Raw genomic sequence first — 52,632 nt, 5'->3', positions numbered from 1 at the left:
GTTTCAAACTCTACCAGGGTTTTTCCGTCTCTCTGACCACCCTGCTGCGAGCATGCAGAAGGAGATCCAGAGATAGGATCTGATGAGTTTGGTTGCTGTCGGAGGAGGATGCGGTTGCACGCCTCACTACCCCCCGGCAGGAGTACGACTGTACACGCAGCCTTGGAGGCCATGCAAATCCGGTGAGCTGGTGGTCTAGACCACTAACTGGTAGCTTCCATCCGGAACCGCCAGTTCACATGACATACGCTGCTGCTCAGTGCGCCGTCCGGGGACTGCCAGTGACGGCCCGTGAACAGCTCCACTCCCTGGGAGGCTTCCCATGACCACCGTGACGTCCCCTCTTGCCGGGCGTGCCATCGGACTGGCCGCAGTGCCGGATCCGGTCTTCTCCGGGGCCATGGTCGGCCCGGGCACCGCGATCGACCCCGTGCGTGAGATCTCCGAGGCCGTGGCGCCCGTGGACGGCATCATCGTCTCCCTGCATCCGCACGCGTTCGTCGTGGTCGACGAGAGCGGGCACGGTGTGCTCACCCATCTCGGCATCGACACCGTCCAGCTCAACGGCGAGGGCTTCGAGGTTCTCGTCAACAAGGGCGACACCGTGACCCGCGGCCAGGCCGTCGTGCGCTGGAACCCCGCTGCGGTCGAGGCCGCCGGCAAGTCGCCGGTGTGTCCGGTCGTCGCCCTGGAAGCCACCGCCGAGTCGCTCTCCGACCTCCGTGAGGACGGGGACGTGAAGGTCGGCGACAGCCTCTTCTCCTGGAACTGACAGCACTGCCGTCGTAAGGCGGCGAACAGGACAACCACCGCGGCGGCGGGACCCGCCGCACTATCCGGAGACGGGTGAGATGGAGACAACGCTGCGAGGCGTCGGCGTGAGCCATGGCGTGGCGATCGGCGAGGTACGGCACATGGGCACGGCGGTTCTGGAGCCGCCGGCCAAGCAGATTCCCGCCGAGGACGCGGAGCGGGAGCAGGGACGGGCCCGCCAGGCCGTGGACGCCGTGGCCGCCGATCTGATGGCGCGCGGCAATCTGGCGGGGGGCGAGGCACAGGCCGTGCTGGAGGCACAGGCCATGATGGCGCAGGACCCCGAGCTGATGGCCGACGTGGACCGGCGGATCGCCGTCGGCAGCACCGCCGAGCGTGCCGTGTACGACGCCTTCGCGGCGTACCGGGAGCTGCTGGCCGGTGCCGGTGAGTACCTGGCCGGGCGCGTGGCCGACCTCGATGACGTGCGGAATCGTATCGTCGCCCGGCTGCTGGGCGTGCCGATGCCGGGTGTCCCGGACAGTGACGAGCCCTATGTGCTCGTGGCTCGTGATCTCGCTCCGGCCGACACCGCGCTGCTGGACCCCTCCCTGGTGCTGGGTTTCGTGACCGAGGAGGGCGGTCCGACCAGTCACAGCGCCATCCTGGCGAGGGCTCTGGGGGTGCCGGCCGTGGTGGCGCTGCCCGGTGCCGGTGAGCTGGCCGAGGGCACGCTGATCGCCGTCGACGGCAGCACCGGCGATGTCTTCGTGAACCCGAGCGAGGAGAAGAAGGCGGAGCTGGAGGCCGCAGCCGCCGCGCGCAAGGCCGCACTGGCCGCTTCGACGGGTCCCGGGGTGACCGCGGACGGGCACAAGGTGCCCCTTCTGGCCAACGTGGGCGGGCCGGCGGATGTGCCGGCGGCCGTCGAGGCGGGGGCCGAGGGTGTCGGTCTGTTCCGTACCGAGTTCCTGTTCCTGGACGACAGCAAGAACGCTCCTTCCGAGGAGAAGCAGGTGGAGGCCTACCGGCAGGTGCTGGAGGCGTTCCCCGAGAGCCGTGTGGTCGTGCGGGTGCTGGATGCTGGGGCCGACAAGCCACTGGACTTCCTGACGCCGGCGGACGAGCCGAACCCGGCTCTCGGCGTGCGGGGGCTGCGGACGCTGCTCGACCACCCCGAGGTTCTGCGCACTCAGCTGACGGCGCTGGCGAAGGCCGCCGAGGGGCTGCCCGTCTACCTTGAGGTCATGGCGCCCATGGTGGCGGACCGCAGGGACGCGAAGGCCTTTGCCGATGCCTGCCGTGAGGCGGGGCTGCGGGCGAAGTTCGGCGCCATGGTCGAGATCCCCTCGGCCGCGCTGCGGGCGCGCTCGATTCTTCAGGAGGTCGAGTTCCTGTCGCTGGGGACCAACGACCTGGCGCAGTACACGTTCGCGGCGGACCGGCAGGTGGGTGCGGTGTCGCGCCTGCAGGACCCGTGGCAGCCGGCGCTGCTCGACCTGGTCGCGCTGTCCGCCGAGGCGGCCACGGCCGAGGGCAAGAGCTGTGGGGTGTGCGGCGAGGCCGCGTCGGATCCGCTGCTGGCCTGTGTGCTGACCGGTCTGGGTGTCACCTCCCTGTCCATGGGTGCGGCGTCGATCCCGTACGTGCGTGCCACGCTGGCGAAGTACACGCTGGCGCAGTGTGAGCGGGCCGCGGCGGCGGCGCGTGCGGCGGACAGTGCCGAGGAGGCGCGCAGCGCGGCTCAGGCTGTGCTGTCCGGCGAGTAGCCGTACCGGTCACCGCTGGTGGTCGGTTCAGGGGCGTCCTGCCTTCGGGTGGGGCGCCCCTGATGCGTTCGGGCCGCGGAGTGTGCGGGGCTCAGTGGCGGTGGCCCGGGGTGGTGCTCTCCTCTCCGAGGGCGGGCGGCTCGCGGTAGTCGACGCCGGGTTCCGGGGAGATCAGCTCGCCGGATTCGACGTCGGTGCAGTAGGCGTCGAACACCTCGGATGCCGTCAGTGGTTCGAGGGCGCCGCCGCGCAGTCGCCAGCCGTAGACGCGGTCGGCCGTTCCGTCGGTGCTGACGCGGATGACGAGTCCGCCGGGGCTGCGGGTCGCGAGGCCGAGGGCGAGGACGCTGGTGAATTCCAGGGCTTCGGCCTCGTCCAGGCGGGTCGCGCCATGTGGGTCCTGGTCGCCGTGGAGGACGGCGACGAGGGTGTCCGGGGGTCCGGCGACGGTGCAGACGAGGTGCCGGTCGCCGGGTGGTGCGGTGTCGAGGATGCGGACCACGAGGTCGGAGGCGCGGGTGAAGGCTGCCCTGCCGATGTCCTCGCCGCAGGTCGGGCAGGGGCCGAGGCGGGTCAGGAGGGTGGTGGCGTACTCCCAGGTGGCCTGGCGTACGGCTTCGTCCACGAGGGCGGGCAGCAGGACGGCGAGCGGGCGGCCGTCGTAGGGGATGGTCGGGCCGGTGGCCGCGAGTTCCGCGGTGAATCGGGTCCGACTGGTCGGGGCATCCGGGTCGAGGCCGGTGTCCGCGCAGTACGCGGCGTAGTCCTCGGGGTCGAACAGGGCGAGGGTGGTGTGGTCGCCCTGTGCGGCGCGGGCCTGGAGGACGGCCTCCAGTTGCCGGAGGTAGGTGGTGTGGTCGTCGAAGGTGAAGCTGCGGTAGCGCCGCATGGCGCGGAAGTCGTGGTCGTCGGTGAGTACGCCGATGGTGCCGGCGATCTCGCGGCGCAGGACGCGCCGCATGGTCTGGTGGTCGGTGTGCGCCATGAATTCCCCCAGTGCGCGGTCGATCAATGCTCACTTACCGTAACCGGCGGCACTGACAATGGCGGTGCCGCCGGTGGTCACGGTCGGGTGGCGAGGTCGTCCGCGCAGGTCACATCGCTTGGGCCGCACAGCGGCCCGGATGCGGAGGGTGATCGTCCGGGGGTCAGGCGCGCTTGCGGGCGAGCTCCTCGTAGAAGCCGAGCAGGGCGAGGTCGTCGATGGAGCCGGGGTTCACCGCCTTGTCCAGTGGGGTGCCCTGCAGCAGGCGCTTGACCGGGACCTCGATGCGTTTGCCCGTGAGGGTGTGCGGGACGCCGGGGACCTCGATGATCTCGTCGGGGATGTGTCGTGGGGAGAGCTGCTCGCGGATGGCCTGCTTGATGCGGTTCAGGAGGGCCTCGTCCAGGACGGCGCCCGGTGCCAGGTGCACGAACAGCGGCATCCAGTAGCCGCCGTCGGGCTGCTCGATGCCGATGACCAGGGATTCCTTGATCTCGGGCAGGCGCTCGACGACCTCGTAGATGTCGGCCGAGCCCATGCGCACGCCCTGCCGGTTGAGGGTGGAGTCGGAGCGGCCGTGGATGATCACGGTCCCGCGGGAGGTGACGGTGATCCAGTCGCCGTGCCGCCAGACGCCGGGGTAGGTGTCGAAGTAGCTGTCGTGGTAGCGGCTGCCGTCGGGGTCGTTCCAGAAGTGGATCGGCATGGACGGCATGGGGTTGGTGACGACGAGTTCGCCGACTTCGTCGATGAGGGGGGTGCCGCTGGGGTCCCAGGACTGCAGGTCGGTGCCGAGGCCGGGTGCCTGGAGTTCCCCGGTGTACACCGGGAGGGTGGGTACGGCGCCGGCGAAGCAGGAGCAGACGTCGGTGCCGCCGCTGACGGAGGCGATCCACAGGTCGTCGCGGACCTCGTCGTGCAGCCAGCGGAAGCCGTCGGGCGGCAGGGGGGAGCCGGTGGTGGCGACGCACTTCACTGTGGACAGGTCGTAGTCGCGTGCGGGGTGGACGCCGGCTTTGCGGCAGGCCATGACGTAGGCGGCCGAGGTGCCGTAGAGAGTGGCTCCGGTGCGTTCGGCGACGCGCCACTGCGCGCCCGTGTCCGGGTAGCCGGGGTTGCCGTCGTACAGGACGACCGTGGTGCCCGTGAGCAGGCCGGAGACGAGGAAGTTCCACATCATCCAGCCGGTCGAGGTGTACCAGAAGAAACGGTCCTCGGGGCCGAGGTCGCAGTGCAGGCCGAGTTGCTTGAGGTGTTCGACCAGGATGCCGCCCTGCGACTGGACGATGGCCTTCGGCAGGCCGGTGGTGCCGGAGGAGTAGAGCACCCACAGCGGGTGGTCGAACGGGACCTGCTCGAAGACCGGCTCGGTGTCCCCGGCGGTCAGCGCGGACCACTCCAGGGCTCCCTCGGGGGGCTCGGTGCCGAGCAGGGGGATGTGGACGACGGCGCGCAGGGTGGGCAGCTCGCGGCGCAGCTCGGCGACGACCTCGCGGCGGTCGTGCTCCTTGCCGCCGTAGCGGTAGCCGTCGACGGTGAACAGGACGACGGGTTGGACCTGCTGGAAGCGGTCGAGGACGCTGCGGGCGCCGAAGTCGGGGGCGCAGGAGGTCCAGACGGCGCCGACGGCGGCGGTGGCGAGGAGGGCGACGACGGCCTGGGGGATGTTGGGGAGGTAGCCGCTGACCCGGTCGCCGGGGCGGACGCCGAGGGCGCGGAGTTCGGCGGCGAGGGAGCCGACCTGGCGGCGCAGCGCGGACCAGCTCACCGGGCGCGGCTCGTGCGTCTCGTCCACGTACAGGAGGGCGGGTTCGTCCGCGCGGTCGGCCGCGGCGCGCAGGGCGTGTTCGGCGTAGTTGAGGGTGGCTCCGGGGAACCATTGGGCGCCGGGCATGGTCCGGTCGCCGAGCACGCGCGCGTAGGGCGTGGAGAACCGTACGTCGAACCACTCGGTGACGGCTTTCCAGAAGGTGTCCAGCTGGTCGACGGACCACCGGTGCAGGGCCGGGTACCCGCCCTCGGCGGGGGCGCCGTGGTGTTCGGCGGCCCATGCCTGGAACCGGGTGATGCGGGCCTGGGCGATCCGCTGGGGATCGGGCTGCCAGAGCGGCTGGGGGTTCGCGGTCGACATTGGTGCGGCTCCCGGGCTGTGCGCGTCGTGTGCGTCGGTCCGCGCACGGGCTGGGGTGTGCGCGTGACGCGGCTGACAGGGACGATGCCATGTGATCGACTTCTACACCAGGGTGCGCTCCACACAGTCCATGTCATGAAGATGTGGTCCGGGCACGGGTGAACGACAGTTGAACGACACACGCGCGTGGGGCGCTCAGTGGCAGGGTGAGCAGCATGGACGGTCGTGACCTGGTGCGTTCGGTGAGTGTGGTCGGTTCGGGCAGGGCGGCCCAGGGGTTGCGTACCGTACGGGCGGCGTGGCGCAGGAGGCGTATCGACGCCGCCGCGCTCCCGCGGCGGGGGCCCGAGCGGGCCCGGGTGCCGGGTCAGGTGCGGGGCGCGGAGCCGGGTCCCGGGGGTGGTCTGATCCGGTTCGGCCGCTCGGAGCTGCGGATCGTCGTGGCGGTGAACGGAGCGGTCTTCTGGGGGTGGACGGGGCTGGTCCGCAGCCGTCGTACGCGCTGGCGGGGAGCGGTCCCGAGCCGGATCCGCGGGCGGTGCTGGAGCCGGACAAGGACGGCGGCTGGCGCGTGGTGGCCGAGCGGGCGACGGTCGTCGTGTCGCGGCACGGCGCGGTGGAGGTGTGCACTCCGGGCGGGGTGGTGCTGCGGAGGGATCTGCCGCCGCGCTGGTGGGAGCCGGTCGGCGGGGGGACGGCGCGGTGGATGCTGCGGTCGGAGGTGGCCGCCGACGCCCGGTTCTTCGGCCTGGGCGGCCGCGCGGGCGGGCCCCGGCTGCGCGATGGCAGGTACCGGCTGTGGAACACCGATCCCGGCCGGGCGTTCGGACCCGGCGACGATCCGCTGTACCTGACGATGCCGGTGCAGCTGGTGGTGGCGGATGCCGGCACCCATCTGGTGTTCCACGACACCACTTGGGACGGCGCGGTGGTCCTGCGGGAGGGCGAGGAGGGTGCCGGGTCCGGGCACGACCGGGCGGGGCACTGCGAGGTGCGGATGGACGGCGGTCCACTGCGCTGCTGGGTGATGGTGGGGACTCCCGCGCGCGTGCTGCACACGTGGGCCTCGCTGACCGGTGCGCCCGCCCTGCCGCCGGCGTGGGCGCTGGGCCACCAGCACGCGCGGTGGGGATTCGGCAGCGAGCAGGAGGTGCGCCGGATCGTCGCGGGCTATCACGAGCGCGGGCTGCCGCTGGACGCCGTGCACCTGGACATCGACCACTATGACGACCATCAGGTGTTCACGGTCGACCAGGAGCGTTTTCCCAAGCTTCCGGTGCTGGCGGAGGAGCTGCGCCGGGACGGGATCCGGCTGGTGTCGATCGTCGATCCGGCGGTCCGGGCGGAGCCGGGCAGTGCCGTGTACGAGAGCGGCGCGGCCGTGGACGCCTTCGTGCGGGACGCGCAGGGCCGGAAGGTGCGGGGTGTCGCGTGGGCCGGCGAGTCGGTCTTCCCGGACTTCACGGACGCACGCGCGCGTGCGTGGTGGGGCGGGCTGTACGAGGAGCGGCTGGAGCAGGGCTTCGCGGGGTTCTGGCACGACATGAACGAGCCGACGTCGTTCAGCGCCTTCGGTGAGCCGACGCTGCCGCGTTCGGCCCGGCATGCCCTGGAAGGGCGCGGCGGTGACCACCGGGAAGGGCACAACGTGTACGCGCTGTGCATGGCGCAGGCCGCCTATGAGGGGCTGCGCGAGCTGGCGCCGGAGGAGCGGCCCTTCCTGTTCTCCCGCTCGGGCTGGGCGGGGCTGCAGCGGTACGGGGGCACATGGTCGGGGGACGTGGCGACCGGCTGGCCGGGGCTGCGGGCGTCGTTGTCGCTGGTGATGGGTCTGGGGCTGTGCGGGGTGCCGTACTCGGGCCCGGATGTGGGCGGTTTCGACGGCAGTCCGTCGCCGGAGCTGTATCTGCGCTGGTTCCAGCTGGGCGCGTATCTGCCGCTGTTCCGCACCCACGCGAGCCTGCGGGCGGGGCGCCGGGAGCCCTGGGAGTTCGGTGCCGAGGTGCTGGAGCACGCGCGCGTGGCGTTGCTCGAACGGCGGCGGTTGCTCCCGTACTTCCTGACGCTGGCGCATCTGGCCCGGCGGACCGGCGCTCCGTATGTGCGGCCGCTGTGGTGGGGGGCACCGGAGGACCGGGCGCTGCGTGACTGTGAGGACACGTTTCTGCTGGGCGACGGCCTCCTGGTGGCCCCCGTCCTGGATCCCGGTGTCCGCCGGCGCGCGGTGCGGCTGCCACGGGGCCGCTGGTACGACACGCTGACGGAGGAGGTCCATGAGGGGCCGGGGCGGGTCCTGGTGGACGCGCCGCTGTCTCGCACACCGGTGCTCGCGCGCGCGGGGGCGGTGCTGCCCGTGCGTGGCGCCGACGGCGGGCTGGAGCTGGAGGTGTGGGCGCCCGCGCGCGGACGCACCGGGGCCGGCCTGGTCGTGGCGGACCCGGGCGAGGGGTGGGAGGAACCGGAGATCGAGCGCTACGTCGTCCGTCGGCACGGCGGGCGGGTGGTGGTCACCCGGGACCGGGAGGACGGCGTGGCGACGCCGCCCTACCCGGTGCGTGTGCGCGGGCTCGGCTGAGCCGCGGGCTCAGACGTAGCGGCCCTCGAACCAAGCCTTGACGGCCACGGTGTGCAGCGGGAAGGCGAGTTCCTCGGGCCTGCGCAGCAGCTGCCAGCCCTCGGTCTCGTCCGTGGGACCGGAGGGCGGCAGTCCGTCGGCCGGGCGTTCCGGCAGCACTCCGAACAGCAGCAGGTGCCCGTCGGGTGAGCTCATGACGTCCACGAGCCGCACATCACGGGCGGCTGCTTCGATTCCGGTCTCCTCCCTGAGTTCCCGTACGACGGCCTGTTTCCAGTCCTCGCGGTCGTCGATGTACCCGCCCGGCAGGGCGATGCCTCCGCGGGCGGGGGCGACGGTTCGGGTGATGACGACCAGGGCCGTGCCCTTGGTGTCGTACACGGGCTGGAGAGCGATCGCGACCGGCAGCGGATTGCGGTAGGCGATGGTGCCGCAGGACGGGCAGGTGCGCGGCCATCCGGAAACGCCCTCTCCATAGGGCGCTCCGCAGCTCGAACAGTGGGAGTCGGGCGCGGAGTTGGCAGTTGGTTGCTGAGTTTCGGACACGCGCGGACTGTATCCGATCAGGGGAGGGGCGTGTTCCGCTAGTGAGGCATCAGGAACGAGCGGATCCGGAAGAGGCGGCCGGAATCACCCCCGTCGGTCCCGGCCGCCCCTCGTGTACCACGACGCCGTGCGCCGCCGTTCGGTTCACCGAATCGGCCTGCCCAATTTCCGGTTGCCCGTGGCACACTTCTGATACCTCGTCAGATAGCCTTGAAGAGCGGCCTCCGTGCCGGGAACCGGTCATCGGTGATAGCCGTGCGGTGACCACAGGGAGGCTGGAGGCTCCTGCGCCGGCAAGGAAGCCGATGAGGCTGTCCACTCTCCGTGATCACCCCGGAATCCTGCGTGAACGTCTCATGAACTGCGCCTGGGCGTGCGCGGGCAGCGCCATCATGCTCCCGTGCACTCCTGGACGGATACTCTCCGCTTCGCCTTCCAGCCGGTGGTCAACCTGAGGACGGGCGCGGTCGCCGCACTGGAGATACTCGCCCGCCCGGAGGCCGGCGACGTCCTGGCCGAGGCCCGCCGGGATCCCGAACTGGACGGCAGGCTGACCGTGTTGGCGCTCCGCGCCGCGGCCCGCAAGGAAACCCTGCTGCCGTTGCACCTGAACGTGTTCGCGGCCACGCTCGCCGACCTCGGCGGTCTGACACCTCTGCACGAGGCCGTCCGCGCGGCGGGGCGCATGGCCTGGGAGGTGACGCTCGACATCGTCCCGCCGTACACGCATGTGCCACAACGGGCTCTGCTGGAGGCCGTGGCCTCACTGCGCGCGCAGGGGTTCCGGATCAGCGCGGACGGCATCGGGGACGGTGACGTTCCGCTCCGGCTGCTCACCGACCTCTCCCCCGACCTGGTCAAACTCGACGCCTCGCTGCTGGCGCGGCCGGCCGCGGTGCGGGCGATGCGGACGCTGTGCGAGGGGCTGGGCGCCCTGGTCGCGGTGGAGGGAGTGGAGACGGAACTCCAGTGCGCGGCGGCGCTGTCGGCCGGTGCGCAGCTGGCCCAGGGCGAGCTGTTCGCTCCGCCGGCCCGCATCCCCGCAGCGGACGTATACGTTCCGCCCCTGGGGCCCGGCGCCGCGACCGTGCCCCGCTCCGGACCCTCGGTCCGGGAGTTCGTACGGCCGGCCGCCGTCCTGCCGCTGACCGCCTCGGCCGGACAGGTGCGGGCGCTGCTGACCGGTTCCCCCGACGTCTCCGGTGTACTGCTGGTGGACCAGTACGGCAGGCCCGTCCGGTCGGTGCACCGTTCGCGTTTCCTGCTGTCGATGTCGGGGCGCTACGGGCACGCCCTGTACGCCGACCGGCCGGCCTTCAAACTGGGCGACGCGCCCCGCACGGTCGGCGTCGACGCGACGGCCTGGCAGGTGCTGGACGTGGTGGCGGTCGGCGGCCGGGACCGGACCTCCGACGACGTGGCGGTGGTCGACGGACACGGCCGGTGCGTCGGCGTCGTACGGCTGGCGGATCTGGTGCGGGCCCTGGCCGAGAGCCGGGTGGAGGAGGCCGCCGGGCTCAATCCGCTGACCCGGCTGCCCGGTTCGGACGTGATCGTGAGCGAGGTGGACCGGCGGATCTCCGACGGGCGGGCGTTCGCCCTCAGCTGGCTCGACATCGACCACTTCAAGCAGGTCAACGACGGTGCGGGGTTCGCCGCGGGCGACGAGCTGATCCGCGCGGTGGGCCGCGCGCTCCAACAGGCGGTCGCGGAGCACGCGCGCGTGGGGCACATCGGCGGAGACGACTTCCTGGTGCTGGCGGAGGAGGAGTCGCTCGATCCGCTGGTCACCGCCGTGCTGGACGTTCCCTGGGCGGCGGGCGGGCGGCCGGTCACGCTCTCCGTGGCGACGGTCGTCTGCGGTCCGGGCAGCGTGCGCGACCATCACCAGGCCGCCGCACAGCTGGCCCCGCTGAAGAAGGCCGCCAAGGCACTGAACGGCGGGAGTTGGGTGCTCGGGCGCGCCGGACTCCCCGGTCACGAGGTCCGGCGCGGCGGCCCGGGCCCGGCCCCGGCGCAGACCGGCTACGCGACCGCCGAGCCACGGTGGTGAACGGCCTCCCCGTATACGTCCGTTGCGGCGCACCCGCTCCACCGAGACCGACTGAGCGCCCGTGTCACCGTCGCCGTCGGCAACCTTGACGCCCCCGGGGCACCGGAGAACACTTCCCGGTGTCGGCCGACATCGCCGTACATTCTTGGCGTTATCAGGCACTGCGGCACGGGTCTGTCCTGTTCACGGCCCGGCGCTCCAGGGCGATCCGGCTGCGACGGCACGCTCGTCACCGACGCCGGGCGGGGCGCGGGGCCCTCCCTGCCTTCGGCTGAAGTCGCCAAGGGAACCGTCCTGCACGCCAGGGCCGGGGGCCGATCGCCCCCTGCCGGCGCCAAGGGAGCCGCCATGAGCAACGGAGACATATTCGTCGGCGAGGTCATCGGCACCGCGATCCTGATCCTGTTCGGCGCGGGCGTCTGTGCCGCCGTCACCCTCAGATACTCCAAGGCACGCGCCTCGGGCTGGATCGTGATCGCGTTCGGCTGGGGCTTCGGTGTCCTCGCGGGCGCGTACACCGCCGCTCCTCTCTCCGGTGGTCAGCTCAACCCCGCGGTCACCATCGGCATCGCCGTGGACACCGGGAAGTGGGGCAAGGTCTGGGTGTACCTGCTCGGGCAGTTCGCCGGCGCGATGCTCGGCGCCGTGCTGGCCTACCTCGTCTATCTCGCCCAGTTCCAGGCCAACGTGCGCACCGAAGGGACCACGGACGGCACCGCGGGCGAACCGGTGCCGACCCTCGGCATCTTCTCCACCATTCCGGAGATCAGGAACCCGGTCGCCAACCTCGTCACCGAGATCATCGCGACCGTCGCGCTCGTCCTGCCGGTGCTCGCCTTCGGGCTGACCAAGGGGCTCGGCGAGTCCGGCACGACCGTACTCATCGTCTCCCTGCTCGTCGTGGGCATCGGCCTCTCCCTCGGCGGCCCCACCGGCTACGCCATCAACCCGGCCCGCGACCTCGGTCCGCGCATCGTGCACACCTTCCTGCCGATCCCGCACAAGGGCGGGTCCGACTGGGGATACGCCTGGATCCCGGTCGTCGGGCCGCTGATCGGCGGGGCACTGGCCGGCATCGTCTACAACGCGGCCTTCTGAAACCCCGCTCCCGCCACCGCGATCCACGATCCGCACGCGTCCTTCCGACCAGTGATCCGACCCAGCGACCCAGGGGCAGCCATGACGGACACCGCCGACACGTACGTCGCCGCCATCGACCAGGGCACCACGTCCAGCCGCTGCATCGTCTTCGACCACAGCGGTGCCGTCGTCGCCGTCGACCAGCGCGAGCACCGGCAGATCTTTCCCAGGCCCGGCTGGGTGGAGCACGACGCCACCGAGATCTGGTCCAAGGTGCAGGCCGTGGTGGCCGGGGCGCTCGCCCGGGCGGGACTGCGCGCCGACCAGCTCAGCGCCCTCGGCATCACCAACCAGCGGGAGACCACGGTCCTGTGGGACCGCGCCACGGGCAAGCCCGTGCACAACGCGATCGTCTGGCAGGACACCCGTACCGCGGCCCTGTGCGGGGAACTGGGCGGCGCGGACGGCCAGGACCGTTTCCGCGAGACGACCGGACTGCCGCTGGCCAGCTACTTCTCCGGGCCCAAGGCGGCCTGGCTGCTGGACCATGTGCCCGGTCTGCGGCAGCGGGCGGAGCGCGGTGAGATCGCGTTCGGCACCATCGACTCCTGGCTGATCTGGAACCTCACCGGTGGCACCGACGGCGGCCGGCACGTCACCGATGTCACGAACGCCGGCCGCACCATGCTGATGAACCTGGACACCCTCCAGTGGGACCCCTCCATCCTGTCCGCGATGAACGTGCCCGAGGCCGTACTGCCCGAGATCAGGTCCTCCGCGGAGGTGTACGGGACAGCCGTCGGGCAGCTGTCCGGGGTGCCCGTGGCCTCGGCGCTGGGCGACCAGCAGGCCGCCGTGTTCGGGCAGGCCTGCTACGACGTCGGCACCGCGAAGAACACCTACGGCACCGGCAGTTTCCTGCTGCTGAACACCGGCAACCGGCCGGTGCCGTCCAAGAACGGGCTGCTGACGACGATGGGCTACAAGATCGGCGGGGAGGCGCCGGTGTACTGCCTGGAGGGTTCCATAGCGATAACGGGCGCGCTGGTCCAATGGTTCCGCGACCAGCTGGGGATCATCCGGACCGCCGACGAGATCGAGCCACTGGCCGCGAGCGTCGACGACAACGGCGGCGCCTACATCGTGCCGGCCTTCTCCGGCCTGTTCGCGCCCTACTGGCGCTCCGACGCGCGCGGCGTCGTCACCGGCCTCACCCGGTACGTCACCAAGGCGCACCTCGCGCGCGCGGTGCTGGAGGCGACGAGCTGGCAGACCCGGGAGGTCGTGGACGCGATGTACCAGGACTCCGGGGTGCGGATCAGCACTCTGAAGGTCGACGGCGGCATGACCCGGAACAACCTGCTCATGCAGCACCAGGCGGACGTCCTCGGCGTCCCGGTGATCCGGCCGCGCGTGTCGGAGACGACGTGCCTGGGCGCCGCCTACGCGGCCGGGCTGGCCACGGGCGTGTGGAACGACCTGGACGAGCTGAAGTCGCACTGGCGGAAGGACGCGGAGTGGACGCCCGTCATGGAGGCGTCGGTCCGCGACCGCGAGTACCGGAACTGGCGCAGGGCCGTGGAGAAGAGCTTCGGCTGGCTGGAGGAGGACAGAACCTAGGAGCGGGAACGTCGCTGCACGCGCGCGTGGGCGCGGCGCACAGGACCACGGCCCGTACCCCGGTCGGCGGGGGTACGGGCCGTGTCCCGCGGTCACCGCATGACGGCCTCGCGGCGGTCGGCCGCGTACTCCATCGCGTGCTGGACCAGTCCGACGAGCACCTCCTTGACCGACTCCCGGTCACGGGCGTCGCACAGCAGGAGGGGCACGTCGTCGTCCAGGTCGAGGGCCTGACGGACGGATTCCACGGGGTGACGGGCGGCTCCCTCGAAGCAGTTGACGCCGACGAGGAAGGGGATGGAACGCCGCTCGAAGTAGTCGACGGCGGCGAAGCAGTCCTCCAGGCGGCGCGTGTCGGCGAGCACCACGGCTCCGAGCGCGCCCTCGGACAGCTCGTCCCACATGAACCAGAACCGCTCCTGCCCGGGCGTGCCGAAGAGGTAGAGCACCAGGTCCTCGCGCAGGGTGATCCGGCCGAAGTCCATGGCCACCGTGGTGGTGTGCTTTCCCTCCACACCGCTGGTGTCGTCGACGGGCCGCCCGGCCTCGGTGAGCAGTTCCTCGGTGCGCAGCGGCCTGATCTCGCTGACCGTCCCCACGAGGGTCGTCTTGCCCACGCCGAAGCCGCCGGCCACGAGGATCTTGAGCGTGACGGGCTCGACCGGAGCCTTGCCGCGCTCAGAACGCCCGAAGATCATCGATCTCTTCTCCTGCTTGATGGGGGTCGGGCGACGGTCGGCCGTAGCCACCGCCACCGGGGGTCTCGATGACGAGCAGGTCGCCGGGGCCGACGTCGGCCGAGCCGCTTCCGCCCAGGTCGGTGACCGTGCCGTCGGCGCGCTCCACCCGGTTGGCGCCGAGCGCCCCGGGGGCTCCGCCGGCCATGCCGTACGGGGGCACGCGGCGGTGCTGGGAGAGCGTGGAGACGGTCATCGGTTCGAGGAACCGGATGCGGCGCACGGCTCCGTCGCCGCCGCGCCACCGTCCGGCACCGCCGCTGCACCGCCGGACGGCGAACTCCTCCAGCCGGACCGGTAGCCGCCATTCCAGGACTTCCGGGTCCGTGAGCCGGGAGTTGGTCATGTGGGTCTGGACCACGTCGGCGCCCGGGAAACCATCGCCGGCGCCGGATCCTGAGGCGACGGTTTCGTAGTACTGGTGCCGCTCGTTGCCGAAGGTGACGTTGTTCATGGTGCCCGAGCCCTCGGCCTGGACGCCGAGCGCGGCGTAGAGGGCGCCGGTGATGGCCTGGGAGGTTTCGACGTTGCCCGCGACCACGGCGGCGGGCGGCTCGGGGGCGAGCATCGAGCCGGACGGCACGACGATGTCCAGCGGGCGCAGACAGCCGTCGTTGAGCGGGATCTCATCGGCGACGAGCGTGCGGAAGACGTAGAGGACGGCCGCGTTGACCACCGCGGCGGGCGCGTTGAAGTTGGTGGTGAGCTGCGCGGAGGTGCCGGTGAAGTCGATGGTCGCCCGGCGCTCGGTGCGGTCGACACGGACGCGGACCCGGATGACGGCCCCGGAGTCGGTCTCATAGGCGTACTCGCCGTCGTCCAGGGCGTCGATGACGCGGCGGACGGCCTCCTCGGCGTTGTCCTGGACGTGCCGCATGTAGGCCAGGACGACGTCGAGGCCGAACTCCTCGATCATGCGCCGCACCTCGTCGACGCCCTTGTGGTTGGCGGCGATCTGGGCGCGCAGGTCGGCGAGGTTGGTGCGCGGGTTGCGGGACGGGTACCGCGCCTCGGTGAGGAGGCGGTGGGTCTCCTCTTCCCGGAAGCGGCCGTTCTCGGCGAGGAGCCAGTTGTCGAAGAGGACGCCCTCTTCCTCGATGGTGCGGCTGTGGGCCGGCATGGAGCCGGGGGCGATGCCGCCGATCTCGGCGTGGTGACCGCGTGAGGCGACGTGGAAGAGGATCCGCGGTTCACTCCGCGTGTCCGTGGCCACGTCGGTGTCGAAGACGGGGGTGATCACGGTGACGTCGGGCAGGTGCGTGCCACCGTGGTAGGGGTCGTTGACGGCGTAGGTGTCGCCCGGCCGCATGGCGGAGCCGCGCCGGCGGATGACCTCTTTGACGCTGGTGCCCATGGATCCCAGGTGGACGGGGATGTGGGGGGCGTTGGCCACCAGGTTTCCGTCCGGGTCGAACAGAGCGCAAGAGAAGTCCAGCCGCTCCTTGATGTTGACGGACTGGGCCGTGGACTCCAGCCGCGCGCCCATCTGTTCGGCGATCGACATGAAGAGGTTGTTGAAGACCTCAAGCAGAACCGGATCGGATTCCGTGTCCACATCGGAACTCTGCGTGATCGCCGCGCGTTCCATGAGCAGATGCCCGTCATCGGTCGCGGCGGCCCGCCAGCCGTCGTCGACGACGGTCGTGGCGCCGGCCTCCGTGATGATCGCGGGGCCGGTGACGGCCTCGCCGGGAGGAAGGGCCTCCCGGCGGTGGAGGGGTACGTCGCGCCAGGCACCGCCGGTGTGGAGACGGACGGTGCCGGGCGCCTGGGCACGGCCCTCGTACGGGGCGAGGGCGGAGAGATCGGGGGGTGCGGTGATGCCGGTGGCTTCGACGGAGAGCGCTTCCACGACGACCGGGCGGTCGAGTGTGAAGGAGTACGTGGCGCGATGACGTTCCTCGAAGGCGTTCCGCATGGCGTCGGGCCCGGAGAGCTCGACGGTGAGGGTGGTGTCGGTACCGTCGTAGCGGAGCTGGGCGCGGCGGATGACCTGGATGCGGTCCTCCGGGATGTCCTCGGCGACGAGTTCGGCCCGTGCTGCGGCCTCCAGGTCGTCGGCCGTCCGGCGGATGCCGGGCATGGAGGCGGCTTCCAGGGGTGCTTCCACGGAGTGCTCGCGCATGGCCGTGGTGTCGGCGAGGCCGATGCCGAGCGCGGAGAGCACACCGGCCATGGGGGGTACGAGGACGGTCCGGATGCCGAGCGAGTCGGCGACCCGGCACGCGTGCTGGCCGCCCGCTCCACCGAAGGTGGTCAGGGCGTAACGGGTGACGTCATGGCCCTTCTGGACGGAGATCCGCTTCACCGCGTTGGCGATGTTGGCCACGGCGATCCGCAGGTAGCCCTCGGCCACCTGTTCCGGGGTGCGGTCGTCGCCTGTCTGTTCGTGGATCTCGCGCGCGAGGGCGGTGAACCGGTCACGGACGAGGGCGGCGTCCAGTGGCTGGTCACCACCGGGACCGAACACGGCCGGGAAGTGGGCGGGCTGGATGCGGCCGAGCATGACGTTGGCGTCGGTGACGGTGAGCGGGCCGCCCGCGCGGTAGCAGGCGGGGCCGGGGTCGGCGCCGGCCGAGTCGGGGCCGACCCGGTAGCGGGAGCCGTCGAAGTGGAGGACGGAGCCGCCGCCGGCGGCGACGGTGTGGATGTCCAGCATGGGTGCCCGCAGCCGGACACCCGCGATCTGCGTGGTGAAGACCCGCTCGTACGCGCCGGCGAAGTGCGAGACGTCGGTGGAGGTGCCGCCCATGTCGAAGCCGATGACGCGGTCGAAACCGGCGCGTTGCGACATGCGGGCCATGCCGACGATGCCGCCGGCCGGTCCGGAGAGGATGGCGTCCTTGCCGCGGAACTGCCCGGCCTCCGTCAGCCCGCCGTTGGACTGCATGAACATCAGCCGTACGCCCCGCAGTTCGTCGGCGACGTGCCGCACGTAGCGGCGCAGCACGGGCGAGAGGTAGGCGTCCACGACGGCGGTGTCCCCGCGCGGGACGAGTTTCATCAGCGGGCTGACCTCGCTGGACAGCGAGATCTGCGGGAAGCCGATGCGTGCGGCGAGTTCGCCGACGGCACGTTCGTGGCCGGGGTGGAGATGGCTGTGCAGGCAGACGACGGCGACCGCGCGGATCCCGTCGTCGTACGCCTCCCGGAGCGGACCCTCCAGGGCGTCCAGGTCGGGCGCGCGCAGGACGGTGCCGTCGGCGGCGACGCGTTCGTCCACCTCCACGACCCGTTCGTGGAGCAACTCGGGCAGCTCGATGCGGCGGGCGAAGATGCGGGGGCGGTTCTGGTAGGCGATGCGCAGGGCGTCGCGGAAGCCGCGGGTGACGACGAGGAGGGTGCGCTCGCCCTTGCGTTCCAGCAGGGCGTTGGTGGCGACCGTGGTGCCCATGCGAACGGCCTCGACGGGCTCCCGGGAGCCGCCCAGGATTTCGCGTACGCCGGCGACGGCCGCGTCGGAGTACCGTGCCGGGTTGTCGGACAGCAGTTTGTGCGTGAGCAGCCGGCCGTCCGGGCGGCGCGCGACGATGTCGGTGAAGGTGCCGCCCCGGTCCACCCAGAACTGCCAGCCGGTCACGTCGCTACCTCGCTTCCGCGCCGGTCACAGCGCTCGGAGGCCGTTGATCACGTCGCGCAGAATACTCTCGTCCGGCAGCTCGGCCGGGGGCACCGGGCGGGTCACACGGACGAGTTCGGCGTGCACCAGGTCGCCGATGAGGACGCGGACGACACCGATGGGCAGGTCGAGTTCCGCGGCCAGTTCGGCGACCGACTGGGGCACGTCCCGGCAGAGTCCGACGATCTCCACGTGTTCGGGGGACAGTGTCGGGTCCGATTCCGGGTCGCCCGTGCCGGGCTCCGTGACGACCACCGCGATCAGGTCGAGGCGGTGCTGGCCCTCGCTCGTGGTGCGGCCACGCGTCATGGCGTACGGACGGACGACCGGCCCGGCCTCGTCGTCGAACCAGTGGTTTCTTCCCTGACCGTCTGCGCTCATGTCATCCCACTACCCGCCTGCGGGCAGATCGGTGCGCGGGGCGGTGCCCAGATGGACGCCGACCCGCTTGACCAGGAGCGTCATCTCGTAGGCGACCTGGCCGACGTCGGAGTCGGCGTCCGAGAGGACGGCGAGGCAGCTGCCGTCCCCGGCGGCGGTGACGAAGAGGAAGGCGTCATCCAGCTCGACCACCGTCTGCCGGACACTGCCCGCCTCGAAATGGCGGCCGACGCCCTTGGCGAGGCTGTGGAAGCCGGACGCCACGGCGGCCAGATGCTCGCTGTCCTCCCTGGTCAGGTCCTTGGAGACCCCCGTGGGCAGGCCGTCGCCGGACAGGATGACGGCCTTGCGGATGCTGGCGACGCGATCGACGAGATCGTCCAGGAGCCAGTCCAGCTCCCCCTTGTCCGTCGCTGTGTGGCCGGTCGCCTTCGGTGCGGTCATCGACCGTCCCCCTTAGTCGTTCCTCGTGCTGTGCCGTTCCGGGACTCGTCGCCCGCGGCGTTCTCCTCCCGGCCACGCTGCCAGCCGCGCTGGAGTGAGGCCATCCGGCTGCGGACCTCCTCGGCATCGCGGTCGGCGGGTGACGTCGCGCGCTCGGCGCGCCGGTCGGTGTCGTGTTTGAGCTGGGGGGCCAGGCTCGCCTGGCGCACGCGCCGGGGCAGCGGCCCGGTGCCCGGCTCCGGGGCCGGGTCAGCGACGGGTGCGGCGGTGCCGGAGCGGGGCGGGGCCGTGGCCTCGGAGCGGGATGGAGCCGTGTCCGCCGCACCGCGCGTGCCGGGGCGAGGAGATGCCGTGTCCGCCGGCCCGCCGGTGCCGGGTGTCCCGGTCCGGGTACGCCTGGGCAGCGCAGGAACGTCGGTGGCCGTTTCGGCGCTCCCGGCCGGCCTCGCGGTGCTGTCCTCGGCGTGGTCGGTGCGTGCGGTGGGGCGCCGGGAGGACGCGCCGCGGCGGCGGGTGGGCAGCGGGGCCGGTCCCTCCGTGTCGGAGCGGCGCGTGGCGGCGGAGGGCCCGGGGTCCGGTTCGCCGCGGCGGGGCCGCGGGTCGGTGACGGGCTTGCCGTGCGAGCTGACGAGCTTGGGCGTCTGCCGCCGGGGCAGCGGTACGGCCCCTTGCTCAGGGGTTCCGTCGTGCGGCAGGCGGTCGCCCGGCGGGGTGGCCGCCTGCTCCTCGGCGTCCGGGCGGACCCGGCGGGGGCGGAAGAGACCGCCGCGTTCGCTGTCCTCGTCCGGGAGGGCGCCGGGGAAGTCGTCCAGCGCGTCCAGATCGACGGGCGCCTCCAGCTCGACAGGGCCGTCCAGCAGGGAGGTCGGCAGACCGGGCAGCTGCAACGGGGCCGGGGACCGCCCGGCCCCGCGGCCCAGCGCCTGCTCGGTGCCCTTCGCCGGGCGGTCCCGGTCGAGCCGGAAGCCGACGCCGTTGGTGTCCGGGACGTCGTCGGTGAGCAGCGCGTCGGGGATGAACACGACGGCGGTGGTGCCGCCGTACGGCGACGGCTGGAGGGAGACCCGGACGTTCTGGCGCTGGGCGAGGCGGCTGACCACGAACAGGCCAAGCCGGTCGGTGTCGGAGAGTTCGAACTCGGGTGTCTCGGCGAGACGCAGATTGGCGTCCAGGAGTGCCTCGGCCGTCATGCCGAGGCCCCGGTCGTGGATCTCCAGGGTGAAACCGTTGGCGACCCGCTCGCCGAGGACCTGGACGGCGGTGTGCGGGGGCGAGAAGACGGTGGCGTTCTCCAGCAGCTCGGCCACGAGATGGGTGAGGTCGGCGACGGCGGGCCCGGTGACGGCCACCCGCGGCAGACGCCGGACCTCGATGCGCTCGTAGTCCTCGACCTCGGCGACGGCGGCACGGACGACGTCCATGAGCTGCACGGGCCGGCGCCACTGCCGGGAGGGCGCGGCTCCGGAGAGGATGACGAGGCCCTCGGCGTGCCGGCGCATGCGGGTGGTGAGGTGGTCCAGGCGGAACAGGTCGGCGAGTTCGTCGGTGTCCTCGGTCCGGCGCTCCATGCTGTCGAGCAGGGTGAGCTGCTTGTGCAGCAGCACCTGGCTGCGGCGGGCGAGGTTGACGAAGACCTCGGAGACGCCGGCCCGCAGCTCGGCCTGTTTGACGGCGGCCTCGACCGCCGCGCGCTGCAGGGTGTTGAGGGCCTGCCCGACCTCGCCGATCTCGTTCTTGTCGTACTCCAGGCGCGGGACCTCGGTCTCGACGTCGACCTGTTCGCCCGCGGACAGCCGGCGCATCACGCTGGGCAGCCGGACTCCGGACGCCTCGTGCGCCTCCAGGCGCAGCTGGCGCAGGTCCCGGATGAGGGAACGGCCGACCCGGACGGAGAGCACGACGGAGAGCAGGAGCGCGACCAGGCCGAGGGCGCCGGCGACGGCCGCCTGCACGATGACGCCGACCGCCACGGGGCGCATACGGTCCTGGAAGCGGTCGCCCACCTGGTCGTCCAGGGTGCCGAGTTCGTCCAGGACGGTTGCCGCGGAGGAGTCCCAGCTCTTCGCGGTGACATCGCCGGGGGTGCCGGAGTCCGAGGCGATGACGGTCCGTTCGGCCTCCCGCAGCGGGGCCGTGGTGGCGTTCTTCCAGAAGCGTTCGTAGCGGTCGCGCTCCGCGGCGGGCAGCAGCGGGAGGCTGATGTCGTACAGGAGGGTGCGCTGGGCGACGAGGTCGGAGATGTCACGGGTCTCGTCGCGGGTGAGCCGCCCGACGACGAGGGAGGAGCCGAGCAGGGCGTCCTCGCGGGAGAGCAACTCGCGGGCGCGGGTGACGTTCACCAGGGCGCGGGCCTGCTTGTCGAGCTCGACGTCGTCCAGGCCGTCGAGGGACGCGAGAAGCGCGTAGCAGGGGTCCACGAGACGGTTGTAGAGGTCGAGCGCCTGGGCGCGGGTGAGGGTGCCTCCCTCGACGCTGCGGCGCAGAGGCCCGAGACCGTCCAAGGCGTCCAGGACGGCGGTGAGGTGTTCGCCGTCGTCGGCGTCCACGTCGGCCCGGAGGTCCTGGTCCTTGGCGTTCCTGCGGATGGTGGCGATCACCCGGTCGGTCGCGGCGCGGGTACGGCGCAGCGACGAAAGGGCCTCGGAGGCGCGCGGGTCGGCGAGGTAGACGAGGGTCTGGCGGCGCTCCTGCTGCAGGACGCGAACGGTGTCCTCGGTGGGGTAGCCGATGTCCTCGACGACGTCGGTCACGCGGAACAGCTGGGTGACCTCACGCCCCGTGAGCACCGTGGCGAAGCCCCAGACAGCGGCCAGGGACACCAGCGGCACGAGAAGCAGCGCCACGATCTTCCGGCGGATCGACTTCCCGCGAAAGCGCATGGCCTCCCCCAGCTCGACCCCCGCCGGCCGGGGGTGCTCATGTCCGTCAACAAACGGCGCGAGCCTACTACCGCCTCACAGTTAACTCGAAGACATGTCCGGAGGGCGAACTTCCGCACCGGCTGCCGGACATGGCGAGTTGTCCGGGCATGGGGGGAGATCGCCACCGCGATCAGGACACCCGCGCGGTGCTGCGACAGCCACGCGGCCGGGCGGTTGGCCGGAATTTTTCGCCAGTTGGGAATCTTCGGGGTATCTCGCGCGTCCTTCTCTATGGGAAATGGGGGCGGAATGGGCCACAGGAGCCGCATCCCGCATCCCGGCGGCGTAAAGCAGCGCAAGCCGGGCAGCCACTGGGGAGTCGGGGTCTTCGGATGCCGGGGGCGAGCGGTCTGCCGGCGGTGGGGAGTGACACGGTGATGGGCACGGCGGAGCGGAGCGGGGCACCCGAGGAGAGCGTGGCGGAGCGCTCGCAGGCGCGGTGGGGGAAGGAGGCACCGGATCGGGGCATTCCGAGGCCGGAGCACGCCGGGGAGCCCGGTGGTGACGAACAGCGGCAGACCTACCGCCCGTTGTGGATCGAGGAGCCCGCGCGCCGGCACCCGTTGCCCGATCCGGTGCGTACGGCGGCGGTGCGGGCGGTCCTCTTCATAGCGGTGACGCTGATCCAGGCGATGGTGGCGTTCCTGTGCACGCTGGCCGGGTCCTGGCTGGCGTTCCCCATGGTGATCAGCGGTGTGGCCAGCACGGTGGTGGCCACCTGGGCCGTGGTCGACGTATGGGTCACCCGCCAGGTGTGGAACCAGCGGTACGGCGTGGTCTCCGAGCCGAGCAGCACGGCCCGGTCCCTGCGCCGGGAGCGGCGCGCCCGCCGACGCCAGGAGCGGGCGGGCGTGCGGGAACAGGAGCGGATACGCCGGACCGGCGGCGCGGGGCGGCTGTCGCACTCCTGACTTCTGACGGACGGCGCCGCAACCGCCGGCGATCAGGCTCACCGGGGCCCTGGGTGCCGGAAACCTGGGTGCCGGAACCTGGATGCCGAAAGCCCGGTCGCCGCGCCCCGGTAACCCGGCGGGCAAGGGGACGCACGGAACCTGGCCGGCCCACCGGACCAAGCCGGCGGAGACGCAGGCCATCGGAGGCAAGGGCCACACAAGAACAGTGCCACCAGCAGCCCTGGCCATCGGGAAACCCGGCCACGAGGAGCACAGGTCACCGGGGAATCCAGCCACCCGGAGCACCGTCCATCAGAAATCCGGCCATCCATAGCGCAGCCCACCGGAAGCAAGGATGATCGGAAGGCCCGGCCACCAACAGCCGGCCCGCCGGGATCCGGAGCCGAGCCCGCACACCGCCGGCGATCCGCGGCCGGCACCGGACCCGTCACAGCGCGGCCGGCTCCACCCGCGGCTCTCCCGTCCACCGCCGTTCCTCTCGCTGGAGTTCGCGTCGGGCCCGCATGAAGGCGCGGGGTCGGTCCACTCCGAGTACGGCGACGGTACGGCCGTCCCGTTCATAACGGGCGAGGAAGCCGGACTCACCGGGGGCGCCGTCGTCGGTGATCTCGCCCTCGGTGACGTGGACGGTGTCGCCCTCGCGGTACCGGCCCGCGAACTGGATCCGGGAGTCGTACTGGTCGGACCAGAAATACGGCAGCGTGCGAGCGGTCGCGACGGTGTGGCCGGCGAGAAGGTTGGCCACGGCGGCGCGGGGCTGCTCGGTGGCGGAGGTCCAGTGTTCGGCCCGGGTGCCGCCCACCCGGGCGACGTCACCGATCGCGACCACCTGGGGCAGGGCGGTCACGCAGCCGTCGTCGCACAGCACACCGTCGTGCAGCGCGAGTGCTGAGCCCACGAGCCAGTCGGTGTGGGGGCGGGCGCCGATGCCGACGATCACGACGTCGGCGGGCAGTCTGCGGCCGTCGGTGAGGTCGACGCCGGTGACGGTGGCGGTGCCCCGGAGCGCGGCCACGCCGGTGCCGGTGACCAGTTCCACCCCGCCGCGGCGGTGCAGGGCGGCGCAGACCTCGGCCATCCGGGCGCCGAGTTGGGGCACGAGCGGTAGCGGGGCGGCCTCGACCACCGTGACGTCGTGGCCGAGCCGGGCACACGAGGAAGCGGTCTCGGCGCCGATGAAGCCGCCGCCGATGACGACGACCCGGCGGTGCTCCACGGTGAGTTCGGCGCGCAGGGCGCGGGCGTCGTCCAGGGTGCGCAGGGTGTGGACCCCGGCGAGGCGGTCGCCGGGCAGTCGGCGGGCGGCGGCGCCGGTGGCGATGACGACGCCGTCGGTGGAGACCGTGCGGCCGTCGCCGAGGAGGACGGTACGGCCACGCGGGTCGAGCCCGCGAGCGCGGACGCCGAGTAGCCACTCGGCGTCGAGTGCGGCGGTCTCGTCGGCGTCGGTGAGGGCCAGTGCGCTCTCGTCGGCGCGGCCGATGAGGAAGCCCTTGGAGAGAGGAGGGCGGTCATAGGGGTGGTGGGGTTCCTCGCCGACGATCACGAGTCGGCCGTCGAAGCCCTGGGCGCGCAGCTCACGGGCGGCGTAGAGCCCGGAGAGGGAGGCGCCGACGATGGTCACGGTTCTCATACGGCACGGCTCCTGGCGTAGGGGGCGGGGCGGTGGGGGCAGGGCCGGGCGGGGCGGAGACGAGCGCCGGCGGGCGCGCGGCCGAGAACGGCGGAGGCGGGGTGCCGGTGCCTGTCGGTGGTCACGCGGCCGTGCCCTCCTCCGCGCCGAGGTGGACGTGCACGACGCCGTCCTCCACGGTGACGCGATGGGTGCGCACCGGGCGCCGGGCCGGCAGACAGGTCGGTTCGCCGGTGCGCAGGTCGAAGGACGCCGCGTGCAGCGGGCATTCGACCAGGCAGCCCTCCAGCCAGCCCTCGGAGAGGGAGGCGTCCTGGTGGGTGCAGGTGTCGTCGATGGCGTACAGCTCGCCGTCCTCCGTGCGGAACACGGCGATCGGCGGTGTGCTCGCGACGCGGACGGACTCACCCTCGGGGAGGTCTTCGAGGCGGCAGACGGGAATCACGGGCCCCCCTCTCGGTCCGGGACACACGGTCCGGGACCTGCTCGATGCAGGCGTCAAGGATGCTGCCGGGAGCCCGGACCCACGTCGGTCCGGCCCGGTGAAGCGGCAAGGGAGTGACGGACCGCCAACGGTCCCGGCGGTCCGGCACCCTTCCGGGATCCGGACGCTTCGGTAACATGATGTTTCGCATGGCGCACGATCCGGCGCTATGCGCAACAGAATCCGGGCGGGACGACCGTCGCGTCAAGGGCTTCCCGCAGATGCGGCCCGAACCGGGCCCACAGGTGGTGAGAGTTGAGCCATGACCCGCACGCAGAAGCAGTCTGACCCCAGCGAGGAAACCACGGAGAACCCAGGGACCCCGGAGAGGCAGAGCGGCCGCGGAGCCGCCGGCGCGGTGCAGTCGGTGGACCGCGCCGTGAGCGTGCTGGAGATCCTGGCGCGGCACGGCGAGGCGGGCGTCACCGAGATCGCCGAGGAGCTGGACGTCCACAAGTCCACGGCGTTCCGGCTGCTCGGCGTCCTGGAGAACCGTGGCCTGGTGGCCCAGGCCAAGGACCGCGGCAAGTACTACCTGGGGGCCGGCGTCCTGCGCCTGGCGGGGGCGGCGGCGGTGCGTCTCGACATCTCCCAGGAGGGCGTCCCGGTCTGCCGGGAGGTCGCCGACGAGCTGGGCGAGACGGTCAACATCGCCGTGCTCGACGACGACGCGGCGGTCAACATCATGCAGGCGCGCGGCACCGCGTCCGTCACCGCGCAGAACTGGCTCGGCAGACGCACCCCGCTGCACGCCACCTCCAGCGGGAAGGTGCTCCTCGCGCACATGCCGCCGACCCTGCGCGAGGGCCTGCTGGCACGGCCGTTGCCGCGGTTCACGGACCGTACGATCACCGGCGCGGCGATGCTGCGCGCCGAACTGGAGGCCGTGGTGGAGCAGGGCTACGGCGTCACGATCGAGGAGCTGGAGCTGGGGCTCGCGGCCGTCGCGGCGCCGGTGCGCGCCCACGACGGAAAGGTGATCGCCGCGATCAGCGTGTCGGGTCCGGTCTACCGGCTCAACGCGGACCGGCTGCCGGAGGTGGCCAAGCGGACGGTCGCCGCGGGCGCCGAGCTGTCCCGGCGGATGGGATACGGCTTCTGAGGGGTCCCGACTCGGCCGATCGCCCACGCGCTCAGCACGCTCACGACCCCCACCACGGCGCGGGACCGGAAGCTTCCGGTCCCGCGCCGCCGTGTGTCCGACAGGTTTCACCCCCCAGGTTCCTTTTGCCAAGGGTTAACGCGCACCCCTTGACGGCCCTGTGACGCCGTTCTCAATATGTTCCCCATCGCGCAACCCATCGTGCAATGCGCAACAGCAGAGGAGCTTGTCGTGCCACACGAGGTCCGTGCCGTAGTCGCTGGGAAGAAGGGCGCACCCGTGGAGGTGCGGACGATCGTCGTCCCGGACCCGGGTCCCGGCGAGGTGCTCGTCAAGGTGCAGGCCTGCGGGGTGTGCCACACGGATCTCCACTACCGCGAGGGCGCGATCACCGACGACTTCCCGTTCCTGCTGGGACACGAGGCGGCCGGCACCGTCGAGTCCGTCGGCCCCGGCGTCACCGATCTGAAGCCCGGCGACTACGTCGTACTGGCCTGGCGGGCGCCGTGCGGCAGCTGCCGTTCCTGCCGCCGGGGCCGGCCCTGGTACTGCTTCGACTCCCGCAACGCCGCACAGCCCATGACGCTGCTGGACGGCACCCCGCTCAGCAACGCGCTCGGCATCGGTGCCTTCGCCGAGAAGACGCTGGTCGCGGCGGGCCAGGCGGTGAAGATCGACCCGGCGGCGCGGCCCGAGGCGGCCGGTCTCATCGGCTGCGGGGTGATGGCCGGTTACGGCGCGGCGGTCAACACCGGCAACGTCGGCCGGGGCGACTCGGTCGCCGTCATCGGCTGCGGCGGCGTCGGCAACGCGGCCGTCGCGGGCGCCTGCCTCAACGGCGCCATGAAGGTGATCGCCGTGGACATCGACGACAAGAAGCTGGACCAGGCCGAGAAGTTCGGCGCCACGCACACCGTCAACTCCCGGGGCACCGACCCGGTCGAGGCGGTCCGGGAGCTCACCGACGGGCACGGCGTGGACATCGCGATCGACGCGGTCGGCCGTCCCGAGACCTTCCTCCAGGCCTTCTACATGCGCGACCACGCGGGCCTGTTGGTCCAGGTCGGCGTCCCGGCCCCCGAGATGAAGGTGGAACTCCCGCTGATCGACGTCTTCTCGCGCGGCGGCGCCATCAAGTCCTCCTGGTACGGCGACTGTCTGCCGAGCCGGGACTTCCCGTTCCTGATCGACCAGTACCTCTACGGCCTGCTCGACCTCAACGCGTTCGTGTCCGAGACGATCCCCCTGGACCAGGTGGAGGAGGCGTTCGGCAAGATGCACCGCGGTGAGGTGCTGCGCTCGGTGGTGGTCCTGTGAGCGTGCGCGGGGCCGTACGCGCCGAGCGGGTCGTCACCTCCGGGACGTTCAGCCTGGACGGTGGGACGTTCGACGTCGACAACAACGTCTGGCTGGTCGGCGACGACGAGGTGCTCGTGCTGGACGCCGCGCACGACGCCGAGGCGGTCCACCGCGCCACCGCCGGCCGGCGGGTCACCGCCATCGTCTGCACCCACGCCCACGACGACCACATCGACGCGGCGCCCGAGCTCTCCGTCCTGACCGGCGCGCCGGTACTCCTGCACCCCGACGACACCGAGTTGTGGTCGCTCACCCATCCCGGTCGCAAGCCGGACGGCGAGCCGGCCGACGGCCGGATCCTCACGGTGGCCGGCATCGAGCTGCACGTCGTCCACACCCCCGGTCACACCTGGGGCAGCTGCTGCCTGCACGCCCCCTTCCTGAACGCCGTCTTCACCGGCGACACCCTCTTCCACGGCGGCCCCGGCGCCACGGGCCGCTCCTACTCCGACCGCCCGGCGATCGAGGCGTCCATCCGCGCCCGGCTGCTGACCCTCCCGGGTGACACCGTCGTCCACCCCGGCCACGGCCAGGACACGACTATCGCCGCCGAGCAGCCGAACGTCCCCGCCGCCTGAGCACCCCGCGACCGGCTCGCCCGCCACCTGCGCACCCCGCCGTCGGCCTCCCCCGCGGCCCAGCCTCCCCGCCTCCCCTGACCCAAGGGCCTCCCGCACCTACGCACAAGGGCCCGCACCCGCCATCCCCGCCACCACAAGGAGGGGCATGTCCAGCACCCCCGAGAACCGGTCCCAGGGACCCCGTGTCGTCGTCATCGGCGCCGGCATCGTCGGCTGCTCCCTGGCCGACGAGCTGACCGCCCGCGGCTGGACCGACGTCACCGTCCTCGAACAGGGCCCCCTGCCCGCCCCGGGCGGCTCCACCTCGCACGCCCCCGGACTCGTCTTCCAGACCAGCCCGTCCAAGACCCTCACGCAGTTCGCCCGGTACACCGTCGAGAAGTTCCGCGCCCTCGAAGTCGACGGCGTCTCCTGCTTCCACCAGGTCGGCGGCCTGGAACTGGCCACCACCCCCGAGCGGCTGGCCGACCTGCACCGACGGGCCGGTCACGCCGCCTCCTGGGGCATCCGGGGCGAGGTCGTGAGCACGGCCCGGTGCAAGGAACTCTGGCCGCTGCTGGACGAGTCGGTGGTCCTCGGCGGCTTCCACACCCCGGACGACGGCCTGGCCCGTGCCCTGCTCGCGGCCCGCGCCCAGATGGATCGCGCCACCGCGCGCGGGGCCCGCTTCCTGGACCGGCACACGGTCACCGGGATCGAGCAGCGGGACGGCCGGGTCACCGCGGTCGTCACCGACCGGGGCGCCTTCCCGGCCGACCACGTCGTCTCGGCGGCCGGATTCTGGGGCCCGGTGATCGGCCGCATGGCCGGGATCGACGTACCGCTCCAGCCCCTCGCGCACCAGTACGCGAAGACCGGGCCGCTGCCCGGGCTGCGCGGTGCCACGGCCGAGGCCACGCGGCCCATCCTCCGCTTCCAGGACCGCGACCTGTACTTCCGCGAGCACGCCGACCGCATCGGGATCGGTTCGTACGCGCACCGCCCGATGCCGGTGGATCCGTTCGCGGTCCCGGCGTACGACGAGGCGCGCGGCCGGGACATGGAGATGCCGTCCTCGTACCCCTTCACCGCCGAGGACTGGGCGCCGAGCTGGGAGGACTGCCGGCGGCTGCTGCCCGCGCTGCGGGAGTCCGAGATCGAGAGCGGGTTCAACGGGGTGTTCTCCTTCACGCCGGACGGCATGCCGGTGCTCGGGGAGGCGCGGCGGCTGCGGGGCTTCTGGCTGGCCGAGGCGGTCTGGGTCACCCATTCCGCGGGTGTCGCCAGGGCGGTGGCCGAGTGGATGGTGGACGGGCGGCCGTCCGTCGACGTGCACGAGTGCGACCTCACACGGTTCGAGGAAGCGCAGCGTTCACCGTCGTACGTCCGTGAGCGCGGGTCACAGCAGTTCGTCGAGGTGTACGACGTCCTCCACCCCCTCCAGCCCATGGAGCGGCCGCGGCCGCTGCGCGTCAGCCCCTTCTACGCACGCCAGCAGCAGCTCGGCGCGTTCTTCCTGGAGGGCGCCGGCTGGGAACGCCCGCACTGGTACGAGGCGAACGCCCCGCTCGTGGACGCCCTCGGCGACCTGCCCGAGCGCGACGCCTGGTCGGCCCGCTACTGGTCCCCCATCGCCGCCGCCGAGGCGAAGGCCACCCGCGAGAAGGTCGCCCTGTACGACATGACCCCGCTGCGCCGCCTGGAGGTGAGCGGCCCCGGCGCGCTCACCTTCCTCGACCGCATGACCAGCAACAACCTGCGCAAGAAGCCCGGCGCGGTCACGTACACCCTGCTCCTGGACGAGACCGGGGGCATCCGCTCCGATCTCACGGTCGCCCGTCTCGCCGCCGACCGCTTCCAGGTCGGCGCCAACTCCCCCGCCGACCTCGACCGGCTCCTGCGCCACGCCCCCGACGACGTCCAGATCCGCGACATCACCTCCGGCACCTGCTGCATCGGCGTCTGGGGCCCGCTCGCCCGCGCCCTCGTCCAGCCCCTGACCGGCGACGACTTCTCCCATGAAGGCTTCGGCTACTTCCGGGCGAAGCAGACGTACCTCGGACACGTGCCGGTGACGGCGATGCGCCTGAGCTACGTCGGCGAGCTGGGCTGGGAGCTGTACACCACGGCCGACCTGGGCCTGAGGCTGTGGGACACGCTGTGGGAGGCCGGGCGGGACCTGGGTGTGATCGCCGCGGGCCGCTCCGCCTTCAACTCGCTGCGCCTGGAGAAGGGCTACCGGGCGTGGGGCACCGACATGACCGACGAGCACACCCCCTTCGAGGCGGGCCTCGGCTTCGCCGTCCGCATGGACAAGGAGGACTTCGTCGGCAAGGCGGCGCTCCAGCGGGCCGGAGAACCCACCCGCCGGCTCACCCCGCTCCTGCTGGACGACCCCGCCGCCGTGGTCCTCGGCAAGGAACCGGTCTACGCCGACGGCGCCCCGGCCGGTTACGTGGCCAGCGCGTCGTACGGCTACACGCTGGGCCGCTGTGTCGCCTACGCCTGGCTGCCGGCCGGCCTCGCCACGGGCACCGGCGTGCACATCGAGTACTTCGGCGAGAAGGTCCCGGCGACCGTCGCCGACGAGCCGCTGTTCGACCCGAAGATGACCCGCATCCGCCGCTAGGAGGCCACGTGTCACCGTCTTACGACGTCATCGTCATCGGACTCGGCGGCATGGGCAGCGCCGCCGCCCACCACCTGTCCGCGCGCGGCGCCCGGGTCCTCGGCCTGGAGAAGTTCGGCCCGGTCCACAACCGCGGCTCCAGCCACGGCGGTTCGCGCGTCACCCGGCAGTCGTACTTCGAGGACCCGGCGTACGTGCCGCTGCTGCTGCGCGCCTACGAGCTGTACGAGGAGCTGGAGCGGGCCACCGGCCGGGACATCGCGATCCTCTCGGGTGGCGTGATGGTCGGCCCGCCCGAGTCCCGGACCGTCTCCGGCGCGCTGCGCTCGGCGACCGAGTGGGACCTGCCGCACGAGATGCTGGACGCGAAGGAGATCCGCCGCCGCTTCCCGACGCTCCACCCGTACGACGACGAAGTCGCCCTGTTCGAGGCGAAGGCGGGCCTGGTGCGGCCCGAGAACATGGTCGCCGCGCATCTCCAGCTGGCCACCCGGCAGGGTGCCGACCTGCACTTCGAGGAGCCGGTGCTGCGTTGGGAGCCGTACCGTGACGGGGTGCGTGTGCACACGGCCGAGAACACCTACACGGCCGGGCAGCTGGTGATCTGCCCCGGTGCCTGGGCGCCGCAGCTGCTCACCGACCTCGGGGTGCCGGTCACCGTCGAGCGGCAGGTCATGTACTGGTTCCAGCCGAAGGGCGGCACCGAGCCGTTCCGGCCCGAGAACCATCCGGTCTACATCTGGGAGGACGCGGCCGGCGTCCAGGTCTACGGCTTCCCGGCCATCGACGGCCCGGACCTCGGCGCCAAGGTCGCCTTCTTCCGCAAGGGGCGGGTGACGACCCCGGAGACCATCGACCGGACGGTGCACGAGGACGAGATCCGGGCCATGGCGGACCACATGTCCCGCTGCATCCCGGACCTGCCCGGCACCTTCCTGAAGGCCGCCACGTGCATGTACTCCAACACCCCGGACGAGCACTTCGTGCTGGCCCGGCACCCCGCCCACCCGGAGTCGGTGACCGTGGCCTGCGGCTTCTCCGGGCACGGGTTCAAGTTCGTGCCGGTCGTCGGCGAGATCCTGGCCGACCTGGCGCTGACCGGTGCCACCGCGCATCCCATCGGCCTGTTCGACCCCGCCCGCCCCCTGGCTCGGCCTCGTTCGAGCGGGGGCACCCCCACCGCCGCCGCGTCCGCCTGAGGAGCCCGCCCGTGACGACGACACCGATCTCCCCGAGCCCGGTCTCCCCGAGCCTCATCGCGACGCTTCCGGGCCACTACTACACCGACCCGGAGGTCTTCCGGCAGGAGCAGGAGAAGATCTTCGAGTCCCTGTGGTTCTGCGCGGTGCGCGGCGCCGACCTGGACAAGCCGGGCGCCTTCCGCACGGTCCAGGTGGGCCGCGAGAACGTCATCATCACCCGGACCCGCACCGGCGAGCTGCGTGCCTTCCTCAATGTGTGCCGGCACCGCGGGGCGCGGCTGTGCACCGAGGAGTCCGGTGAGGTGCGGCGCAGCCTGCAATGCCCGTACCACGCGTGGACGTACGACCTTGACGGCAAATTGATCGCCGCACCCAACTTGATCAAGATGCCCGATGTTGATCGAGTTGCATACGGGTTGATCAAGGTGGCTCTGCGCGAGTGGCTGGGCTACGCCTGGGTGTGCCTCGCCGAGGAACCGCCGTCCTTCGAGGACACGGTGATGCACGCGGCGGTGGAGCGGCTCGGCGACGCCGCCGCCATCGAGCACTACGGCACCGAGAAGCTGGCCCTCGGCAAACGCGTCACCTACGACGTGCGGGCCAACTGGAAACTGATCGTCGAGAACTTCATGGAGTGCTACCACTGCGCGACGATCCACCCCGAACTCACCGAAGTGCTCCCGGAGTTCGCCGACGGCTACGCGGCCCAGTACTACGTGGGCCACGGCGCCGAGTTCGGCGAGGAGATCAGGGGCTTCACGGTGGACGGCAGCGCGGGCTTCGCCAAGCTCCCCGAGGTGACCGCCGACCAGGACCGCCGCTACTACGCGATCACGGTCAAGCCGACCGTGTTCGTCAACCTCGTCCCCGACCACGTGATCCTGCACCGCATGTTCCCGCTGGCGGAGGACCGCACGGTGGTGGAGTGCGACTGGCTGTACGCGCCGGAGGTCGTGGCCTCGGGCGCGGACGTGTCGAAGTCCGTGGAGCTGTTCCACCGCGTCAACGTCCAGGACTTCGAGGCCTGCGAGCGCACCCAGCCGGCGATGTCCTCGCGCGCCTACCGCCGCGGCGGGGTGCTGGTCCCGAACGAGCACCACATCGGGATCTTCCACGCGTGGCTGCTGGACCTGCTGGGGGACTCCCATGCCTGACCTGTTCATCGACGGTACGTGGCGGGGCGCCCTGGACGAGCGCACCCGGGAGATCCGCTGTCCCGCCGACGGCTCCCTGGTGGGCGTCGTGGACGAAGCCGGGGGCAAGGACACCGCGGAGGCCGTCGCGGCGGCCCGGCGTGCCTTCGACACCGGCCCCTGGCCGCGCACGCCCGCCACCGAGCGCGGCGACCTGCTCCTGCGGGTCGCGGACCTCCTCGCCCGGGACAAGGACGCCCTGGCGCGCGCCGAGTCCCTGGACACGGGCAAGCGGCTGGTGGAGAGCGCGTACGACGTGGACGACGTTGTCCACTGCTTCCGCTACTTCGGGCGGCTGGTCGCGGGCGAGACCGGCCGGGTGATCGACACCGGCCGGGCGGACGTCGACAGTCGGGTGGTGTACGAACCGGTCGGTGTCTGCGCCCTGATCACACCGTGGAACTACCCGCTGCTGCAGACCGCGTGGAAGGTCGCCCCCGCGCTCGCGGCCGGCAACACCTTCGTGCTGAAGCCGAGCGAGCTGACCCCGCACACCGCGATCCACCTGATGCGGCTGCTGGCGGAGGCGGGGCTGCCGCCGGGCGTGGCCAATCTGGTGCTGGGTGCCGGGCCGGAGGCGGGCGCCCCGCTGGGCGACCATCCGGGCGTCGACCTGGTCTCCTTCACCGGCGGTCTGCAGACCGGCCGCCGGCTGATGGCGGCGGCGGCCGGCACGGTGAAGAAGGTCGCGCTCGAACTCGGCGGCAAGAACCCCAACATCGTCTTCGCGGACGCCGACTTCGAGGCCGCGGTCGACATGGCCCTCACCGCCGTCTTCCTGCATTCCGGGCAGGTCTGCTCCGCCGGGGCCCGGCTGCTGGTCGAGGACGCGCTGCACGACCGGTTCGTGGACGAGGTCGTCCGGCGGGCGCGGCTGATCCGGCTCGGCGGGCCGTTCGACGAGCGCGCGCGGAGCGGGCCGCTGATCTCCGCGGCGCACCGGGCCAAGGTGGAGGCCTATGTCGCGCGGGGGCTGGCGGAGGGCGCGGTGCTGCGCTGCGGCGGCGCCCGGCCCGCCGGCCCCGGCTACGACGAGGGTTTCTACTACCTGCCGACCGTCCTGGACGAGTGCACGAGTGCCATGTCCGTCGTCCGGGAGGAATCCTTCGGGCCGGTGCTGACCGTCGAACGGTTCACCACCGAGGAGGAGGCCGTCCGGCTCGCCGACGACACGGTCTACGGCCTCGCGGGTGCCGTCTGGACCGGCGACGAGGCCAGGGCCGCGCGGGTGGCGGGACGGCTGCGGCTCGGCACGGTCTGGATCAACGACTACCACCCGTACGTGCCGCAGGCCGAGTGGGGTGGTTACAAGCAGTCCGGGTTCGGACGCGAACTCGGACCGGCGGGGCTCGCCGAGTACCGCGAGACGAAACACATCTGGCGCAACACCGCGCCGGCACCGCAGGGCTGGTTCGACTGACCCGCCCGTCACCCACCCGATCCCGGCACCCGCACGGGCCGCTGCCTCCCCTCCCCAGGCCCACGAGGAGTCCGCTCATGACGACCACCGAGCAATCGCCAGGCCCGCACCACCACGACGACGCCGAGCTCGCCGAGTTCGGCTACAAGCCGGAACTCAGGCGCACCCTCGGCCACTTCCACACCTTCGCCGCAGGCATCAGCTACATCTCCATCCTGACCGGCACCTTCCAGCTGTTCTACTTCGGCTACGGCAGCGGCGGCCCCGCCTACTGGTGGTCGTGGCCGATGGTGTTCGCCGGCCAGTTCATGGTGGCCCTGTGCTTCGCCGAACTGGCCGCCCGCTATCCGGTGGCCGGCTCGGTCTACAACTGGTCGAAGAAGATCGGCAATCCGCATCTCGGCTGGCTCGCCGGGTGGATGATGCTGATCGCGTCCATCGTGTCCATCTCGGCGGTCGCGCTGGCCTATCAGCTGACGCTGCCGCAGATCTCTTCGGTGTTCCAGTTCGTCGGGGACGGCACCGGCAAGTACGACGTGGCGACCAACGCGGTCGTGCTCGCGGCCGTGTTGATCCTGTTCACCACGCTGGTCAACGCGTTCGGCGTCAAGCTGATGGCCACGATCAACACGGCGGGCGTCTTCATCGAGTTGATCGCCACGGTTGTATTGATCATCCTCTTCGCGGTCCACATCACCCGTGGTCCTCAAGTCGTCATGCAGACGAACCACACGGGAGCCGGTTACTCAACGGGTTACCTCGGCGCCTTCCTGGTGGCCTCGCTGGCGTCCGCGTACGTCATGTACGGCTTCGACACCGCCTCCTCCCTCGGCGAGGAGTGCCTGGACCCGTCCCGGAACGCCCCGCGCGCGATCATCCGCGCGATCGTCGCCTCGTTCGTCCTGGGCGGCCTGGTGCTGCTGCTGGCGCTGATGAGCGTCTCCAGCCTGAAGGGCGACAAGCTGTCCACCGACGGCCTGCAGTACGTCGTGCTCGACGTGCTCGGACCGACGGCGGGCAAGGCGATGCTGTGGTGCGTGCTGATCGCGGTCACGGTGTGCGCGCTGGCCGTGCACACGGCGGCGATCCGGCTGGCGTTCGCGATGGCCCGCGACAACAACCTGCCCGCGTCCTCGCTGATGGCCCGGGTCAGCCCGCGTTTCCAGACCCCGGTCCTGCCGGCCGTGATCATCGGCGTGCTGGCGCTGGCGATCCTCGTGGTCAACATCCGCCAGCCGCAGATCTTCACGGTCGTCACCAGCATCGGCATCATCATGATCTACCTCGCCTACCTGGGCGTCACCGGGCCGATGCTGGTGGCCCGGCTGCGCGGCACCTGGCGGCCCGCGGACGAGGGCAGGTTCTCGCTCGGCCGCTGGGGACTGCTCGTCAACATCGTCGCGGTGGTGTGGGGAGCGGCGATGACGGTCAACCTGATCTGGCCGCGCGCCGCCGTCTACAACGCGTCCGCGCCGTACCACTGGTACCTGCGCTGGGGCGCGGTCCTCTTCGTCGCGGTCATCGCGGGCGGCGGCTTCGCCTACTACTGGTTCGTCCAGCGCCACCGCACCGGTGTCCTCGCCGAGCACCGCCTGGACGCCGCGGCGGCCACCCCGCCACCTCCCCTCGCCGCCCCCGCGGCCGAGTGATCCCGCCCGATTCCGGCTGACCAGGAGGTCACATGAGCATCGATGAGTTCGACTACGTCGTGGTCGGTGGCGGCACCGCGGGCAACGTCGTGGCCGCCCGGCTCTCCGAGGACCCCTCGGTGACGGTGTGCGTGCTGGAGGCGGGCCCCAGCGACGTCGGCGACGACGACGTCCTCAGGCTGGAGCGCTGGATGGGGCTGCTGGAGTCCGGTTACGACTGGGACTACCCGGTCGAGCCGCAGACCAGCGGCAACAGTTTCATGCGGCACGCGCGCGCGAAGGTGCTGGGCGGCTGTTCGTCGCACAACTCCTGTATCGCGTTCTGGGCACCCGCGGAGGACCTGGACGACTGGGCGGCCCAGGGCTGTACGGGCTGGAGCGCGGCCGACCTGTTCCCGCTGTACCGGCGGCTGGAGAACAACGACGCGCCCGGCGACCACCACGGCCGCACCGGCCCCGTGAAGCTGCGCACGCTGAAGGGCGGGGACCCGTGCGGGGCCGCGCTGCTGGAGGCGTGTGCTCAGGCCGGGATACCGACGGTCCCGTTCAACACCGGGCAGACGGTGGTGCGCGGGGCGAACTGGTTCCAGATCAACTCCGACGAGAACAACATCCGCCAGTCCTCGTCCGTCGCCTATCTCCACCCCGTCCTCGGCAGACGCCCGAATCTGGACGTGCGGACCGGGGTGCGGGCCAAGAAGCTGGTGCTGGAGGGGCGGCGGTGCGTGGGCGCCGAGTACCTGGACCCCGATCTGGTGCACACGCGCACGGTACGGGCCCGGCGTGAGGTGATCGTCTCCTGCGGCTCGATCGACTCCCCCAAGCTGCTGATGCTGTCCGGCATCGGCCCGGCCGGGCATCTGCGCGAGGTCGGCGTGGAGGTCGTCGTGGACGCCCCGGGCGTCGGCGAGAACCTCCAGGACCACCCCGAGGGCGTCATCATGTGGGAGGCGAAGCAGCCGATGACCACCACGTCCAGCCAGTGGTGGGAGGCGGGCGTCTTCTACGACACCGAACCCGGCCTGGACCGGCCCGACCTGATGTTCCACTACGGGTCCGTGCCGTTCGACATGAACACCGCGCGCTGGGGCTACCCGACCTCGGAGAACGCGTTCTGCCTCACGCCCAACGTGACGAAGGCGAAGTCCCGGGGCACGGTACGGCTGCGGACGCGTGACTACCGGGACAAGCCGAAGGTGGACCCGCGCTACTTCACGCACGAGCACGATGTACGGGTGATGACGTACGGGCTGAGGCTGGCCCGCCGTATCGCGGCGCAGCCGGCGCTGGGCGGCTGGGCGGGCGCCGAGCTGGCGCCGGGGCCGGACGTGCGCACGGACGACGAGTTGCTGGACTACATCCACAAGACGCACAACACCGTCTACCACCCGTCGTGCACCGTGAGGATGGGCGCCGACGACGACCCCTCGGCCCCGCTCGACGCGCGGTTGCGGGTCAAGGGGACCGAGGGGCTGCGGGTCGCCGACGGCTCGGTGATGCCCGACCTGATCGCCGTCAACCCGTGCATCACGACGATGATGATCGGCGAGAAGTGTGCCGACCTGATCAAGGAGGACGCCTGATCAATGGATCGGTCAACCCATTGATCAAGCCGGCTTCTTGTACATCCTCGTCGCCGTGATCTCGCTGTGCACCGCCTCCCCGGCCTGGGGCTGCTGGGGCAGCCCGGGCCGGAGGTGCTCCTCCACGCTGATGTACTTCAGGCCCGCCCGGAGGTCGGCGTCGTTGCGGAGGCGGATGACCAGCGGGAACTCGGCGAGGGCGGTGGTGTCGAACAGGCCGGTGGTGTACAGCAGCTGGACACCCAGCGCGTCGGACACCGCTCGCTGGAGTTCGAGCAGGTAGGTGGCGTTGGCCCGGCCGATCGGGTTGTCCAGGAAGAGCGTGCCGGCGTGCCGGTGCTTGTCCCGGCCCCGGTCGTTCGAGCGCAGGGCGGCCATCGTGCAGTACAGGGCGATGGCCGCCGTGAGGAGCTGGCCACCGGAGAAGACGTCTCCCATCTGGCCGACGGGGACGCGTTCGGCGCGCAGCACGGCGTCGGGCTTGAGGATCTCGACGGCCACGCCCTTCGGCTGCAGGGCCGCCGCGACGCCGCGCAGCAGCAGGGACATGCCGTCGCGGCGCAGGTCGGAGTTCTTCTTGACGGCCGCGCGCGTGGCCTCGTCGATGACCTCGCCGAGCCGTTCGGTGAGCGTGGCGTGGTCGGGCTCCTCGAAGCGGATGCGCAGGAACTCCTGACCGGACCACTGGCCGAGCCCCTCCGGCAGCCGGGAGAGCCGCTGGGCGGAGCGCAGGGTGGCGAGCGCCGACTCCACGAGACCGCGCAGCCGGTCCACGATCGAGTCGCGGTTGCGCTCCAGCTGGGCCAGCTCGTCGGTCAGGACGCGCAGCCGGGGCGCGAAGGCGTCCGCCCACTTCTGGGCGTGTTCGGGCAGCGCGGAGGCGGGCAGTTCGCGGATCTGCTGCCGGGCGGGGGTGCGGACCTGCTCGTAGCGCGTGGAGTTCGCGTGCCGGACGAGGACGTCGCTCGCCTCGCGCACGGCGGCCTCGGCGGCGGACAGGTCGGCCGCGCAGCCCCGCAGCGAACGGCGGGCCTCAGCGGCGGAGTGCCGGGCCTCCTCCAGGGTGCCCGGGTACGGCTCCGGCTCCTCCTGCTCCTCCTCGGGGGCGTGTTCGCGCAGCAGGTCGCGGAGCATGGCGGCGATCTCGTCGAAGCCGCCGGCCGCGTCCTCGGCGGCGCGGTGGGCGTCCAGCAGCTCCGCGTGCGCCTCGCGGGCCTCGGCCAGCGCCTCGGTGCGCGCGGCGAGTTCGGCCGTGGCGGTGCGCAGCAGCGCCTGGGCGTGCTCGGCGTCGCGCGGGGCGAGTTCCCCGGGCAGTTCGGTGTGCGCCTCGCCGTCCTCGGGTGCGTGCCGCTCGGCCTCGCCGCGCAGCCGGCCGAGCTGCTCGCTCGCGGTCGACATCCGGGTCTCCAGGAGCTGCACCAGCTCCTCAGCGCGGGCGGCGGCGGCCTGCCGGGAGGGCCCGTCGGCGCCGTCGGGCGACTGGAGCAGCTGCTCGGCGCGCGTGCGGACCTTGTTGCTGAGCCGGTCCAGTTCGGCGCGGGCGGCGCTCTCGTCGCTCTCCGCGCGGGCCTGCTCGGCGCGCAGGTCGGCGCCGACGCCGACCTTCTCGTAGACCTGGGAGGCGGCCCGGTAGGCCTCGCGGAGGGCGGGCAGGGACGCCTTCGGGGCGTCCTCGTCGTCGACGGGTACGTCGTCGGGGGCGCCGGCGATCTCGGCGCGCTCGGCGCGCAGGGCGCGAGCGGTGCGGCGGGCGTCGTCGGCGGCGCGCTGGGCGGCGCGGCGGTCCTCGTCGGCGGCGCGGGCGCGGTCCAGGCAGGTCTGGGCGCGGGCCTCGGACTCGGCGGCCTCGTCGGCGAGTTCGCGGAGCTTCACCTGCCAGCCTGCGCGTTCGCGCAGCCGGAAGGCGAGACCGGCGAGGGCGTCGGCGGCGCGCCGGGCCTTCTGCGCGGCCTCCTGCCGTTCGTCACGGATCTGGGCGGCCTCGGCGGCGGACTCGTCGGCCTCCGCCCGTACCGTGCGTGCCTCGGCGAGTTCGGCCTCGGCCTCCTCGGCGAAGGCGCGGGCCTCCTCGGCGGCCCGGGCCAGCTCGGTGAGGTGGCCGGCGGGGCAGCCGGTGCGCCAGGAGGCGAGCCGCGCGGCCAGTTCCCGGTCCTTGCCGAGGCGGGCGGCGAGGGCGCGGATCTCCTCGTCGCGTGCGGTGGCCCGGGCGCGCAGTGCCTGGCGTTCCTCGTCGGCGGCATGCTCGTCGTGCATGGCCGGGTTCGGCGGCACGAGGAACACGTCGCCAGGGGTGGTGCCCTGGGCGGGGGGCGGGGCGAGCAGCGCGGCGGCGGTGCCGACGGCGACGGCGGAGCGGGGCAGCAGGGCGGCGTCCCCGAGGGCCTCACGGGCACGCGCGTGCGTGTCCGGATCGGTGATGATCACGCCGTCGACGAGTTCCGGGCGGGCGGCGAGCACGCGCGCGTGGTCGGCGGGGTCGACGGCCTGTGCCAGGTAGCGCCAGCCGGGCAGGGCCGGGATGCCGTGTTCGCCGAGGAACTCGACGGTGGCCAGCACGTCCGGGCCGGGCGGCAGCAGCCCGCCGTCGCCAAGGGCGCCGAGGATGCGGGCGTCGTCGGCGGCAGCCGTACGCAGCTCGAACAGGTGCCGTTCGGCGGTGGACACGGCGTCGTCGAGGAGTTCGCGCAACTCGTCGGCGAAGCGGTCGAGTTCCTCGGGGGTGAAAGCGCTGCGGGCCGCTTCAACGGCCGGTGCGCGGGGAGTGTCGCCTTCTTCCGACCTGGGCGCGGGAACGCGTGCCACGCTCGGCGCGCCCGGCAGGCTCAGCAGCTCCGCGAGCCGTTCCTCGGCGGCCAGCGACTCGGCGAGGCGCCGCTCGGCCTCATGGGCGCGCTCGGCGGCGGCCGCCGCGTCCGCCGCGCGGGCCGCCGTCAGCTCCGCGCGGGACTCGGCGGAGGCCGCTTCGCGCGCGTGCTCGGTGGCCTTGCGGGCGGCCTCGCGGGCCGCGTCCCAGGCGGCGACGGCGGTCTTCTCGGCGTCGCTGGCGGCGAGCGCGGCCCGCGCCGGGTCGGCGTCCGGGGCGCTGTCGTCCAGCCAGCCCGCGCGAACGGCCTCGGCGGTCTCCTGCTCGACCTCGGCGAGCCGCTGGCGCAGGTGTCCGGCCTCGCTGCGGGCCCGCTGCGCCTCGGTGGCGGCGGCGGTGGAGTCCCGGTAGGCGGAGTCGCTGACCTCCTGGAGGGCCGCGGAGCGCTCCTCCTCCTCGTTGGCGAGGGCCTCGGCGCTCCCGGCGGCGGCGTGCAGGGCCCGTACGAGGTCCACGGCGGCCTTGGCGCGAGCGGCGAGCGCGGGGGCCGCGTCCCGTTCGGCCTCCTGGATGGCGGCGGACACGCGCGCGACGCGGTCGGCGGCGGCCCGGTGGCGCAGTACGGCCTCGGCGGCCTGCCAGGCCGAGTGCAGGGTGCGGGCGTCGGCCAGCTCGCGCTTCTGCGCGGCGGCGGACTTCTCGGCGGCGGCCAGCGCCAGGGAGGCGTGCCGGTAGGCGAGTTCGGCGGCGATGAGGGCGCTGCGTTCGCGGGCGCCCTCGGAGTGCGTGACGGCGTACGCGGCGGCCGTCACCCGCTGGGCCAGGTCGGCGGCCCGCATGCGCTCGCGCACGGCTCGCGCGGACAGCCGCCGGGCCAGCGTGCGGGTGCGGCGCTCGGCGCCCGCGTGGACGTCACGCGCGCGTGCGCGCGTCTCGGCGGCCTCCACGATCCGGCCGAGCAGGTCGACCGAGCCCGCGGTGAAGTCCCGTTCGGCGATCAGTTCGGCGCGTCGGCCGAGCTTGTTGCCGAAGCCGCTGACGAGGTCGGCGAGGCCGTCGGTGTCGCGGGTGTCGGTGACGGCGCGCAGCAGCAGGTCGGTGAAGTCGGAGTCCTTCTTGACCGCGAAGAGGCCGGCCGCCTCGCCCTCGTCGGCGTTCATCTCGCGCTGGTAGCGGAAGAGTTCCGGGTCGAGGCCGAGGTCGCCGAGGTGTTCGGTCCAGCGCTCGTGGATCTCCTCCCAGTGCACCTCCAGGTGCGGGTAGACCTTGCCGGCCTCCATGAGGGCGTCGCGGAAGCCCTTCATGGTGCGGCGGCGGCCGTGCGCGCCCGAGGTGCCCTCGGCGGGCGGCCGTACGGAGGTGGACTCGGCGACGGGCAGGTTGTCCAGGCTGAGGCCGGGGCCGGGCCGGAAGGAGTACCAGGCCTCGGCGAACTTGCGCGGGTCGTTGGAGACCTGCCGGCCGCGCCACTCGCTGACCTTGCCGACGACCACGCACTCGCCGGTCAGCACGTGCTGCCACTCCAGGGCCACGTGGCCGCAGTCGTCGGCGAGCAGGAACTTGCGCAGCACGCCGGAACTGGCGCCGCCGAGCGTGTTGCGGTGCCCCGGCAGCATCACCGAGAAGATCAGCTTGAGCAGCACGGACTTGCCGCCGCCGTTCTCCAGGAACAGCACGCCCGCGGGCGCGGGCCGGCGCGGCGGACCGGACGGCTCCTCCTCGAAGAACTCCACCTGCGTGGGCGCCGGGTCGGGCACGGGTTCGCCGACACCCCTGAGGTCGAGCACGGTGTCGGCGTAGCGCGCACCGGCGGGACCGATGGAGTAGAGGCGGACCCGGGACAGCTCGTACATGGCGGACTCTCGTAAGTCTGGTGAAAGGTGCGGTGGTTCGGGAGGTCTGGAGCTGCGGGAGCTTCAGCGCGTCAGGAGTGGAACGGCAGTCCGGCGTCGGCCACCAGGTCCAGGTCGTCGGTGTCCTGGGCGGGCAGCAGGGTGGCCGTGCCGTCGGTGACGGGGACGATGCCCAGCTCCAGCAGTTCGCCCAGGGCGGCGCTGCCGGCCAGGTCGCGGACCTGGAGCTGGTAGCGGGCCGTGGTGCGGTAGGTGCCGCCGTTGTCGTCGCCGGTGCGCTGGAGGAAGCCCGAGTCGGTGAGGAAGGCCATCGCCTTCGCCACGATGCCGGTGGTGGAGGCGGCCGGCCGGCGGGCGTCCTTAGTGGCGCCCGTGGCACTGCGTCTGGCCCAGATCCGCCAGGCCGCCTCCAGGCCGGGCGCGTCGGTCGCCGGGTCGGTGTTCTCGCCCTGCTCCTCGGCCCGCTCCTCCAGCCGGCGGCAGGCCTGCCGGACGAAGGCGTCGACGCCGTTGACGGTGACCCGGCCGATGTAGGAGTCGTCGGCCAGGTCCTCGGGGCGCGGGAAGGCCAGCGCGGCGACCGCGAGATGGGCCAGCCCGTGCAGGAAGCGGTCGCCGGAGTCGGCGGCGGTGCGACGCGCGTAGTCACCCATGCGGACGGCGAACACCGAGTCCTCGGCGGCGGTCACGGCCATTCCCGCGCGCGGGGAGACCTCCAGCACGACGAGCCCCAGACCGGCGGCGACGGCGTCGGCGAGCCGGGCGAACGCCGGGTCGTCGCGGTAGCGGCGCAGCAGTTCGGTGTACTCCTGGTCGCGTGCGGGCGCCAGCTTGGGCTGGAGTCCGAAGGCGACGAGCCGCGCCGCGTCGGCGGCGTCGGCGGGGGTGACGGCGGAGCCCGCCGGGGCGGCGGCAGGCTCGGGTTCACTCCGGTCGACGTGCTCGGTCACGGGTTCGGCTCCTTGTCGTGCTCTTGTCCACTCATGCCGCTCATGCTGCTTCCGTCCGGTCCGCGGCCATCCCGGCCGCGTCGAGCAGGGCGGTTCCCACGATCAGGTCCGCCCCGCCGAACTCGGGATCGTCCAGTTCGGTCCCGTCGTCCACGGCGAACAGCAGCTTCTCCTCGCCCTGCCGGTAGGCGGTGCCGACGGGCGGACTGGCCGCGTGGACCGCCAGCAGCGCCACCAGGTAGGCGAGGTCGGGGTCCCCGGTCCGCCGGGCCTCGGCCAGCAGCCCGGACAGTCGCCTCGGGGCGTCCGCCGGCAGGTTCAGCAGCTCCCTCGCCGCGGCCAGCTGCTCCTCGCTGAAGCGGCTGTCGTCCGGCGTGGCGATCAGATCGGGCTCGGGCATCTCCGCGCCCAGGTGCTCCCGCTCCACGGGCGGGGTCAGCAGGATGTCCACGAGGTCCCCGACCCGGACGGACACCGGCGTGCGCAGTCCCGTGCCGCGCGCGAAGAAGGCGTCGGTGACCCGGGTCGCCTGCTCCAGGGGCAGGGGCAGCACGGGGGCGACGAGATGGCCGTAGAGGTCTATCCCGGACGTCGTCGCCGGTGTGGCGAAGGCCTGCCGGTCCTGTTCGGCGCGGAACAGCGGCCCCGCTTCCAGCAGGCGCGACTGGAGCTGGGTGTGGCGCCGGATGCAGTCCTTGACGATGTCGACGAGTTCGGCGGCGCGGCGCTTGTGCTCGGGATCCTCGGTCTCGTCGCGGGCCTTGCGGATGTTGGTGAGGATCGCGTTCTCGTGGCGGTAGCGCTCGGCCACGTGGTCCAGGGCCTCGGCGATCATGTCGGGGACGGCGTTGAGCCAGTCGACCGCGCGGACGTTGCGCCGGGTGGCCTCCAGGGCCCGGCGCAGCGTCTCGGAGTACTGGACCGTGCGGTAGCGGGCCTGCTCGGCGGCGAGCTGGGCGTCGGCCAGCCGGCCGCGGCTGATCAGCACCTCCAGCTTGACCTCGGCGGCGATCTGGGCGCTGGTGACGTCGGTGTCGAGGGCGCCGACCAGGACGTTGACCGCCTCGTCCGTCGTCCGCAGGTACACCGTGCCGCCGGGGCCGGGGACCTCCTCGATCAGCTTGAAGTCGTAGTCACGGCGGACGTACGTGCCGTCCGGCGCGAAGGTGCCGTAGACCGCGCGGAAGCCGCGGTCCACGCTGCCGACGTTGATCAGGTTCTCCAGCACCCAACGGGCCACGCGCTCGTGTTCGGCGGCGGGCCGGCCCGGCGCCTGGGCGGCGATGCGCGGGACGAGCCGGGCCACGATCTGCTCGTGGTCGGCGCCGGTGTCGAAGTCCATGTTCAGCGTGACCAGGTCGATGGCCGCCAGCGCCACCTCGGCCATCCCGTACACCGAGTACTCGCCGGCCAGGTTGGCCTTGCGTGCGTCCAGGTCGTGCAGCGGCGCGGTGCAGGCGAGCGCGCGCAGCCGACGCGCCAGCCCCTCGTCGGCGGCCGGGCCCGGAGCCGGGCGCGGCCCCGCGCTGAACTGGGGCGGAACACGGTCCGTCGATGCAGGCGAAGTCACGGTGCACAGACTAGGTCCTGGGTCTGACATCGACCCAAACGAGAGGCTCCGCCGGTTCGGCCGGCACGGCTGTGGGGCGTTGTCCGGGCGCGGACCGTGCGGGGCCGGTCGCGCGGGTCCCCACGCCCTACGGGGCGCCTTCCTCGCCGACCCTGCGCCGGTACACCTCCACGACCCGTTCCAGCGAGTCCGCGAGATAGGTCTCCAGCAGCCGTTCGGCGTCGCGCCGGTCGCCGGCCTGGAGCGCCTGGAGGATCCGGCCGTTGCGGGCGAGGTACGGCTCGTGCAGCCGGCGCGGGTCGTCCACGACGTGGAAGGCCAGGCGCAGCTCGGCGAAGACGCTGCGCATCAGCTCGTCGGTGCGCTCGCTGCCGGCCAGGGCGACCAGTTCCCGGTGGAAGTGGATGTTGGCCGTACCCAGCCCTTTCCAGTCATGCTCCGCGGCCGCCGTGCGCCCCTCCTCGACCGCCGAGACCAGCCCGTCCAGCCGGTACGGCGGTTCGCCCAGCCCGCGGACGACGGCGCACTCGACGAGGGAGCGCGTGCGGTAGATGTCCTCCACGTCCTCGACGGTCAGGACCCGGACGAACACGCCCCGGTTGAGTTCGTGGATCAGCAGGCGCTCGTGGGTGAGCAGCCGGAACGCCTCGCGCAGGGTGTTGCGGGAGACGCCGAGCGCCCCGCCGATGCTGTCCTCGGACAGCCGGGTGCCGGGCGGGAAGTAGCCCTCGGAGATGCGGCTTCTGAGGATGTCCGAAACGCGCTCCGCGGTGCTCGTACGCCCCAGGAGGACCCGGTCGCCGGCCAGTCCCCTCAGCTCCTCTGCCATGCCCGGAATTCAATCGCAGACACCAGAACGAAACAACACGGGTATTGAAGGATCGTTGAACGATCCTCTACGGTGCTCCGCACGGCTCACTTCCCAGCACCCTCCGTCCCTCTTCTGCGAGGTGCCCATGAGCACGACCCCACCGCCCCGGTCCGCGCCCTCCACCGACGTCCGCCGGGGACCGGCCGAACACGCCACCGAGGACGGCGCGTTCACCTGGCTGCGCGCCCTCGGCCCGCGCGGCCGACGCGCGTTCGCCGGTGCTTTCGGCGGATATGCCCTGGATTCATACGACTACTTCACCTTGCCGCTGAGCATGGTGGCGCTCTCGGCGTACTTCGGCCTCAGCAGCGGCCAGACCGGCCTGTTCACCACCGTCACCCTGGTGGTCTCGGCGGTGGGCGGCGCCGCCGCCGGCGTGATCGCGGACCGGGTGGGCCGCGTCCGGGCCCTGATGATCACGGTGATCACGTACGCCGTCTTCACCGTCGCCTGCGGCTTCGCGCCCACCTACGAAACCCTGCTGGTCTTCCGTGCCCTCCAGGGCCTCGGCTTCGGCGGCGAGTGGGCGGTCGGCGCGATCCTGGTCGCCGAGTACGCGAGCGCGCGCCACCGGGGCCGTACGCTCGGCGCGATCCAGAGCTCTTGGGCGGTCGGCTGGGGACTGGCGGCGGTCGTCTACACGCTGGTGTTCTCCTTCGCCGGCGACGACCTGGCCTGGCGGGTGATGTTCTGGACCGGCGCGCTGCCGGCGCTGCTCGTGGCCTGGCTGCGCCGCTCGGTGCACGACGCCCCCACGGCGACCGCGGCCCGTGAACAGGACCCGCGCCGGGGCTCGTTCGCCGCGATCTTCCGGCCGGCCGGCCGGGACGGCGCCCCCGGCCTGCTGCGCACCACGGTCTTCGCGAGCCTGCTCTCCACGGGCGTGCAGGGCGGCTACTACACGCTGGCGACCTGGGTGCCGACGTACCTGAAGTCCGACCGCGGTCTGTCGGTGGTCGGCACCGGCGGCTACCTGGCCTTCCTGATCTCCGGCGCCTTCCTCGGCTACCTGACCGGCGGCCACCTCACCGACCGGCTCGGCCGGCGGAACAACATCTGGCTGTTCGCGCTGCTGTCGGCGGTGTGCATCCTGGCGTACGCGAACATCCCGCACGGCGCCAACACCCTGCTGCTGGTGCTGGGTTTCCCGCTCGGCTTCTGCATGTCGGCCATCTTCAGCGGCTTCGGCTCCTACTTGAGCGAGCTGTACCCGACGGCGGTGCGCGGCACCGGGCAGGGCTTCACGTACAACACGGGCCGCGCGGTGGGCGCGGTGTTCCCGACGCTGGTGGGCTTCCTGGCGGACAGCTGGGGCGTCGGCGGAGCGCTGGTCTTCGGTGCGATCGGCTACGGCCTCGCCGCGCTGGCGCTGCTCGGGCTGCCGGAGACCCGCGGGAAGGAGCTGGCGTGACGCGGGTGAACCGTACCGAGGACCGGCCCGTCACCACCGTCGACGCGCACGCGCACGCGTGGAGCCCGGAAACCGCGCGGGCCCGCTTCCGCGACGGCCTGGCCGGGCCGACCGCCGGCGTCGCGGCGGGCCACACCCAGGCCAACCTGATCGCGGTGCCCGCCGACTGGGCCTACGACATGCTTCTGTTCTGCCAGCGCAACCCCAAGCCGTGCCCCGTGCTCGACGTCACGGACGCCGGTTCCCCGGCGACCGTCCTCGCCGAGGGCGCCGACCTGCGCACCGACCTGCCGCGCTACCGGGTGTGGCAGGACGGCGAGCTGGTGGACGAACCCACGGACGCGCGCGCGTACTGGCGGGACGACCTGGTGTCGTTCCTGCTCGGGTGCAGCTTCACCTTCGAGTGGGCGCTGGCCCGCGCGGGCGTGCCGATCCGGCACGTCGAGCAGGGCCGGAACGTGCCGATGTACGTGACCAGCCGGGCCTGCCGGGAGGCGGGCCGGCTGCGCGGGCCGATGGTGGTCTCCATGCGGCCGGTGCCGCCCGAGCGTCTGGGCGCGGCGATCCGGGAGAGCAGCCTGCTGCCGGCCGTGCACGGGGGTCCGGTGCACTGCGGGGACCCGGCGGCCCTCGGCATCGAGGACCTCGGGCGGCCCGACTTCGGCGACCCGGTGACCGCCGCCGACGGGGACATCCCGGTGTTCTGGGCCTGCGGGGTGACCCCGCAGGCGGCCGTGATGGCCTCCCGGCCGCCGTTCGCGATCACCCACGCGCCGGGCCAGATGTTCCTGACCGACGCACGGGACGAGCAGTACCGGCTGGTCGGCGTCGACTGAGCCCGGCTGTACCGCAACCCCGGCCCCGCGCACAAGAGAACTCCACGAGAACCGGAGACGCGAGAACACCATGACCGCGATCGATCTGAACGCCGACCTGGGCGAGGGCTTCGGCCGCTGGCGGCTGACCGACGACGAACAACTCCTGTCCGTCGTCACCAGCGCCAACGTGGCCTGCGGCTTCCACGCCGGGGACGCGGCCACCATGCGCCGGGTGTGCGAACGGGCGGCCGAGCGCGGGGTGACGATCGGCGCGCAGGTCTCCTACCGGGACCTGGCCGGTTTCGGGCGGCGCGCGATGGATGTGCCGCCCGCCGAGCTGGCGGCCGAAGTGGCCTACCAGATCGGTGCCTTGGAGGTGTTCGCGCGGGCGGCGGGGGCGCGCGTGGCGTACGTCAAACCGCACGGCGCGCTCTACAACCGGGTCGTGCACGACGAGGAACAGGCCCGCGCGGTGATCGAGGGCGTGCGGCTGGCGGACGCCTCGCTGCCGGTGCTGGGCCTGCCCGGCTCGCGGTTCCTGGAGCTGGCGGCGGAGGCCGGCCTGCCGGCCGTCACGGAGGCCTTCGCGGACCGCGCGTACACCGACGAGGGCACCCTCGTGCCGCGCGGCCACGAGGGTGCCGTGGTGACCGACCCGGACGCCGTCGTGGAGCGCTCGGTGAGCCTCGCGCGCTCCGGTGCGGTCATCGCGCACTCCGGCGCGCGGATCCAGGTGCGCGCCCGGTCGCTGTGCCTGCACGGCGACACACCGGGCGCGGTCGGCCTGGCCCGGCGGGTGCGGGAACGGCTGGTGGCGGCGGGCGTGCGGGTGGAGGCGTTCGCGTGAGGGCACTTCCCGTCGGCGACGACGCGCTGCTCGTCGAGGTGGCCTCCGGGGACGAGGCGCAGGCCCTGCACGCGGAGCTGCTGCGGCGCCGCGCGGAGGGCACGCTCACCGTGCGCGAGATCGTCCCGGCGGCCCGTACGGTGCTGCTCGACGGGCTGGCCGAGCCGGCCCGCTGGGCGGCGGAACTGACCGGCACGCGGGTGCCGGAGGTGCCTCCTCACGCGCGCGAGCTGATCGAACTGCCGGTGCGGTACGACGGCCCGGACCTGGCGGTGGTCGCCGCGCACTGGCAGGTACCGGAACGGGAGGTGGCCCGCGTCCACGCCGGCACCGAGTTCACGGTGGCCTTCTGCGGCTTCGCTCCCGGCTTCGGTTATCTCACCGGGCTGCCGGAGCGCTACCACGTCCCGCGCCGCGCCACCCCGCGCACGGCGGTCCCGGCCGGCGCCGTGGCGCTGGCCGGCCCGTACACCGGCGTCTACCCGCGTTCCTCACCCGGCGGCTGGCAACTGATCGGCACGACGGACACGGTGCTGTGGGACCCGGCACGCGTTCCTGCGGCCCTGCTGGAGCCGGGTACACGCGTACGGTTCGTGCCGGTGGGGGGCGCATGAACGGGCGGTGGCGGACCGTACCGGTAGGGGTGGGCGCCGGGGAGACCGCCGCACCGGCACAGGTACACGCCCGGGAAACCACCGCACCGGCACGGGTACACGCCCGGGAAACCGCCGAGCCGGTAGCGGCACTCATCCCGAAGACCCGCGTGGCCGGGCGGCGGACGCCGGCCCACGCGCGCGTGTGCGTCGTGCCGGCGCGACCCGTGCCCTGGGAGGCCCCATGACCGACCGTGCTCTGGTCGTCGTGCGCGCCGGGGCGCTGACCACCGTGCAGGACCGCGGGCGGCCGGGGTACGCGCACCTCGGCGTGCCCCGGTCCGGAGCGCTCGACCCGCTCGCCGCGGCACTGGTGAACCGGCTCGTCGGCAATCCTCCGGACGCCGCCGTCCTGGAGACCACGCTCAACGGCTGTACGCTGCGCCCGCGTTCGACGGTGACCGTCGCGGTCGGCGGTGCGCCCTGCCCGGTGTCGGTGGGCGGTCGCCCGGCCGCGTGGGGTGCCCCGGTCGTCGTACCGGCGGGCGAACTGCTGGAGGTGGGCGCGGCCACGGCCGGGGTGCGCAGCTACGTCTCGGTCGGCGGCGGCGTCGCCGTGGAGCCGGTCCTCGGCAGCCGCGCCACCGACCTGCTGTCCGGCCTCGGTCCGGCACCGCTCACGGACGGCACGGTCCTGCCCCTGGGCGCCCCGGCCGGCCCGCCCGCGCGCGTGGACGGCGCGCCGCAGCCGTGTCCGCCGGCCGAGCTCGTGCTCCGGGTGACGCCGGGCCCGCGCGACGACTGGTTCACGGCGCGGGCGGTCCGGGATCTCACCACGCGCGCGTACCGGGTCTCCGCGGCGAGCAACCGCATCGGCCTGCGCACCGAGGGGCCCGCGCTGGAGCGGGCCCGGCCCGGTGAACTCCCCAGCGAGGGCGTGGTGCTGGGCGCGGTCCAGGTTCCGCCGGACGGACGCCCGGTGGTCTTCCTCGCGGACCATCCGACCACCGGCGGCTACCCGGTGATCGCGGTGGTCCGCGCCGCCGACCTCCCGGCCGCCGCCCAGGCCCTCCCGGGCACCCCGGTCCGGTTCGTACCGGTGCGGCGCCGCTGAGCCTCCACGGCTGAGACGCCCCGCGCCCGAGGCACCTCCTCGGGCGTGATCGTCCCCGACCGCCGCGCCGCCCTCACCTCGGGCCCGTCACCACTGCCACGACGCCCCGGCGGCGCCGACGGGCAGCGCTGCCGCGTGTTCGTGATTGCCGGCACCACTGGGTCTCACCAGGGGGACACAGCCCCACCGCCCCACCCGCCGCATCTCAGCGGAGCCACCCCACCCCACCTCGACCGGCCGAAACGGCCCCGGCGGAGGCAACCGTCTCCACGGCCCCCGCCGCCTCCAGGCCCACCACCTCGACCGCCGCCTCCGCCGGGACAGTCCCGCCCCTCTCGTTGCCGCGCCACTGGGCCGCTGCCTCCACGGCGCAGGCCTCCGGAAGGGCCGCCAAGGCTGCCGACACCGTCGCCGATGCGCGGAGGTCCAGGTGGGCGCCGGTGCCCAGCGCGCGGTGGCGCAGTTCGCCGGCGGCCAGGCGCAGCAGCTGCGGCAGCAGGTCGTTGCAGCGCCGGAGCACCCAGCCGGTCCCCGCCGTGGCCAGCCACCACAGGCTCGCCGTGCGGGTCGGCGCGGGGAACTCCGGTTCGGGCGTGGGAGGTTCCCCGGTCGCGTGGCCCGCCTCGGCGAGCAGGGCGTGGCAGCGGACGGCGAGCTGCCGGTGACCGCGCTCGGCGGGGTGCAGCCGGTCCGCGCTCCACAGGCTCCGGTCGCTGATCCAGCCGTCGTCCGCCGCGTGCAGGTGGACGGCGCCGTACCGCTCGGACAGCGCGTGGACGACCGCGTTGACCGCCCGTTGCCGGCGGGCCAGCGGACGGGCCAGGGCGTCCGGGAGCCGGAGCATGGCGCCGGGGTCGGGCAGGCAGGCCGTGAGCAGGATGGCGCCCTGACGGGTGAGGGAGCCGTACACCTGGTCGAGGTGGGCGGCCACGGCGTGGACGTCGAAGGTGCGGCGCAGCGTGTCGTTGACGCCGACGACGACGGACGCCAGGTCGGGGCGCAGCTCCAGGGCGGCCGGCGTCTGCCTCTCCAGCACGTCCCGGGTCTGCGCCCCCCTGACCGCGAGGTTGGTGAACCGCACCCGCTCGCTGTCCTCGGCGAGGGAAGCGGCCAGCAGCGCGGCCCAGCCCCGCCATCCGGCACCGACCGGGTCACCCAGGCCCTCGGTCAGCGAGTCCCCGAGCGCGACGAAGTGGACGAAGCCGCTCCGCTGTGCCCCGTCCCCGGCTCCCGAGCCACCCCCTCCGGCAGGAACGGAGCCACTCCGCCGCATCGCGACCTCAGCTCCCCCACCGGCCCCTCCCACACGAGCGGGACCGCCCCGCCCGGCCGCGACCTCAGCTCCCCCACCGGCCCCTCCCACACGAGCGGACCGCCCCGCCCGGCCGCGACCTCAGCTCCCCCACCGGCCCCTCCCACACGAACGGGACCGCCCCGCCCGGCCGCGACCTCAGCTCCCCCACCGGCCCCTCCCGCACAGACGGAGCCACTCCGTCCCGTCACGGCATCCGCTCTCATGCCACGCCCTCCGGTACGACGGGCCGGGTGTCTGCCCGGCGCAGCACCTCCGTGTCGTGGGCCGCCAGGAAGGCCTCCACGGCCGTTCCCCAGCCGAAGCACTCCGCACGCGCGCGTGCCGCTTCCCGCCGCTCGGGCTCGGCGCGGTCCAGCAGCAGTTCCACGGCGTCCGCGAACGCCTCTGCGCCGCCCGCCGCCGTCGCCCCCGCCGACCCGATGACCTCGGGCAGCGCGGAGGACGCGCTCGCCACCACGGGCGTACCGCAGGCCATGGCCTCCAGCGCGGCCAGTCCGAAGGTCTCGGCGGGCCCCGGCGCGAGACACACGTCGGCGGACGCCTGGAGCGCGCCGAGGGCCGTCCGGTCGGAGACGTGCCCGAGGAAGGTCACGGGGAGCCCGCGGTCCCGCGCACGCTGCTCCAGCCGGGCCCGCAGCGGCCCGTCCCCGGCCACCACGAGCACCGCCCGCCGCCCGCGCCGCCGCAGCGCCTCCAGGGCGTCCAGGGCCGTGCCCGGGCGCTTCTCGACGGACAGCCGGGACGCCATCACGAGCAGCGCCTCGTCCCCGCGCGCGTGGCGGTCACGCAGCCCGGGATCGCGCAGCGCGGGGTGCCGTTCCGTCAGGTCGACACCCAGGGGGGCGCGTACGACGTTCCGCGCGCCGATGCGCACGAACTCGCGCTCGGCGAACTCGGTGGTGCACACCACCCGCGAGTAGACGTGCGCGGACCGGGTGTTGAGGGAGTCGGCGGCGCGCCGCGCCAGGTGCTCGGGCAGGCCCCAGGTGCGCAGCACGCCGTCGGCGGTCTCGTGGGACACCATCACTGCGGGCACGCGCGCGCGTCGGGCCCAGCGGCCGGTCCAGCGCAGGGTGGTCCGGTCGGAGACCTCCAGGCGGTCCGGGGCCAGCTCCTCCAGGAGGGCGGCCACGCGCCGCTTGTCG

36 protein-coding genes and 1 pseudogene (1 of these 37 running past the window's edge) are annotated in these 52,632 nt (G+C 72.8%); 21 read left to right on the top strand and 16 right to left on the bottom strand.

Features of this window, described 5'->3' with window-relative positions; all coding sequences use genetic code 11:
• Window positions 1-322 precede the first annotated feature (322 nt).
• Together C3492_RS34350 and ptsP are read left to right on the top strand one after the other, a co-directional pair.
• The gene (locus C3492_RS34350; protein ID WP_103816544.1) at window positions 323-772 is read left to right on the top strand and encodes a PTS glucose transporter subunit IIA; all 450 of its coding nucleotides are present in this window, start codon (window positions 323-325) and stop codon (window positions 770-772) included.
• A gap of 79 nt (window positions 773-851) precedes the next feature.
• Window positions 852-2,522 (top strand): phosphoenolpyruvate--protein phosphotransferase, encoded by a 1,671-nt coding sequence (gene ptsP / locus C3492_RS34345; RefSeq protein ID WP_103816543.1) that lies wholly within the window; start codon window positions 852-854, stop codon window positions 2,520-2,522.
• A gap of 91 nt (window positions 2,523-2,613) precedes the next feature.
• Here the strand turns inward: ptsP and C3492_RS34340 are convergent, their stop codons facing one another.
• Both C3492_RS34340 and C3492_RS34335 read right to left on the bottom strand, forming a co-directional pair.
• Window positions 2,614-3,507: a hypothetical protein gene (locus C3492_RS34340; protein WP_103816552.1), complete on the bottom strand. Its 894-nt coding sequence runs from the start codon at window positions 3,505-3,507 to the stop codon at window positions 2,614-2,616.
• 163 nt (window positions 3,508-3,670) lie between these two features.
• Window positions 3,671-5,638, bottom strand: a complete 1,968-nt coding sequence (locus C3492_RS34335) for an acetoacetate--CoA ligase (protein ID WP_103816542.1) — start codon at window positions 5,636-5,638, stop codon at window positions 3,671-3,673.
• 215 nt (window positions 5,639-5,853) lie between these two features.
• Between C3492_RS34335 and C3492_RS34330 the strand changes: the two are divergent.
• A pseudogene (locus C3492_RS34330) lies at window positions 5,854-8,213 on the top strand (glycoside hydrolase family 31 protein).
• A 9-nt stretch (window positions 8,214-8,222) separates the two neighbouring features.
• On the opposite strand, the gene C3492_RS34325 reads toward C3492_RS34330, so the two are convergent.
• A complete protein-coding gene (locus tag C3492_RS34325; RefSeq protein WP_103816541.1) occupies window positions 8,223-8,759 on the bottom strand; it encodes an NUDIX domain-containing protein in 537 nt (178 codons plus the stop codon).
• 400 nt (window positions 8,760-9,159) lie between these two features.
• Here C3492_RS34325 and C3492_RS34320 point away from each other — a divergent pair, with 400 nt between their 5' ends.
• The 3 genes from C3492_RS34320 to glpK all read left to right on the top strand — a co-directional run bounded on the left by C3492_RS34320 (window position 9,160) and on the right by glpK (window position 13,512).
• Window positions 9,160-10,812 (top strand): GGDEF domain-containing protein, encoded by a 1,653-nt coding sequence (locus tag C3492_RS34320; RefSeq protein WP_103816551.1) that lies wholly within the window; start codon window positions 9,160-9,162, stop codon window positions 10,810-10,812.
• Window positions 10,813-11,160: 348 nt separating this feature from the next.
• Window positions 11,161-11,910 carry an MIP/aquaporin family protein gene (locus tag C3492_RS34315; protein ID WP_103816540.1) on the top strand — a complete coding sequence of 250 codons (750 nt, stop codon included), beginning with the start codon at window positions 11,161-11,163 and terminating at the stop codon, window positions 11,908-11,910.
• A gap of 81 nt (window positions 11,911-11,991) precedes the next feature.
• A complete protein-coding gene (gene glpK, locus C3492_RS34310; RefSeq protein ID WP_103816539.1) occupies window positions 11,992-13,512 on the top strand; it encodes a glycerol kinase GlpK in 1,521 nt (506 codons plus the stop codon).
• A gap of 92 nt (window positions 13,513-13,604) precedes the next feature.
• On the opposite strand, the gene C3492_RS34305 is transcribed toward glpK, so the two are convergent.
• Genes C3492_RS34305 through C3492_RS34285 form a run of 5 tightly spaced genes read right to left on the bottom strand, consistent with a single transcriptional unit; the run spans window position 13,605 to window position 21,572 of the window.
• Window positions 13,605-14,210 (bottom strand): ATP/GTP-binding protein, encoded by a 606-nt coding sequence (locus C3492_RS34305; protein WP_103816538.1) that lies wholly within the window; start codon window positions 14,208-14,210, stop codon window positions 13,605-13,607.
• Complete coding sequence (locus C3492_RS34300) at window positions 14,191-17,829, bottom strand: hydantoinase B/oxoprolinase family protein (RefSeq protein ID WP_103816537.1); 3,639 nt, start codon at window positions 17,827-17,829, stop codon at window positions 14,191-14,193. The genes C3492_RS34305 and C3492_RS34300 overlap by 20 nt, the downstream gene beginning before the upstream one ends.
• A gap of 24 nt (window positions 17,830-17,853) precedes the next feature.
• Window positions 17,854-18,249 carry a DUF742 domain-containing protein gene (locus tag C3492_RS34295; protein ID WP_103816536.1) on the bottom strand — a complete coding sequence of 132 codons (396 nt, stop codon included), beginning with the start codon at window positions 18,247-18,249 and terminating at the stop codon, window positions 17,854-17,856.
• Between the two features lie 9 nt (window positions 18,250-18,258).
• Window positions 18,259-18,693 (bottom strand): roadblock/LC7 domain-containing protein, encoded by a 435-nt coding sequence (locus C3492_RS34290; protein WP_103816535.1) that lies wholly within the window; start codon window positions 18,691-18,693, stop codon window positions 18,259-18,261.
• Window positions 18,690-21,572 carry a nitrate- and nitrite sensing domain-containing protein gene (locus C3492_RS34285; RefSeq protein ID WP_103816534.1) on the bottom strand — a complete coding sequence of 961 codons (2,883 nt, stop codon included), beginning with the start codon at window positions 21,570-21,572 and terminating at the stop codon, window positions 18,690-18,692. The genes C3492_RS34290 and C3492_RS34285 overlap by 4 nt, the downstream gene beginning before the upstream one ends.
• A gap of 419 nt (window positions 21,573-21,991) precedes the next feature.
• Here C3492_RS34285 and C3492_RS34275 point away from each other — a divergent pair, with 419 nt between their 5' ends.
• Window positions 21,992-22,525 (top strand): hypothetical protein, encoded by a 534-nt coding sequence (locus tag C3492_RS34275; protein WP_103816550.1) that lies wholly within the window; start codon window positions 21,992-21,994, stop codon window positions 22,523-22,525.
• A 430-nt stretch (window positions 22,526-22,955) separates the two neighbouring features.
• On the opposite strand, the gene C3492_RS34270 is transcribed toward C3492_RS34275, so the two are convergent.
• Entirely contained in the window at window positions 22,956-24,161 is a 1,206-nt protein-coding gene (locus tag C3492_RS34270) for an NAD(P)/FAD-dependent oxidoreductase (protein ID WP_181140696.1), read from the bottom strand.
• 121 nt (window positions 24,162-24,282) lie between these two features.
• Window positions 24,283-24,606 (bottom strand): bifunctional 3-phenylpropionate/cinnamic acid dioxygenase ferredoxin subunit, encoded by a 324-nt coding sequence (locus tag C3492_RS34265; RefSeq protein WP_014671438.1) that lies wholly within the window; start codon window positions 24,604-24,606, stop codon window positions 24,283-24,285.
• A gap of 301 nt (window positions 24,607-24,907) precedes the next feature.
• On the opposite strand from C3492_RS34265, the gene C3492_RS34260 reads away from it, so the two are divergent.
• The 9 genes from C3492_RS34260 (at window position 24,908) to C3492_RS34220 (ending at window position 37,342) form a co-directional block, all read left to right on the top strand.
• Window positions 24,908-25,747 carry an IclR family transcriptional regulator gene (locus tag C3492_RS34260; protein ID WP_181140695.1) on the top strand — a complete coding sequence of 280 codons (840 nt, stop codon included), beginning with the start codon at window positions 24,908-24,910 and terminating at the stop codon, window positions 25,745-25,747.
• 231 nt (window positions 25,748-25,978) lie between these two features.
• A complete protein-coding gene (locus C3492_RS34255) occupies window positions 25,979-27,064 on the top strand; it encodes an S-(hydroxymethyl)mycothiol dehydrogenase (RefSeq protein ID WP_103816532.1) in 1,086 nt (361 codons plus the stop codon).
• 2 nt (window positions 27,065-27,066) lie between these two features.
• Window positions 27,067-27,684: an MBL fold metallo-hydrolase gene (locus C3492_RS34250; RefSeq protein WP_103816531.1), complete on the top strand. Its 618-nt coding sequence runs from the start codon at window positions 27,067-27,069 to the stop codon at window positions 27,682-27,684.
• Window positions 27,685-27,832: 148 nt separating this feature from the next.
• On the top strand, window positions 27,833-30,295 hold the full coding sequence (locus tag C3492_RS34245) for an FAD-dependent oxidoreductase (RefSeq protein WP_103816530.1): 2,463 nt from the start codon (window positions 27,833-27,835) through the stop codon (window positions 30,293-30,295).
• Window positions 30,296-30,303: 8 nt separating this feature from the next.
• Complete coding sequence (solA, locus tag C3492_RS34240; RefSeq protein WP_103816529.1) at window positions 30,304-31,494, top strand: N-methyl-L-tryptophan oxidase; 1,191 nt, start codon at window positions 30,304-30,306, stop codon at window positions 31,492-31,494.
• 11 nt (window positions 31,495-31,505) lie between these two features.
• Window positions 31,506-32,651 (top strand): aromatic ring-hydroxylating dioxygenase subunit alpha, encoded by a 1,146-nt coding sequence (locus C3492_RS34235; RefSeq protein ID WP_103816528.1) that lies wholly within the window; start codon window positions 31,506-31,508, stop codon window positions 32,649-32,651.
• Window positions 32,644-34,110 (top strand): aldehyde dehydrogenase family protein, encoded by a 1,467-nt coding sequence (locus tag C3492_RS34230; protein ID WP_103816527.1) that lies wholly within the window; start codon window positions 32,644-32,646, stop codon window positions 34,108-34,110. The genes C3492_RS34235 and C3492_RS34230 overlap by 8 nt, the downstream gene beginning before the upstream one ends.
• A gap of 77 nt (window positions 34,111-34,187) precedes the next feature.
• Window positions 34,188-35,759 (top strand): APC family permease, encoded by a 1,572-nt coding sequence (locus tag C3492_RS34225; RefSeq protein WP_103816526.1) that lies wholly within the window; start codon window positions 34,188-34,190, stop codon window positions 35,757-35,759.
• A gap of 32 nt (window positions 35,760-35,791) precedes the next feature.
• A complete protein-coding gene (locus C3492_RS34220) occupies window positions 35,792-37,342 on the top strand; it encodes a GMC family oxidoreductase (protein WP_103816525.1) in 1,551 nt (516 codons plus the stop codon).
• Between the two features lie 24 nt (window positions 37,343-37,366).
• Here the strand turns inward: C3492_RS34220 and C3492_RS34215 are convergent, their stop codons facing one another.
• From C3492_RS34215 to C3492_RS34200, 4 genes are all read right to left on the bottom strand, one after another.
• A complete protein-coding gene (locus tag C3492_RS34215) occupies window positions 37,367-41,998 on the bottom strand; it encodes a hypothetical protein (RefSeq protein WP_103816524.1) in 4,632 nt (1,543 codons plus the stop codon).
• A 71-nt stretch (window positions 41,999-42,069) separates the two neighbouring features.
• On the bottom strand, window positions 42,070-42,948 hold the full coding sequence (locus C3492_RS34210) for a hypothetical protein (protein WP_103816523.1): 879 nt from the start codon (window positions 42,946-42,948) through the stop codon (window positions 42,070-42,072).
• A gap of 40 nt (window positions 42,949-42,988) precedes the next feature.
• Window positions 42,989-44,518: a hypothetical protein gene (locus tag C3492_RS34205; protein ID WP_103816522.1), complete on the bottom strand. Its 1,530-nt coding sequence runs from the start codon at window positions 44,516-44,518 to the stop codon at window positions 42,989-42,991.
• Between the two features lie 127 nt (window positions 44,519-44,645).
• A complete protein-coding gene (locus C3492_RS34200; protein WP_103816521.1) occupies window positions 44,646-45,347 on the bottom strand; it encodes a GntR family transcriptional regulator in 702 nt (233 codons plus the stop codon).
• Window positions 45,348-45,474: 127 nt separating this feature from the next.
• On the opposite strand from C3492_RS34200, the gene C3492_RS34195 reads away from it, so the two are divergent.
• From C3492_RS34195 to C3492_RS34175, 5 genes are all read left to right on the top strand, one after another.
• Window positions 45,475-46,800, top strand: coding sequence for an MFS transporter (locus tag C3492_RS34195; protein ID WP_103816520.1), 1,326 nt, complete (start codon window positions 45,475-45,477; stop codon window positions 46,798-46,800).
• 5 nt (window positions 46,801-46,805) lie between these two features.
• Window positions 46,806-47,636 (top strand): putative hydro-lyase, encoded by an 831-nt coding sequence (locus C3492_RS34190; RefSeq protein WP_103816548.1) that lies wholly within the window; start codon window positions 46,806-46,808, stop codon window positions 47,634-47,636.
• Between the two features lie 70 nt (window positions 47,637-47,706).
• A complete protein-coding gene (locus C3492_RS34185; protein ID WP_103816519.1) occupies window positions 47,707-48,465 on the top strand; it encodes a LamB/YcsF family protein in 759 nt (252 codons plus the stop codon).
• On the top strand, window positions 48,462-49,079 hold the full coding sequence (gene pxpB, locus C3492_RS34180) for a 5-oxoprolinase subunit PxpB (RefSeq protein WP_103816518.1): 618 nt from the start codon (window positions 48,462-48,464) through the stop codon (window positions 49,077-49,079). Before C3492_RS34185 ends, pxpB begins: the two co-directional genes overlap by 4 nt.
• A gap of 223 nt (window positions 49,080-49,302) precedes the next feature.
• Entirely contained in the window at window positions 49,303-50,172 is an 870-nt protein-coding gene (locus C3492_RS34175) for a biotin-dependent carboxyltransferase family protein (RefSeq protein ID WP_103816517.1), read from the top strand.
• Window positions 50,173-50,377: 205 nt separating this feature from the next.
• Here the strand turns inward: C3492_RS34175 and C3492_RS34170 are convergent, their stop codons facing one another.
• Entirely contained in the window at window positions 50,378-51,331 is a 954-nt protein-coding gene (locus C3492_RS34170) for an SGNH/GDSL hydrolase family protein (protein WP_374938406.1), read from the bottom strand.
• A 355-nt stretch (window positions 51,332-51,686) separates the two neighbouring features.
• On the bottom strand, window positions 51,687-52,632 hold the 3' portion of the coding sequence (locus C3492_RS34165; protein ID WP_103816515.1) for a glycosyltransferase. Its footprint extends 230 nt past the window's final position; only the last 946 of its 1,176 coding nucleotides appear in the window; its start codon lies off the right edge, out of view — the gene reads right to left on this strand; its stop codon occupies window positions 51,687-51,689.

The sequence above is a fragment of the Streptomyces sp. Ru62 genome (genome assembly GCF_002920615.1).
Classification (GTDB): Bacteria; Actinomycetota; Actinomycetes; order Streptomycetales; family Streptomycetaceae; genus Streptomyces.
This window is presented reverse-complemented; position numbering and strand designations above follow the sequence as displayed.

What these genes read in the sequence shown, in the direction of transcription:
- C3492_RS34350 (WP_103816544.1), top strand. Translation starts at nt 323, where the DNA reads ATGACCACCGTGACGTCCCCTCTTGCCGGGCGTGCCATCGGACTGGCC.
- ptsP (WP_103816543.1), top strand. Translation starts at nt 852, where the DNA reads ATGGAGACAACGCTGCGAGGCGTCGGCGTGAGCCATGGCGTGGCGATC.
- C3492_RS34340 (WP_103816552.1), bottom strand. Translation starts at nt 3,507, where the DNA reads ATGGCGCACACCGACCACCAGACCATGCGGCGCGTCCTGCGCCGCGAG.
- C3492_RS34335 (WP_103816542.1), bottom strand. Translation starts at nt 5,638, where the DNA reads ATGTCGACCGCGAACCCCCAGCCGCTCTGGCAGCCCGATCCCCAGCGG.
- C3492_RS34315 (WP_103816540.1), top strand. Translation starts at nt 11,161, where the DNA reads ATGAGCAACGGAGACATATTCGTCGGCGAGGTCATCGGCACCGCGATC.
- glpK (WP_103816539.1), top strand. Translation starts at nt 11,992, where the DNA reads ATGACGGACACCGCCGACACGTACGTCGCCGCCATCGACCAGGGCACC.
- C3492_RS34305 (WP_103816538.1), bottom strand. Translation starts at nt 14,210, where the DNA reads ATGATCTTCGGGCGTTCTGAGCGCGGCAAGGCTCCGGTCGAGCCCGTC.
- C3492_RS34295 (WP_103816536.1), bottom strand. Translation starts at nt 18,249, where the DNA reads ATGAGCGCAGACGGTCAGGGAAGAAACCACTGGTTCGACGACGAGGCC.
- C3492_RS34290 (WP_103816535.1), bottom strand. Translation starts at nt 18,693, where the DNA reads ATGACCGCACCGAAGGCGACCGGCCACACAGCGACGGACAAGGGGGAG.
- C3492_RS34285 (WP_103816534.1), bottom strand. Translation starts at nt 21,572, where the DNA reads ATGCGCTTTCGCGGGAAGTCGATCCGCCGGAAGATCGTGGCGCTGCTT.
- C3492_RS34275 (WP_103816550.1), top strand. Translation starts at nt 21,992, where the DNA reads ATGGGCACGGCGGAGCGGAGCGGGGCACCCGAGGAGAGCGTGGCGGAG.
- C3492_RS34270 (WP_181140696.1), bottom strand. Translation starts at nt 24,161, where the DNA reads ATGAGAACCGTGACCATCGTCGGCGCCTCCCTCTCCGGGCTCTACGCC.
- C3492_RS34260 (WP_181140695.1), top strand. Translation starts at nt 24,908, where the DNA reads ATGACCCGCACGCAGAAGCAGTCTGACCCCAGCGAGGAAACCACGGAG.
- C3492_RS34245 (WP_103816530.1), top strand. Translation starts at nt 27,833, where the DNA reads ATGTCCAGCACCCCCGAGAACCGGTCCCAGGGACCCCGTGTCGTCGTC.
- C3492_RS34230 (WP_103816527.1), top strand. Translation starts at nt 32,644, where the DNA reads ATGCCTGACCTGTTCATCGACGGTACGTGGCGGGGCGCCCTGGACGAG.
- C3492_RS34225 (WP_103816526.1), top strand. Translation starts at nt 34,188, where the DNA reads ATGACGACCACCGAGCAATCGCCAGGCCCGCACCACCACGACGACGCC.
- C3492_RS34220 (WP_103816525.1), top strand. Translation starts at nt 35,792, where the DNA reads ATGAGCATCGATGAGTTCGACTACGTCGTGGTCGGTGGCGGCACCGCG.
- C3492_RS34215 (WP_103816524.1), bottom strand. Translation starts at nt 41,998, where the DNA reads ATGTACGAGCTGTCCCGGGTCCGCCTCTACTCCATCGGTCCCGCCGGT.
- C3492_RS34200 (WP_103816521.1), bottom strand. Translation starts at nt 45,347, where the DNA reads ATGGCAGAGGAGCTGAGGGGACTGGCCGGCGACCGGGTCCTCCTGGGG.
- C3492_RS34195 (WP_103816520.1), top strand. Translation starts at nt 45,475, where the DNA reads ATGAGCACGACCCCACCGCCCCGGTCCGCGCCCTCCACCGACGTCCGC.
- C3492_RS34185 (WP_103816519.1), top strand. Translation starts at nt 47,707, where the DNA reads ATGACCGCGATCGATCTGAACGCCGACCTGGGCGAGGGCTTCGGCCGC.
- C3492_RS34175 (WP_103816517.1), top strand. Translation starts at nt 49,303, where the DNA reads ATGACCGACCGTGCTCTGGTCGTCGTGCGCGCCGGGGCGCTGACCACC.